This is a genomic window from Psychromicrobium lacuslunae (genome assembly GCF_000950575.1).
GTDB classification, from domain to species: Bacteria; Actinomycetota; Actinomycetes; order Actinomycetales; family Micrococcaceae; genus Renibacterium; species Renibacterium lacuslunae.
In genome coordinates this window covers 3,148,286-3,204,219 of sequence record NZ_CP011005.1, presented here as the reverse complement: position 1 = coordinate 3,204,219, position 55,934 = coordinate 3,148,286, and the positions used below count along the sequence as shown (strand labels likewise).

Below are 55,934 nucleotides of genomic sequence, written 5' to 3'. Positions count from 1 at the left end.
TCATCACGGTGCGGGTTCAGGTTCCGGTTCCGGTCGCCCAGCAACGGCTCCAGGACGCAATTGAGAACCTTGAAAACTCCGCTCCCGACCTGGACTTGCTGGAGGAACTGCGCGATCTGGCCGCTTGGCTTTCCGGAGTGAGCGGGCAGGCCGCCGTCGAACTCGACTACGGTGCGATCGCTGATCGGATCTATCCGGATGAATCCCCCAGCGATGTCCGTCTCGGTCTGGAGTGTCTGGCCGAGGGAGACCTGACCGGTGCGGCCGCCGCTTATCGACGACTGGCTTCGCGCTGGATTCCGATCCGACAACTCTCCCGCGCCTCCTAAGGCTCCAGCTCCGCGGCCCTTCCGGGAGGTCCGCGATAGCCCTTCACCTCGAGCTATCGCGGACCCGTTTTGATGCCGGGGACCGAGCGCCGCTAAGCCAGTACCGCCCGCAGTCGCTTATTGCGGCTGAACACTGCGGCGTCGAGACTGAATTTGCCAGCTCCGGTGAGCGCTAAGGTGCCTGCCATCGCGCCCAGCGCCAACACGTATTCATAGCCACCGGTGGCGGCGAAGAAACCTTGCGGGACATGCACCAGGAAAGCCGCGCCGATCATATTGGCTACCAGCAGCACCGAGATGGGTCGACTAAGTAGGCCGAGGATCAGCGCAATTCCGCCGAATAGCTCGAGGCCCGCGATGAACGGCCCTATGAGTTCTGGGGCAAAAACTCCCATCGAGCGGAAGCCTTCTACCGTATTCGGGATTCCTTCGTTGAACTTCTGCCAGCCGTGCATGATGAATATCAGCCCGGTCACCACCCTGAGCAGGACCAGTCCGATCTGTGCCGCATTGTTATTGTTCGCTGCCTTCGCCATGGGGCGTACTCCTTTAGTCAATAGGCTGAGGATGTCTCATGGACTCCGCATAACACCTACGACTACGCGACGCGCAGTTGCAAAGTTCACCGCAAGTCGGAATTGACAGTCTTTTCCCAGCTTGGCGTCGGCTGGCTTCCAGTTAGCGTTTCCGCTCGAGCTGGTAACCCCTGTCGGACCCGACTGCCCGGCTCGAGTGGCCAGCTGCCCGGCTAGCACACTGAAAAACTGATCGCCAGCAAGAACCCTAAGCTAGGGGCGCGGCAGTGCTACCGCGTTTCACCAGTTGGAACGGGGCCGCCACGCTGCGCACCGCATCGGCCTTGCCCGCGAGTTCATTGAGCAGCATCTCAGCGGCCAAGCGGCCCTGCTCTACCGGGTCCTGGGCCACCGTGGTGAGCCCAGCTGCCGCGGAGAACTCGTGATTGTCGATGCCAATCACCGAAAGGTCCTGCGGCACCCGAATACCGCGGCGCTGAGCTTCCATCATCACTCCGAGCGCCATTTCGTCGGAGGCGCAGAAGATCGCCGTCGGCTGCTCCCCCGGCGCGTCGAAAAGTCTCCGCGCGGCGCTCACCCCGCCTGCCACAGTGAACTCGCCATCCACTTCCCACTCCGGGCGGAAGCGCAGACCGGAATTCACCAAGGTCTCCTCAAAGGCTTTGTCACGCAGCTTAGGTACCTCAAAATTCAGCTCGTTCTTATCCTCTCCCAGCACCTGCGCAATGCGCTGGTGACCCAGCTCAATCAAATGCTGGGTGGCTAGTTTGGCCGCCTGATAATCATCAATACAGACCTGATGAAAGCCCTTCACCGGGCCGCCCACCGCAATCAGCGGAATTTCGGTCAAGTGCAGATGCTCAAGCTCAGAGGGCAATAACGCGAGGCAAAGTACCACCAGCGCATCAATCTGCTTGCGCAACATGGTGTGCTCGAAAAGCCGTTCTCGGCCACCACCGTAGCCACCAAGGTTGATCAACATCAGATTGTATTGATTCTGCTGCAACACCAGGTCAACACCCTCAATAGCGCGGGAAAAGAACCACCGACTGACATAGGGTGCTAGCACGCCAATGGTCCTGGTGCGCCCGGTAGCCAGCCCGGAAGCAGCCGAGGAGGCGACGTACCCCATCTCGGTGGCAATCGCTAAAATCCGCGCCCGAGTCTGCGGGCTCACCCTCGGCAAACCACGAATAGCCCGTGAAACGGTTGCGGTGGAAACGTTGGCGGCTGCCGCGACATCCTCAATACTGCTTGCGATGATGAGCTCCTGTGTGCGCTGTTCCCGTGATGCTAATAATTACCGGTGAGCGGCCCTCATTCTCTGCCTTGCCGGTCGTCGCGGCGCTGCACCCTGACACGAAGCCTCAACAAACCGAACAACACCAGCACGGCGGTGGCCAATACCAGAGCCCAGCCTAGCGCGGAGCCACCGCTAAGTTCTTGCCAGATGACGGTGATGAACAGAATGAGCGCCCAGAAGCCGATGAACCCAATGCCAATATCCAACTGCTCGGCCGCTCGACTGCGCGGCGCCCGGCTACTTGGGCGCAACTGCTGGGAACTCATTTCACCCCGCCCGCGGTCAGACCGGCAACGATCTTGCGCTGGAAGATTAACACCAAAATCACCAACGGCACGGTGACAATGGTGCCCGCCGCCATCACCGCGGTGTACGGCTCCTGATGCGGCTGGGCCCCGGCGAAGGAAGCAATTGCCACGGTAACAGTCTTCGTCGCGTCGTTGGAAAGCTGGCTGGCAATCAAAAACTCATTCCAGGAAGCGATAAACGCCAGGATCGCGGTAGTGAAAATCGCCGGTGCAGCCAGCGGCATAATCACCTTGCGGAAGGCCTGCCCCTGAGTCGCACCATCCACCCGAGCAGCTTCTTCAAGTTCCCACGGCATTTCCCGGAAGAACGACACCAGGGTGTAGACGGTGAGCGGCAACACGAAGGAGATATTAGGCAGAATGAGCGCCTGGTAGGTGCCGATCCAGCCCCAGTCGGTGAAAAGCTGGAAGAGCGGGGTGATTAGCGCGACGCCCGGGAACATCGAAGCGCCCAAGATCATCCCCAGAATCACGAACTTAAAGCGGAAGTTCAATCGAGCCAAGGCATAGGCCGCGAAGACACCGACCAGTAAGCCGATCAGGGTCACCACCACACCGATCAGCAGGCTATTGAACAGATTCAGTGCGAAATGGTTGCCGCGATCTTCGGCGAAGGCGGTCACGAAGTTGTCCCAGGTGGCTTTGCTCGGCCAGAAGGACATTTCGAAGGTGGAATCCGAAGGTCGGAAGGCGGTCACCATCATCCAGTAGAACGGCGCCAAGCACCAGAGCACAATGACCAGAGCGCTAATGTAGGTCCTCAGCTGGGACCAACGATTACGGTTGCTGGATCTTGAGTTCAGCGGGATCTCCGGACCTTTTGAGGCGACATCGGAAGCGGAAACTGCTTGCAGTGGCTGGGTACTCATTTCGCGCCCTTCCGTTTGCCGGTGGAGGATTGGAACGCATTCGCGCCAAGGAATCTGACGAAAATGAAGGCCACCAGGAAGATAATGATGAAGGTGATGGTGGAAAGCGCCGAGGCTGAGTTATAACCCTGCCTGATTTGCTGCACCACCAGAATCGACAGCGTATCGGTGTTATTAGCGCCACCGGTCAAGATTGCTGGCAGATCGTACATCCGCAAGGCATCGAGGGTGCGGAACAAAATAGCCACCATCAGTGCGGGTTTAACCATCGGCAGAGTGATCATCCGGAAGCGCTGCCAGGCGTTCGCGCCGTCGACTTTGGCGGCTTCGTAAACTTCGGCCGGAATCATTTGCAGGCCGGCCAGAATGAGCAAGGCCATAAACGGCGTGGTTTTCCAGGTGTCCGAGATGATGATCGCCCATTTCGCGGGCCACTCGGAGCCAGTCCAGAGAATCTGGGTGCCGAGCATCTTATTGATCACGCCATCGAAGGCGAACATGAAGAAGAACAGCTTAGCGGTCACCGCAGTGGGGATAGCCCAGGGCACCAGGATCGCGGCGCGGACCAGACCACGACCGCGGAAGGTGCGGGCCATAATCACTGCCATCCAGAAACCAATCACCGTCTCCAGGGCCACCGTGACAACGGTGAAGAAGAAGGTGTTGCCGGTCGCCGACCAGAACTGGGCCCCCAATTGTCCGGGCGCGCAGGCCGCTGTGCCGCCACCGGGCGCAGCACACTGTTGGAACAGCCAGGCAATGTAGTTGGTAAAGCCTGCTGGGCCGCCCTGGGCGAAGAAGCCGTTGGCGTCCAGCCCAGCGTCTTTGCTGAAGGACATCACCACGGCGGAAACAATCGGGTAGCCAATCACTACCGCCAGCAAGATCAGGGTGGGCGCTAGTAGCCAAGCTGCCCAGCCATTTTGTAGCTTTTCCGGGCGGGCGGAGGGGTCTTTTTTCTTGCTTCGACGCTTGGTATCAAGCGCTTCATTCTCTGGATCGGTGTCATGTGCAGCGACGGACATGCCCCCTCCTTCAATCCCGCACGACAGCGTGCAGGCTAGGCCTCAACGTTAGTGGTGATGCTGGTTGGTGCGGCAGGTCCCCCCAGGGCTGCCGCACCAACCAGCTAAGTGGCGCTATTTCACGCCAGCGGACTGCATAGCAGTCTTGATATCGGCAATCGCTTGATCAACCGCTTTCTCGCCCTTGATGGCCGCATAGGAATTGTCTTGAATTGCCTTGGTAACTGCGGGGTAGAACGGCGTCACCGGGCGCGGTACCGCGTTCTCAATCGAGGTCTTGAGCACCGAAAGGTACGGCAGCTTCTTCGACAGTTCAGGATCGTCGTAGACCGAAGCCAATACCGGGGCCGCCGAAGCCTGAGTGACGTAGAACTTCTGAATCTCCTCGCTGGTGACGAACTTCAAGAAGTCCAGCGCGGTGGCCTTGTGCTTGGAGTAGACGCTAATGCCAAGGCTGTGGCCACCGAGGGTGGAGGCACCCGGGCCATCGGCGCCAGGCAGCGGAGCGACACCAAAACTGGTCTTCACCTTTGAAGTGGCATCGGTGGAAGCCAGGTTATAGACATAGGGCCAGTTGCGCAGGAACAGCAGCTTACCGTCTTCGAAGGCCTGACGTCCTTGCTCTTCCTGATAGGTGATGGCTTGCTTCGGGATATCGCCGTTCTTATAGGCGGTGACCAGGTTCTGCAAGCCAGCCTTTGCCTTATCAGAGTCAATGGCGACCTTGCCATCATCACCAATGATCTGGCCGCCGGTGGAGTTAATCGCTTCCGAGGCATTCACCGTCAAACCTTCATACTGGGCGAACTGACCGGCATAGCAGTCAATGCCCTTAGCCTTCGCCACCGAGGCACACATGCTCATCATTTCGGCCCAGGTCTTCGGCGGGGTGGGCACCAAGTCCTTGCGATAGTAAAGCATGCCGCCATCCGAGGTCTGCGGGGCAACGTAGAGCGTATTGTTATAGGTCGCGGCCTTCACGGTAGCTGGCAGGAAGCCGTCGGTCTTCAATTCCATCTTGCCGGTCAACGGCTGCAGCCACTGCTTGGCGGCGAACTCCGCAGTCCAGATCACATCGACGCTCATCACGTCATAGCTGGCATTCTTGGTCTGCAGATTCTGCACCAGATCATCGTGCTGCTGGTCCGCGTTATCGGTTTGCTCCTTGAGCGTTACCTTCTGGTCGGGGTGCGCAGCATTCCACTTATCCACGATCGGCTGGGCAACATTGGAGTTGTCCTTGCCCTGGATGTAAGTGATCGGGCCTCGTCCGTCAAGGTTGGCGGCGGCATCTCCGCTCAGTCCGCCAGCGTCGCCACTGGGCGAACTAGAACTACCGCCGCAGGCGGTGAGGCTGATCGCCAGCACGCCCACGGTCAGCGCCGGGGCGAGTACTTTGGCTAACTTCATACTCATACTCCTCATTGAGATATCGGACCGTAGCTTTGCAGACGCTGTTAAGAATCTGAGAAAACCCGGTTGAGTGATGTGGCTCATCCTAGTAACGTGTGCAAAGAAAGTGCAAGCGTTTACGCAAATCTACTGAAAGGCGATTCGTGAGCCAGACCACATTGCAGAGCCCAGCTAGCGACCTCGATCAGAACTGGTGGCGGGACGCGGTGATCTACCAGGTCTACCCACGCTCCTTCGCCGACGGCAACGGCGATGGGATGGGCGATCTGCGCGGCGTCACCTCCCGGCTGGACTATCTGAAGGATCTAGGCGTCGACGCCGTCTGGCTCTCGCCGTTCTACCGCTCGCCGCAGGCCGATGCCGGATATGACGTCTCCGATTACCGCGAGGTGGACCCCTCCTTCGGCACGCTGGCTGATTTCGACGAGATGCTGCGCGCGGCTCACGCCTTACAACTGCGAATCATCGTCGACCTGGTGCCGAACCATACTTCGGACGAACACAAGTGGTTTGTCGAGGCCCGTCAAGCAGCTCCCGGCTCGGCCGCCCGCGAGCGCTACATCTTCCGCGAGGGCAAAGGCGAGAACGGCGAATTGCCACCGAATAACTGGCAGTCGATCTTTGGCGGCGACGCCTGGACCCGGTTGATTGAGCCGGACGGCACCCCCGGCCAGTGGTACTTGCACCTCTTTGACACCAAACAGCCGGACCTCAATTGGGAGAACCCCGAAGTTTGGGCAGAAATGGAATCCGTGCTGCGGTTCTGGTTGGATCGCGGCGTCGACGGCTTCCGCGTCGACGTGGCGCACGGCATGGTGAAGGCTGAAGGCCTGCCTGATTGGGCTGGTGCGGCAGCAATGGTGGAGGGCGAACAAGCGGATGCCGAAGATGCTGGGGACGCCGAAGCTGTTGCTGAAGGTCATATGAACCCGCCCTCGCCGTTCTTCGACCAAGAGGGCGTGCACGAGATCTACCGCGCCTGGAACAAGGTGCTCAAGGAATACGACGGTGACCGGATGCTGGTCGCCGAAGCCTGGGTAGAACCGGTGGAGCGCTTGGTACGTTATATCCGCCCGGACGAAATGCAACAGGCCTTCAACTTCGAATTCCTGCTAGCGGGCTGGGACGCTCAGCGAATGGCGACCGCAATCAGCGGCTCCTTAGCCGCAGTGGAAAGCGTCGGCGCTCCGAGTACCTGGGTGATGTCCAATCACGACACCGTTCGACACACCAGTCGTTACGGTTTGAGCGTACCCACCAGTTTCCCCAAAGGCATTAGCCCGGAACAGGAACAGCCGGATGAAGCCCTGGGCCTCCGTCGAGCTAGGGCGGCAGCCGCGGTGATGCTGGCGCTGCCAGGCTCTGCTTATATCTACCAAGGCGATGAGTTAGGACTGCCCGAACACACCACCTTGGCCGCCGATTTCCGGCAAGATCCGGCGTTCGCCCGCACCAAAGGTGCCGAGACCGGCCGTGACGGCTGCCGGGTACCGTTGCCCTGGTACGCCGATGAAGCGAACTACGGCTTTAGCCATGGCAATGCCGATCCCGCTGAGCCTTGGCTGCCTCAGCCAGAAGCCTTCGCTCGTTACGCGGCAGACCAGCAAGACGGTACCGCTGGTTCGACCCTTGAGCTCTACCGTTCAGCGCTGGAGTTACGCGCTGAATATCGGCTGGGAGCGGGCACATTGAATTGGGCCGCTGTGCACGATCCGGCCGCTGGCGTGCTGGCTTTCGAGAACAATGGCGTGCTGGTAATGACTAACTTCTCCGAACAGCCGGTAGCTCTACCGGCCGAATTACTAGAGAATCACGCGGTTCGGTTGCGCAGCGAGAGCTCGGCCCTGCTTGGCGAAAAACTTGCCGCGAACAGCACCATTTGGCTTGCTTAGCCAGAGCCAAATAGCCGGATTTCTGGCTAAGAAGCTAACTTAATAATTCGATGCCCCGGCCGCCCAGCGGCCGGGGCATCGAATTATCGAAAGATAGATTCCGCTTAACGCACCCGCTCAGCCCTAGTAAATCTGACCCGAGTGCCCGAAGCGATGCTAAGTAATACCGGAGTTCGCTGCCCAAGGCTGAGGTCCAGCGCCTGGACCAGTGCTGAAATCTCAGCGCTCAATTGATGCGGCGCAACACCCTGCCTGGGCATCACTCTGATCTTGAGTCCGGCTTCACCTTTGATTTCATAGCTGGCGATGGTCGCGCCGAGCAGATCAGGCCGCTCAGCCAGAGCCTGGCGCAGCAATTGTTCGGCCACACTGCCGTTGATCGAGACCAGGCCTTCGGCTTCACCACTCTCATCGTCGGCGGCCAAAATGCTGGTCCTGCCCTTGCCTTGACTGGCTACCCAGACGATCATCAGGATAATCAACACCACCAGGACGACAGCGACACCGATCCAGAGCAAGCTACCGCCCTGGCCCGGCAGTGCGGTCTGCGCGGCGAGATCCTGAAGCTGAGTGGTCAGCGGCGCGGCCCAACCTTGCCACCATTGGGCAAAGCTCGGCACGGCAGCGAGCGCGACGGCCAGCCCGCCGGCCGCCAGCAGGATCAGTCCAAAAAGTCCGAGTAAGAACCGATTGAGCCCCCGTGGTGTCTCATTCAAACCCCGATCACCCCCGAAGCGGCCAGGTTGACCCGGACTTGCGGCATTGGCGAGAGCTGCATTTTTGCCAGCTCTGCCTCAACTGCTGCTTGAATCTGTTCGGCTGACAATGGCACGCCAGAAGTGGGTCGCACATTCACCACCACGGAGCGCTGACCGACAACCACCATCACCTGTTCTTGGGTCACCCCCGCTGCTAAGCGAGCACGGCGAGCGAGAGCCGAAGCCAGTACCTCATCCTCAACCACCACGAAAAGCCGAGAATCAGGCATCGTGTGCCGAGCTCGCTTACCTGGCAACACAGCGCTGAGAAAGAACACTAAGCCGGCGAGCAGCAGAACCCCGCCGATCACGCCGAGCAGCAGCGGATTGATCCCTTCCGGAAGGTGTGCCAAGCGATTCAATGCGGTTTGCGGGTCGATCAGCCAAGCCGGCTGGTTCACAATCCGCAACCCACATTCCAACAACCCGTAAAGCGCTAGAACGATAATCACGGAGGCCGCAACACCGGAGAGAATCGAACGCGCGGAATGTAATTCGCGTTTGACCACCCGGTCCATTCTCAAGGTACTTTCCGGCACCGCTAGGGTTTCGGAAGGTGACTGCGGGCCAGCATCCTCCACACTCATTGCACTCTCCCCCGTCCCTGGCCAGTGCCGTCAAATCGCACCCCGGTGACTCTGATATCCACCCGAGCCACATCGGAACCAGTCAGTCTCGCCACTGTTTCCAAAACGTGTTGCTTCGCCTTGATAGTGCGGTTCCACACCGAGCTGGAGGTCACCTCAAAAGGCGGCGCCTCGGTACTATTGCGGAGCAGTGTGGCCAGAGGTGAGATAAGAATCGGGGTAGCGAGTGAGATTGCCAGCCGACCCGCTGCATCGCTGAAGCTAACCCTGATCTCATTCATCTGAACGCCAAAGCTCTCGGCCGCAGCAGCCTGTGTCACGGTGCTAAGCGCTGCGGTGCTGATCCGATTGTGACCGGCGTAGCTCACCGAATTGTCGAGCTCGGGACTGACCAAGCCCGCTGTCATGATGAAGAGCGCCGTCCGGTAAGAGCGTCAATAACCCCCCGCAAATCGAGCTTTCCATCCATGGCACGGCCAAGAATCGCGCCAATAGCAATAAAAATCAAAGCTATTAGAAAGGCCCAGAACCCGAAAGCGAAGGCCATAAAGGCCAGGAACGCCCCAACGCCCATGCCAACTAGGGTGTAATTCATACCGTCTCTCCAGTTGCTGATCGATCTTGCGGGTTTGGGTCCTTAAAACTTGCGGCAAGCCGCTCGGTGGCCTTCACTGGCGGCTTAGCAACGCCCGGCGACTTAGCCGAGTCACTGTCGGCGACATGCACATCGTTGACCTCGACGTTGACCTCGATCACCTTCAGCCCAACGAGTTCCTGGACAGCATGGTAGACCGCCTCGCGAACCTGGTTGGCGAGCGCTTGCAAGGGCACCCCGTATTCGGCAACCAAGGAGACATCCACGGCGACCTCGGAGGTACCGACTTCGGCGCGAATACCCTGCGAAAGGTCGGTGGCACCCACCACGTCTCGAATCGCGCCGATGGCGCGAGCCGAACCGGAGCCCAAGGAGTACACCCCGCTAACGCCGCGCGCCGCGATTCCAGCGACTTTGGTCACCGCGGCGTCCGAAATGACGGTACGGCCACCAGCTTGCGAGAGCTCGCTTGCTCCGTTCACCGCACCAGCGGACTGTCGCTCGGCGCTGCCGCCGCCTTCTTTCAGCGAATCGCTCACGAATGCCTCCTCAGCTTCGCCCCATCAGTTGGTCTCTTTACCAAGCCTACTGCCCGACAGGCCCTTGCGGATGGAGGTGCCGAATTCAAAAGACCCCTGTTCTAAAGCAACACTGTCCAGCAGACTAGGACTAGAGCGGCTAAGAGATGAGAAGTGCCTGAAGGAAAGGAGCCGGAATGAGTAATGGGCTCGGTGGCGCCTTCGGCTCGATTGACTCCATCTTCAATCCTGGGCGGGCCCACCAGTTGGAGGAAGAAGCTCGGCAGTTGATTTTGCCAGTCACCGTCGACTCTCCGGATAAGTCCGGTCATGGTATCGAGATCGACCTTGATGCCGGCGTTGCGGTGATCCGGCAGCCGTTGGATGAATCCGAGCCGGGATGACTTTGCTGCTCCGACCAGGCGATATGACGTCTTAAGACGAGAAATCAAGACAGCAAGAGGCGATTTTTGTCGCCCCAGTCACACCCTCTTGACCTGAAGTTAACTTGAGATTCTAAATTTGCAGTCATGACCGAATCTACAATCTCTCAAGACCCGCCTGCCGCAAGCACTCCGAGCTCTGCCAAGAAGACCCCAGCTGCCGGCAGCTGGGGTGATCTGCTCGGACCAGCACATCTGGCGGCAGCCCTCGTGCTGGCCGGTGGTGTCGCACTTTATGCAATGAATGTCTACGTCACGGCGGCGTTGCTGCCGTCCGCCATTGGCGAGATCGGCGGCGCCGAGTACTACGCCTGGGTGGCAACCTCATTTCTGACCGCCTCCGTGGTCGCCTCAATGCTGGTCAACCGGCTGCTCAGTTCATTAGGCCCGTCACGGGCCTATCTCACTGCCTTCCTGATCTTCGGAGCCGGGGCGCTAATCAATGCCCTCAGCCCCAATATGGAGTTGTTCCTGGTCGGCAGGATCATCCAAGGCATTGGCGGTGGCCTGCTCACCGGCCTCGGCTTCGCGGTGATTCGTACCGCACTACCAGCCAGACTATGGACCAGGGCTGCCGGTCTAGTGTCTGCCATGTGGGGCGTAGGCAATTTGATCGGCCCTGCCCTGGGTGGCTTGTTCGCCCAGTTCGGCCTCTGGCGTTGGGCCTTTGGACTGCTAGTGGCAGCTGCCCTGGTGCTTGCCTTCCTCTCGCGCAAGGCACTGCCACACAATAGCGAATCGCATCTCAAACATCCGCCGCTGCCCCTGCTCTCGCTGGTCTTGCTCACCCTAGCCGCGGCTATCTTCAGTGTCACCTCGGTACTGCCCAAGGGGATCTGGACAGTGCTTGGCATCGTTGCTGGGGTATTGCTGATGGCCGGTTTCATCTGGCGGGAAAGGGTGGCAAAGGCCACCGTGCTGCCCAAACTGAGTTATCTCAAGGGAAATAGTCTGAAATGGATCTACCTGAGCTTGGCAGCGCTGAGCGCCGGCGCAATGACGGAATCCTTCATCCCACTTTTCGGCCAAGAGCTCGGTGGCATGATCCCACTGCTCGCCGGTTTCCTCGGTGCCGCCCTTTCGGTCGGCTGGACTGTCGCGCAGCTGTTCAGCGTCAACCTCAGCACTGATGCGTCCAAACGGGTGGTCCGGTTAGCTGGCCCGCTGGTACTCGCCGCTGGTTTAGCCAGCTACGGTTTGCTGCAACAAGCCGGCGCCGGACCTTGGCTGGTGGTGCTATGGGCGATCATCCTCTTTGTCGCCGGAGCCGGCATCGGCTCGGCATTCCCGCACTTCAGCGTCGCCGCGATGAGTAGCACGGATGACGAGGATGAGGGCCAGAAGGCGGCAGCGGGAATCAGCACAACACAGTTGATCGCGAATGCCGTCGCCTCAGCTTTGGCAGGCATCCTGGTCAGTCTCGGCGCACCGTCGATGATTGATTCGGCCAGGCTAATGTCATTCGGCATTGCCGCGGTCGCGCTTATCGGTTTCGGCACCGCGATTGCCTCGGTTCGCGGCTCCCGGCGATCGCAGCTGACCAGCGCTGAGAAGTAGCTGGCTAACGAGCTGTCAAGGCGTGCGGTTGAGCGCGGCGGGGAGGTTTACCACTTTCGCGCTCAACGAGGCATAGTTCGAGTCGGCCCCGGTGAGGGCGCGGCCGCTACTCTGCAGCAAGCGAAGCAAGGAATCTACGCTGGGAGCCTTGCCGAACTTCTGCCGGAGCACAGCAAAGACTCCGGCTACCTCAGCAGAAGCGAATGAGGTGCCAGCCGCCGGAGTCAGGCCAGAACTTTGATAAGGCACCAGCAAGGTGTCATGGGCTAAGTAGTTTCCCTCACCGACCGGCGCATAAAGCTGGATACTCCAGTCAACATTTGAATACGAGGTGAGCACGGTTGGTGTGGCGAGGCCGGTGGCGCCAACCCTAATGATGTTAGAACCGCAGCTCCAGCCTCCGATGCCCACCCCGCCATCGTTACCGGCTGCCATGATGACCGCCACGCCCTTAGCTTTGAGAGTGGCAGCTATTGCATTGATTCGGACCGCATCGGCGGTGCAGCTAGACCCGCTTGGCCTGAAAGTTCCGGCGACGGAGAGGTTCACCGCAACGATCTTTGATCCAATGTCTTGCCTGGTCAATAGTCCATTATTGACGTAGTTCAGCGCGTCGATAACCGATTCAATCGGCCAACCGGTGCTGCTGCCGGTGCCGCCACCAACTTTAATCGCAAAGACTGAAGCCCCTTTTGCCGCACCAACCGAATAGGACAGTTCGGTTGCGCTTTCCCAACGAGTGGCCTGCCGACCATTAATGGTTCCGGCCGTGGCGGTACCGTGAAAGTTATGGCAGAACGTCTGGCTAGCAGGCTCAATACAGCTACTCACCGGGGAATTTGATGGTTTAGAGCTTCCCGCTAAGGCAGAAAAATAGTAGCCAGTGTAGGGATTTTGCGCCAGTGGCCGACGCACGAAGTTATTGGTATTGCAGAGCGAGGGCCAAGGTGTGGTGCCGACCGGTTGGCCAAAACAGGCTTCGCCAATGATGTTTAAGTACGGGTTCTCCGGGTGAAATGCCCCGTCGATATCGACCACCACGGTGCCCGATCCGTCGTAGCTGGCCCCGGCTGCGTCTGGATAACTGCCCAGCACGGAACCACCGAGATTAAAGGCGACAGCAGTCCTGGCCAACCAAGGATCGCTGCTAGCACCGAAAGCCGGAACGGCGCCAACGGAAATACCGAAGGCTACAGACAACGCCAGAGTAGAAATAATGAGGGGTATTTTTTTAAATCTCATCGAGCCAGCCTCCAGAGGAAATCGCGCAGCTGGCCACCTCTCACCAACCGCTATACATCCCCCAACAACTCGAGTACTGATAATTCTATCTCACTTAGCCAGTGTCGCCAAGGGTTTTCTTGGCGAGCACAGCGAGGGCGCAAGGCTAAGACCGGCGATTAATCAACGTATAGGCGCCACCTAGGTGCTCGGCAAACGATCATTATGACCAGGCGAAACAGTCTGAGGCTCCCTCAGCTAGCAGGCTCCGCAGCGAAACTATGCGTTTCAAAGTTCAGTGAAATAGTACGTAATTGAAATTTTCCGCAGATTTAATATTAACTTTCGAAAACCCTATTCTCTTTTCAAAAACCTTGAAGTAGCTTTTAACTGCCACCGCAAGTGGCTCGGGTAATAGGTATATTTTCTACCATGTGGAATAACTTTCCGCACGGTCGGTTTCTCCTGAAACCGACCAACGGGAGGTCAGTCGGGCCTGCTTTGCCCGGACTGCCAATCGTGGCAGGAACATATCGAAAACTCGAGTTTTGCCGTCGATATACAAGACCGCCAGAAAGGCCTGATGGTCTTGTGAATCGACAGTTGAATGACCCCGGCCGCCCCCAAGGTCTGGGTAGGTAGTCCCCCCCATATAAATTCAAGGTTAGGAATGAATATGCTTCACACTATCTTCCAGGTTCTCGCCCAACTCGCTGCTGCAGCAGGTCAGGCTACCGCTGATGTGATTGGTGCCATCGCCCACACCCTTGGTCTGAGCGTTGACTTTGTTGTTTCGCTGCTGAAGTCCCTGGGCATTCTCTAAAGACTGCCTCAAGAGAAGTGGCAGGGTGGGCGCCCACCCTGCCACTTCTCTTTTGTCTTTATTTTGTCAGCACTTTGGCTGTGTTTTGCTTGTATTTCGCCCTATTCACCATCCGCTCAACCTTAATTCAAGATGACCAGCTGAGCTTTCACGATGGCTCACTTCAGGTGTGAGAGACGGAAACGCCGGAAGCGGTGACTCCGGAGACACTCACCACGGCTGAACCAGCAGCACTAGCGGGAAGCAGTACCGCAAACTCATGACCGCCTGGGATAGCAATCAGGGTAGGTGCACCGACCGTGTTTCCGGCAATCATCTGAGCGGCAGCATACTTTTTGCCGCTGCCGAGCGTTACTGAAATATTTTCCTTCTTGGCTAGCAGCGCAGTGATCTTCACCAAGCTACCGGATTGGCCAACAGCAACCTGGAAACGCTGGGCAGTCGTTGCGCTACGCTGCGAAGGCAGGGCAGGGGCCTTAGCCCAGACCGAATCTTTGCCACAGCTAATCAGGTGCGGTTTCAGGTTCCCGGGCTCTTCAGCCAGGCCAAAAGAGGGCAAGAAACCAATCAGCGGTGTCGGCGCGACGCACACGCCGCTGCTACCGAGGTTGTTGAGCCGAGCCTCGACTTGGCCGCCAACTCCCAGTAAGGCCGCTTGGCCCGTTGCCTTGACGCCAAAGGACTTATCCGACTCAATTTCGCCGACGATCTTGGCCTGCACCAGCGAAGCCCCCAGAACCGTCAGGTCACCTTTACCAATGAGCCGAACACGCCCCAACTGCTGCTTCACCGCTGCCGACTCCTGCGCCGTTGTCACGACCTGGATCGGCCCATAACTGGCCTGCTGTAGTCCCAGACAAGCCACTCCATCAAATTTCACCGCATTGCTCAGAATGGGCGTGGGGACTTGAAAGTCCAACTCCCCGCGCAAAGATCCATTGAGAATGGAATCGGCCTGACATTCTGAATCGGTAAACGAACCAATACCAACTTCCGCGGTGCCATGAAGACCCAGCGGCCCTAATACCGGAACTGTCGGTCCGAGCACTCCGCCGAGCTTGCCCCGAAGCCCGAAGGGGACCAGCCTGACACCCGCACCGACATCGGTGATATCAAAGGGTAAGCCGGCCAAGCTAGTCAGGCCAAGGGTGCTCAGCAGCGGGATGTTCTTAACATCAAAATTGACCCCGCGCGGACCCGCCAGCAAGGTATTCCCCCAGTAAAGATCGGCATAAATGCCGTCCGAAGAGGCTGCCGCCCCAGCCAACAGCTTGGGATTGAGATATCCGGAGAGTTTCCATTGTTCGACGCCGAAGTCGTTGACCTTCCGCAACTCCGCCGAACCGACGGGCAGCAGGGCCAGCACCGATTTACTAGGGTCAAAGCCCAAGACGGAACCGCTCAGCGAAATTTTTGTGCTGTCGAACTTCAGCGAAAATGTTCCGGGCTGCACCTTACCGACACTGCTGCTGCTATTGGAGGCAGCAGCCGAAAGGCGAACACCGGAGTCAGCATTGATCGGCACCAGATCAATCAGCGTCGAGGCAATCCCGCCGAGGTTCTGCTTGACCTTTTCCTTGAGGTAGTTCATGTCGAAGGCACCGGTAACGGTGGACGTATCGGCGTTAATCTGGAGATTCAGCTTGCTTGGTGCGAGCGAAGACAGATCAGTGAAAAAATCCTCCTGCGCCAAAATCGGCTTGAAATCTGCAATGGTTACGGTTTGATCTTTCGCACCGAAATCAAGCGAACTGACCGAGGAGCTTAGCTGCGCGCCTCCCCAGCTCGCGGTGGCATCCTGAGCTACCGAAAGAACTTTCCCAGTGTTGCGATCGAGGCTAATGGCAGCGCTGCCCGGGTTGATCTTGATGCCTGAGATTTCGAACGGTTCGCTCAACGACAATTGGTTTCCGTTTTGGCTGGCACACCCAGCCAAAACGGCTTTGCCAACCGTCTGCGATGAGCATTGCTGAGCTGAAGCCGGTGCCGCCCCGATGAGTGTCGCGGATATCACCACCGCGAGGCTCAGTGCTGAGATAGAAGTTTGCTTAATCACTCTGACGCTCCTTAGAAGAAGTAGCTACTTTGAAGTAACTAGTGACCATATTTAAGCACCAGGAATGAATGCGATAACTAAAAATATTAGGAATTCATCATTTTAAGGGTCAGCATGAGGTAAACCTTCAGCCTGCTTTCAGGAAAAACAAAGCTGAAGATCTGCTAGCGCCAGAATTAAGCAGCTTAATTCTTAGAAACCACTCTAGGTAAATGCGAGCACTTGCTTGCTCGCCCTCGCAAGCTAGGAATGCGCCTTCGCATAAGCCTCATGGTGCTCAAGCTTCATCCTGCCGGCCTTTGACACCGCGAAACCATTTTCAAGGAGCCAGCTCCGCTTAACGGTAACCGGAACTTCGCTGGCCGGAAGTGAGTTTGAAGCGCCTTGACGAGCCCTACGGACCCTTCTTGATTTCCTAAGATAGGGTGCCAGAATTCTCATAAACTCCGAGGCATTGGCTCCGGAAAGGTCGATCTCATAGTCAAGACCTTCAAATCCAAAACGGACGGTCCGCACATCGTCGACGACTTCCCCAGTCAAGTCGTCGATATGCTCAATTACTTCGCGCTGCGCCATTCTGTTCCCCCAATTTATCTAAATGTTTCTTCAAAATTTTAGACTTATATTTCTTTAGTCACCAGGTTGTGTCAACTTTGTATCAAAGTGAGATGACTGAGATGAGCCGGGAACTTACTCATCGCTACAGAAACAATAAACCCCCGGATCCATAGGAATTCCGGGGGTTTGCTGGTGGCTCCGACCGGCGTCGATCCGGTGACCTTTCGATTTTCAGTCGAACGCTCTACCAACTGAGCTACAGAGCCTTGGTGCCTAAAAATCAACAGCGCACCGGATTCCTTTTAAGGAACCTAGCGACCCTGACGGGACTTGAACCCGCGACCTCCGCCGTGACAGGGCGGCGCGCTAACCAACTGCGCTACAGGGCCTTGCATTTTTGCAAGAGTTACAGCTTACCAGCTATTTTCTTGCGTACCCCCAACGGGATTCGAACCCGTGCCGCCGCCGTGAAAGGGCGGTGTCCTAGGCCGCTAGACGATGGGGGCATCGGACACCTCTTTGGCGATCGGCTTGACCCGAACACTCCCGAAGTGGACCTATAAAACTATAGGGCCTAACAGTTGATTCCACCAAACCGACCCTCCAGCCAGCTCAAAGGATCCAGCGAAAGGACTCGGTGAATCAGGACATAGGCTGTCCGGAAATCGCTAGCCTGCCGGCTTCAGAGGACATAGCTTTATCTGGTGAAAGATGCAGAGCTCGAGCTGGAGCAGCCAGCATTGCCGCCAGCGAAACAGACAGCGAAACAGACAGCGAAACGAACAGCAAAACAGACCAGCCAAGGCCTAGCACTGTTCGCGGTGGTGATCACCTTACTGCTTTGGGCCTCCGCCTTCGTGGGGATCCGAATCATCGGGGCAAACTACTCGCCCGGTGCACTGAGTCTCGGCCGGCTACTTATCGGCACTCTGGTGTTGAGCTTCTTTGCGATACCGACCTTGAAAAAACTACCCAAAGGCTGGTTGACCTGGCGCACCGGCTTCGCAATTTTCGCTTACTCGTTGATGTGGTTCGCTGGCTACAACGTCGCGCTGAACACCGCAGAACAGCATTTGGACGCCGGCACCAGCGCCCTGCTGATCAATATCGCGCCGATCCTCATCGCCATCTTTGCTGGCATCTTCCTGCGCGAGGGCTTCCCTCGCTGGCTGGTAATCGGAGGCGTGGTTTCGCTGGCTGGGGTGGCTCTCATCGCCCTCGGCTCCGGGCAGCGAAGCAGTGTCGACCTGTTGGGCATTGCGCTATGCCTGCTAGCGGCGGTTTTCGCGGCTCTCAGTGTGATTATCCAAAAACCGGTGTTGCGCTCGATTAACGCGGTGCACGCCACCTGGCTGGGGACCGGCATTGGGGCGATCTGCTGTCTGCCATTTTCCGGCGAGCTGATTGCTGCAATTGACTCAGCACCAATCGGCAGCACCCTCGGGGTTGTCTATCTCGGCATCTTCCCGACCGCCATTGCTTTCACCAGCTGGGCCTACGCACTCTCCCGCTTCAATGCCGGTCAGCTAGCCGCATCAACCTACTTGGTACCCGCTATCACGGTGCTCATGTCGTGGGTTTTACTCAACGAAACCCCCACCGCTTGGGGCTTCATCGGCGGATTCGTCGCCCTGCTCGGGGTCGCCATCACCCGGATTAGACCACGAAACCGACTGGACTAAGCCGAAAGGCCAGTCGAATCCGGGCCGGGCGAGTCCCCTAGGCTTGAGGCATGCATAGCAGCACACCGGAGTACCAGATCCGGGCACCTCGCCCAGCTGAAACCCGCTTAGTCGATCAGCTGGTCAACGCAGCCTTCGCCGATTCCGGCAGTACCGTGACCAACCTGGTCCAGCAGATGCGCAGCCTCTGGCGAACGGACCGCGGCTTCGAACTAATCGCCAGCACCTCTGAGGGCGAGGTGCTAGGACATATTGGCTTTAGCCGCGGCTACCTAGATGCACCGGAACGCTTGCATCATGTTCTGGTGCTGAGCCCGCTAGCCGTCCAACCAAGCAGCCAGGGCCGAGGTATCGGCTCCACGCTGGTTCGGACCGGGCTACAAGAAGCCACCGAGCGAGGCTTTGATCTGGTCTTCTTAGAGGGAGAGCCCGGGTTCTATCCACGACTAGGGTTCGTGCCGGGCGGCGCCGCTGGCTTCCGCAAGCCCTCGGTGCGAATTCCTGATGCTGCCTTTATGGTGCGACACCTCACGCCGGTCGCTGAATCGCTCAGCGGGACCCTGATCTACCCTGAGATTTTCTGGGAGACCGACACAGTGGGCCTCCGCGATGCCTAACCCACTAGCTGGCATGCCGCGCTTCGGCCGCTATGAAATGCCCCTCGCCGAATTTGAGCGCGCTGTGGATGACGCGGTAGCGCAGATTCCGCCCGACCTCGCCGCCTCAATAGACAACGTCGCCATCGTGGTGGAGGAGCGCTATCTTCCCAGCCCTAACGAGGACCCACGACTAGTGCTACTCGGTCTCTATCAGGGCGTCCCGCTCACCGAGCGAACCGAGTGGTCTGGCATTGGCTCGCTACCCGACAAAATCAGCATCTACCGACAAGCCATTCTGGATCTCTGCCACAGTCGGGAGGAGGTGGTCGAGCAAATTCTGATCACCGTGATCTACGAGGTCGCTCACCACTTTGGCATCGACGACGAAACCTTGCACGAGCTTGGCTGGGGCTGAAGAAACTGCAAAAAATTTTCGCGACACGCCGTGTCTCTTCGGGGTAAATGACAACGGTGTTGTTTAAGTTAATGATGTGACCAGTGTTGCCAAAGTGACATTTGACCACGTAACCTCATGATTGCTGTGTGAATGCTGCTGCCTGCATTCACCGATAAATCGGTTATGAGGCTTAGATGAGTGCGAATGTGAAACGCTGGTTGACCACGTCTTTGGCGGTGGTGGCAAGTGCTGCTCTGGTATCCGGCGTCTCGTCGGCGCCAGCCCTGGCCGCCCCACTAGCGCAATCTCCCGCCGCATTACCGGCTAGCCCTGAGATTCCGTCCGAGCAGGACATTGCTAACGCCAAGAAGAATCAGGATGCCACCAGCACCCAGATCACCAAGATCGAGAGTCTGCTGGATACTGCCACTCAGAGCTTGCAAGCCTCCATGATGAACTCGATGCGCACCAATAACGACTACTCAGCGGCGCTGGTCAATCTGAAGGACCGGCAAACCGCCGCCGACGCTGCGAAGGCAAAAGCGGCCGCAGCGGCGAAAATTTCGGCAAAAGCGAAGACTCAAGTCGGGCAGCTCGCCAGCACCATGTACAAAACCGGCGGCCTGAACCCCAGCGTGCAGTCCCTGATCACTAGCGGAGGCGGAAGCGCCTCGGACGTCATCTACCAGGCCTCCACCCTATCGATTCTCGGCACCAATCGGAGCCAGACTTTCAATAATGCGCAATCCGCGGCCGCCACCGCGAGCTCGCTCGAAGACGCCGCCAAACAGGCAAAGCAAGCGGCTGACGACGCTGCCAAAGTAGCGGCGAGCGCTAAGACTGCCGCCGACTCGGCGGTCAGCGCGCAGAACGCCCTGGTGACTAAGAACCAGCAGCAGCGTGGCGTACTGATTGGCCAGCTGGCCACCTTGAAGAACACCACGGTGGCACTGGAGAGCGCTCGAATCACCGGGCTGGAGCAACAAAAAGAGGCAGCTAGATTGGCCGCTATTATTGCTGCCAGCAAAAATCAGCCAGCCCCAACCCCGCCCAGCAACCCGGGTACCAGCAACCCAGGCACTAGCGACCCGGGCAGCAATAATCCGGCACCGGTTGACCCGCCAGCACCGCCTGTTGTGCAGCCACCAGTGGTGACTCCTCCGGTGGTCACCCCGCCCGTGGTGACCCCCCCGGTGGTGGTGCCGCCTAAGCCGAAACCCCCAGTAGTTGTGCCACCAGTAGTCAACCCGCCCAGCGGCACGAACATTAGTGGCATGGTCGCCTTCGCAATGTCCAAGGTCGGCGGCCCCTATGTCTGGGGTGGCACCGGACCGGTCGGCTATGACTGCTCGGGACTGATCTGGGCCGCCTTCCGCTCGGTCGGCGTGAACTTGCCTCGGGGCGGATCCGACCAGTTCTGGCAAGCGCCCACCCGGGTGCCACTCTCCCAGATGCAGTATGGCGACATCCTCGCCTTCAATGACAATGGCTCAGGCTTCTTCAGCCACGTGGCTATTTACATTGGCAATGGTCAGGTGGTTCAAGCACTCAACCCGAATGACGGGATCGCTGTCACTCCGCTGAGCTGGATGTCGACAATGGCACTCTACGGTTACGCTGCTCGCTACTGAGACGCGAAGCGCTGAGGTCCGAGAGCTTAGGCGAGAATCGGCAAGGTCAGAATCTCTGGTCCCTGTTCGGTGATCGCCACGGTGTGCTCGCTGTGCGCGGTCCGGCAACCGGTGGCGCTGCGTAGCGTCCAACCGTCAGCGTCGGTCACCAGCCTTGCGGTGTCGAGCATCACCCAGGGTTCCAGGGCAAGCAGCAGACCGGGGCGAAGTTGGTAGCCACGACCGGGCCGACCGGTATTTGCCACGTGCGGGTCCTGATGCATCGTAGAACCAATGCCATGACCACCGAACTCGGTATTAACCGGGTAGCCAGCTGTGCTCAGCACCGAGCCGATGGCAAAGGAAATGTCGCCGATCCTGGCTCCCGGCTGCGCCGCCGCAATACCCGCCTCAAGCGCCTGTTGAGTGATCTCAATCAACGCCACGCTCTGCTCTGCCTGCGTCTCGCCGACGATGAAACTAATCGCCGAATCCGCCGCGATGCCGTCTTGGGAGACTGCCAAGTCTAGGGTCAGTAGATCCCCGTCGACCAGGTGGTAATCATGGGGCAAGCCGTGCAGCACCGCGTCGTTAACCGCTGTGCAAATGTAGTGGCCGAAGGGACCGCGACCGAAGGACGGAGCGTAATCGACATAGCAGGACTGAGCGCCGGCGGAGTCGATCATCTGCTGCGCCCAACGATCGATATCGAGCAGATTTGTACCCACCACGGTGCGATTTTTCAAGGTCTGCAAGATATTAGCGACCAGGGCACCACTCCTCCTGGCGGTCGCCAATTGGGCGGAGTCTAAAATCTCGATCATCGGCTACCTTCCTCGACTATCCACACCTCACGATAGTCCAGGGATTCGGTGGCTGCTAACTGCGCTGCCGGCCGGAGTGCGCGCTTAGACCTCACCGAGTAGCGGACCGAAATTAGCCCGGTCGGCAAGCCGCGGATCGTCCCGCTCCGGAACCACCATCACCGGCCCCTTCGCGTGATGCAGAACTGCATCTGTGGTGGAGCCCAAGATCATCCCGGCAAAGCCGCCGTGCCCGCGACTACCGAGCACCACGAGTTCCGAGTGCTTAGTCGCCTCGATCAGTATCTCGATCGGCGGTCCGTCAACCACGTCTGCGGCGATTTTGAGCTTGGGGAAATGGCTTCGCAACCAGGCCGCCCCGGCCTGCATCTGTTCGGTGATCTCCTCAAGCATGCCTTGCCGATCCAGCGGCGCTGGCAACCAGGTCATCGCCCCAGAGTAGGGCGGCACCGCGCAGACCACGCGCAGTGCTAAACCTGCCTGCTCAGCATGCTCAGCCGCTCGCAACACCGTGTACCGGGCACGCTCGGAACCATCAACACCGACCGTGACCAACGACTCCACTAGGGGCGCGTCCGCTGGGTTGGTACCCTCACCCAGTCGCGGCGCACAGCTCAACGGCACCATCACGGTCGGGCACTTGGCATGTCCGGGCAGTCCAGAGGAAACCGAGCCAAGCAGACGACCCACGAATCCACCCCGGCCACGGGAGCCGAAAACCAACAATTCAGCAGTCTCGGAAAGCTCAAGCAGCACGCCCGAGGCGTCACCGGCCTCCACTCGGGCGTCAAAGTCGAGGTCGGGGTACTCGCTCAGCCTGCCGACAGCTTGTTCCAGCACTACCTCAGCGCCCTGCCGGATGACCGAGTCATCGATGGTGGCAAATCCGCCGTCCAAGCCCGAGGCAGCGAAAATAGGAACCGAATAGGCAGTCACTAAATGTAGCGGCAGCTTCCGGCTCTGCGCCTCCCGGGCAGCCCACACCAGGGCACAGTTACCGTGGTCTGAACCATCAACCCCCACCACAATGCCAGTTGGTGCTGCTAGCTGCTCAGTTCCCGGTGTCTCCTTTGACTCCGACATGATGCGTCCCTTCGGTGTGGTTCAGCGGACTACTTACTTTTCACTATTCACGCTTCCTCAGGGCACGTCAAGAACGCTTGACAGCAAGCCTCGGCGTGGCGAGAGTGTGAAGATGTTCACACTCGATCAAGTGGCGCTTGAAGCTGAGAGAAGCGGTACCGGGCGGTCTGAGCCGGAAGCTAATTTCTGGCCGCGTGCCGACCGAGCGACCGGCCATTTAGCGGCGCCGCTCGGTGTGCTGGATCGTCAGGCGCTTTCCGCTAATGCTGGTGCTTTATTACGCCGCGCTAACGGCAAACCTATCCGGGTGGCCAGCAAATCCATTCGCAGCCGCGAAGTGCTGCGTGCCGTGCTTGCGCAGCCGGGGTTCGCGGGCGTGCTGGCTTACACGCTGCCGGAAGCGCTCTGGCTTGCCGAAGAGTTCGATGACATTGTGGTCGCCTACCCCAGCGCCGATGCGCCAGCGCTCCGGCAGCTTGCCGCGGATCCGCAGGCGCTCAGTCGGATCACCTTAATGGTTGACTCCGGCGAGCAGCTGGACTGGATGGCCAGCATCCTGGGCTCCACGACTGAACTCCGGCTTTGCATCGATCTGGATGCGTCTTGGCGGCCGGGTTTAGCCGGCCGTCAGCTCGGTCATATTGGCGTTCGTCGCTCTCCGATCCGGCAGCCGACTCAAGCCGTCCAACTCGCCGAGCGGATCGCTCGGAGCGGACACCGATTAGTCGGCATCATGAGCTACGAGGCGCAGATCGCAGGCCTACAGGACAGCCCGTCAAATAGGGCCCGGGCCCTCCTGATTCAGCGTCTGCAGAGCAGCTCCGCGCAGGATATTCTGAGCCGCCGCGCCCAGGTGGTCTCAGCGGTGCGAGAAGTTGCCGAGCTGGAATTCGTCAACGGTGGAGGCACCGGCAGCCTTGAGCTGACCAGCTCGGACGTCTCGGTCACTGAAATAGCGGCCGGTTCCGGGCTCTTCGGGCCAACCCTGTTTGATCATTACTCACGTTTTAAGCCCTATCCCGCGGTTGGCTTTGCGCTGCAAGTGGTGCGCCGCCCAGCTCCTGACATCATCACGGTGTTGGGCGGTGGCTGGATCGCCTCTGGTCCGGCCGGGCCAGACCGGGTTCCGCTGCCGGTATACCCGCCGGGGTTGTCGATGATCGGCACCGAAGGCGCCGGAGAGGTGCAGACCCCACTACGCGGCTCAGCCGCAAGCGGACTGAGGATCGCAGATAAAGTCTGGTTCAGGCATGCCAAGTCAGGTGAGATCTGTGAGCACCTGGACGGCTTGCTGGTGATCGACGGCGAGGAAGTAGTAGCCGAGCTGCCTAGTTATCGCGGTGAAGGGAAAGTTTTTCTATGAGCACTCTGGTTTCGAGAAACACCCAGGATTGGCACAACTGGGCCGGCGATCAGCGTTGCACGCCTGAGCGAATCAATCGGCCCAGCACGGTGCAAGAGATCGTTACACTGATCGGTCAAGCCGCTGAGCGCGGTGGCCGGATAAAGGCGGTGGGAGCCGGGCACAGTTTCACCGATATCGCGTTGACTGACGGCTATCTGCTTGAGCTGGGTAACCTGAGCGGACTGCACTCGGTGGACCGGGTCACTGGCCGGGCTACTTTTGCCGCGGGTACCCGGCTGCACAGAATTCCGGCCCTGCTGGCACCTTATGATTTGGCGCTGACAAATATGGGAGATATTGACCGACAGAGCATTGCCGGCGCCATTTCGACCGGAACTCACGGCACCGGATTGAACTTCGGCGGCATTGCCACCCAGGTGGTGGGTCTGACCCTAGTCACCGGCAGCGGGGAGATCCTCGAGTGCTCGGCAACACGCAACCCTGAGCTCTTCTCAGCCGCCAGAGTAGGCCTCGGCGCACTGGGCATCATCGTGCAAGTCACTCTGCAATGCGTGCCCGGCTTCAAGCTGCATGCGCAGGAGCGCGCCGAGCCCCTGGAGCAGGTCCTTGAAACCCTCCCGAAACGAATGGCTGAGGCCGACCATTTCGAGTTTTATTGGTTCCCGCACACCGAAGTTGCCCTGACCAAGTCGAACACCCGGACCGCTCTGGGGCAGCGGACCGGGCCGAGCCGAGGCGCTCGGCCGCTAAGTCGTAGCCAACATTTGCTCGATGATGTGCTGGTTTCAAACAAGCTCTTCGCCGCGATTTGCCGGGGCACAAATGTGTTCCCCGGCAGCATCCCGACGGTCAATCGGATGGCTTCTAAACTCACTGGAAACCGTGAGTACACCGACCGGTCTTATAAGGTTTTCGCCACCGAACGCAGCGTGCGATTCAGGGAGATGGAATTCGCTGTGCCTTTCAGCGAGCTGGACACCGTGTTACGAGAACTCAAGGCGATGATCGCTCGACGCAGATTCAATGTCTCCTTCCCGATCGAGGTGCGCTGCGCTGCTGCGGACGATATCCCACTCTCCACCGCTTCCGGACGGCAGACCGGCTATATTGCGGTGCACCAATACTGGCGGACCGACCCCTTCGAGTTCTTCAAAGCCGCGCAGGAAATCTTCGTCGCCCACCAAGGCCGACCGCATTGGGGCAAGTGGCATTTTCTCCAGTCAACAGAATTGGCTGAGCTCTACCCAGCCATGGAGAAGTTCTGTAGGCTTCGAAATAGTGTTGACCCGGGGGGCGTCTTCACCAACGATTACCTGGATCGCGTACTGCTTTCCAGGTCCGCGTAACCACTCGAACGTGTTGCCATCACGCACCGGCAGCCAAGGAGGCCCAGCACGATGACCCAGCTAGATGGTGCACCATGCACCGAACGCACCACCACGGTGGTGATTGGCTCCGGTCTTTCTGGCCTGGCGGTGGCAACTGAGTTGAGTCGGCGCGGCGTGAATTCCATCGTGGTGGATCATTGCGAACTCTTCGGCACCGGAACAGCAAATGCGAAACACCAGGTTAGCGAGCCGGGCAGCTTAACCGAACGCGGCGAGGTGCTCCGGGTACTCAGGCACTACGCCTCCAGTCACAGCCTGGACATCAGAACCCGGGCGAAGGCCAAAGAACTGAGCATTAACCCCCTGAGCACGCAGCGTTGGACGATTGAGACCTCTGAGGGCGCGCTTTCCGCAGACAACATCGTGCTGACTCATTGCGCGCAGAATCAGCTGAGGCGTTTTCTGGCCTCCTTGGGCATCGCGATCGGACGGGATGTGATTACCGCAGTGCGGGCACTGGGCATTTATCTGGTGGGCGTCAATGATGCCATCATTCCCAGCACCCGCGAGATCCTGCTACAGGCAAAGAACGTCAGCCAAGCAATCTGTCTGCAGCGCGAGACCAGTCAAGCAGCGCTCGGCTGAGCCAATCTCAGCCTCGGCTGGGATCGCCAAGCTACTGTTCTTTTCGCAGTCGCCGCACCACTAGGAACAGCGCCACCAGCACTAGCACGGCCACCCCAGCAACAATAACGATCAGCCAGGGAAAGCCACCGGTGGCAGTCGAACTCTGGGGTTCGGGAGAGCTCACTGGAGCAGCAGAGCCAAGGGTCGCCCCGGAAGTCGCAGTGCTGCCACCGGTGACGGTAAAGCTGAAGCTGCCATCGATGGGATGCCCATCTGAGGAGACTAGGCGCCAATTAACTGTGTACTGACCGGCCGGGGCACCCGGTTTCAGTTGCTCGCTTGCCACCTTATCGAGCACTGACACCTCGCCACTGGCCCAATTGGTGCCGCTAGCATCCTTCACTTCGATCTTGGAGCCAATGGCTGCCGGAGTGTTATTCAAGGTCAAGGACACTTGTTCAGGCATGCTGGCGATCTTCGCTCCATTGGCCGGACTCGTGCTCTCAACCGAGTCGTGGGCGCTAGCTGCCGGAGCAGAAAGCAGCAAGCTGAACAAAACCCCCAGGGACACCAGAAGGCCGAGGGCGAACCGTCCGAAGGAATTGCGGGGCTGAGCTAACGAAAGTTGAGGCATACACCTACGCTACGTCATCTGAGGGCGTCATCACTAAGGACAGTAGAGCGGTTGGCGCTAGGATTCTGGCATGGCCCGTTTACCTGTTGCCCTTGATCGCTACTTTAAAGTTTCGGAGCGCGGTTCCACGCTGTCCCGCGAGATTCGTGGCGGTCTCGCCACCTTCTTCGCGATGAGTTACATCGTGGTGCTCAACCCGCTCATCCTGGGTGGCGCCGACTCGACCGGCGGTTCACTCGGCCCGAATCGGGTAGCAGCCGTGACAGCACTGGTCGCCGGCGTGCTGACGATTCTGATGGGCGCTTGGGCAAGGCACCCCTTCGCGCTCGCCACCGGGCTTGGCGTGAATGCCTTCGTCGCGGTGACTGTGGCCTCACACCCCGGTCTGAGCTGGGCCGATATGATGGGCTTGATCATGATCTCCGGTGTGACCATGCTGATCCTGGTTCTCACCGGTTTCCGCACGGCCGTCTTCAAGGCAGTTCCGGAAGGGCTCAAAACGGCGATAGTAGTCGGCATCGGCCTCTTTATCGCGCTCATCGGCCTGGTGAACGCCGGCTTTGTGCGGCGCATTCCAGACGTGGCTGGTACCACGGTGCCGGTCGGGCTGGGTTTTGATGGAAAACTGATTGGCTGGCCAACGCTGGTCTTTGTGGTCGGGCTACTGCTCACCATCGTGTTGGTGATCAGGAAGGTGCGCGGCGCGATTTTGATTGGCGTCATCGCCTCCACGGTGCTGGCCAATCTGTTGGAACTCATTTTCAAGATCGGTCCGAGCTTCGATGGTAAGACTAGCAATCCGCTCGGCTGGTCTCTTGTGGTGCCCGCCTTGAAGGACTTCTCGCTCCCTGATCTTTCACTGATTGGCCAAGTTAATATCTTCGGCTCCTTCGTCCACCTTGGCGGCGTCGCAGCCACCTTGCTGGCCTTCTCGATCCTGCTCAGCATCTTCTTCGATGCGATGGGAACCATGGTCGGCTTGGCCAACGAAGCCGGCACTGTGGACAAGAAAGGGAACATTCCGGACGTCAATCGGGTACTGCTGGTCGATGCGATTGGTGCGGTGGCCGGCGGCGGCGCCTCGGTTTCTTCCAATCAGATTTACGTTGAGTCGGGGGCTGGCATCGGTGAAGGAGCACGAACCGGCATTGCCTCGATAGTGACCGGCTTCTTGTTCCTCATCGCAATGTTCTTCACCCCGCTAATCTCATTGGTTCCCTTCGAAGCGGTGGCCCCGGCCCTAGTCGTGGTGGGCTTCATGATGGTCTCTCAGGTCGGAAAGATTGATTGGGCCGACTGGGGAATCGCCATTCCAGCATTCCTGACCTTTATTCTGATGCCCTTCACCTACTCGATTGCCAACGGACTGGGAGCTGGTTTCATCTCCTATGTGGTGATCCGAAGCTTCCAGGGGCGAGCCCGGGAGATTCATCCACTGCTCTGGGTGGTGGCCGCGGCGTTCCTCATCTTCTTCGGCATCGGAGCATTGCAGCAAGTTCTGAATATTCACTGATCAATTCCGTCGAATAACGCAGAATTAGCACAAAAGTAAAATAGAGATAAAACAAATTTGTATTATCTCGACGTGTTTGCGAGCATGCTAAATGTAGCCAGTTGGATAAGCCAGTCGGTTACAAATCGCCACTCCCCTAGACGGCCCTATTTCAGAGTCCTACTCTGAAAGAAGTCGAGCTATCTCTAGAGGGAGGAGGTGAATCGCACTGTGGAGACTTCCCAGCTGGAACTGCGTGGTCAGGACGAGCCGAGCACGCCCCGAAGTGATGGCGTAAATTTCCGCAGAGCAGTGCGATTTGCCGCTTTGCTCGGAGTAGCTGGCTCAGCAACTTTCCTGCTCGGCGTGCTCGGGGCGCAAACGGCTCAGGCCGCCTCCGATGTCGGCACAACGGCTTCCTCTTCCTCGTCTAGTGCGACCTCAAATGCTTCCGCTGCTAACTCGCTGCTCGGTAAAGTCGGTCATACGGTGAAGAATCTCATCGAGCCGGTGCAATCGGTAACCAAGCAGACGCCAGCGGTGGTTAGCTCGGTTACCGAAGTCGTCGCTCCAACGAAGGTCGTGACGACGGCCCTCAAAACCCCGCTAGTGCAGCAAACTCTCAGTGCTTTGAGTAAGCCGACCACAGTGATCGCTCCGATCACTCCGGTGACTACTGTTGTCAATCAGCTGATTGAACCGCCGCTGGCGCCGGCCCTCAAGCCCCTTGAGCCGATCACTTCGTCGGTGAAAAACACCGTTCAAGGCCTCAGCGCGCCCCTGGTTTTTAGCGTTCACCAGCTGGTTAACGAGGTGCTGCCGCCGCTAAGCAAACTCCCCGTCGCCGGAGCAGCATTGCCCCCGGTTTCCGGCGTCATCAATGGTGTGATTGATGACCTCTTGCCGACCGTGAACACCGCTTTACCGGTCACTGGGGTGGTATTGCCGGACTCAACGAAACCGGTCGACGCCACCCCACCGGCGGTAACTCCGCCGGGAGTCCTTCCCGGTATGGGCCCTGGATCAACCGATAACTCGGCTGGCCTGCCCGGCAACCTGTCGACCACGAAAGTAGCGGACAACAAAGCAACTGCAGCACTAGGAGCGACGACAGTTGCTGCTCCCGCAAAGTCAGCGGTGGAGAATTCCGCAACGCTTTCGTCGATATGGTTTGCCGGGCTGCCCTACGGAGCACAACAGAACGCGCCGCCCGCCGAGCCGATCGCCCCTGCTGGTCAGGCGAATCCGAGCCATCCCGTGCCAACTGCGCCCGGCCAAACGTGCCCGATTCCGATCAATTTGAACGGTTCAAGTGGCACTTCGAATAGCCTTGCTGCCACGGTGTCCAACAGCTTCCTAGCCTCACTTCATGAACTTTCAGAACCGGCCACATTGGTCAGTTCCTTCAGCCCAGAATCATTATCAGATGATCCTGGTTCATCTCCTGACTGAATGACAACACTCCGCCGTTAGGTGGACACATCGTTTCATTCACTATTCATTTTTGATGCAAGTCAGGAGCTTTATCATGCACAGCAATATTCGAAGGGTTCTTTGGGGAACCCTCTTCACCGGGGGCATTATGGTCCTCGGGGCTGCCGCAGCTCAGGCTGCCGAACAGCCGAACACCGGGGGCGCTCAAGCCGTGCCAGCGGCCAGCCCCACAGCCTCGTCTTTGTTAGGCGGGCTTTCGAACCAATCAAGTAGCGGTGCCGGAGGGACGGCTGCCGGCAATCAAGCAGCCGTTAATCTCAACCTTCCGGTGTCCATCTCGGGCAATGCGATTAGTCTGGTTGGCACATCACACGCGACCAACTCCACTACCAATAATGGGATTGGAACCGCGAAGCCACTGAGTACCCAGGGCACTAGCGGGGTGTTAGGCGCGGTGGCGGGCAATCAAGCGCTCGTCAATGCGACGGCGCCGATCACCATTTCTGGTAACGCGATTAGCGGGGTGGGTAACTCCACCGTCACCGGTTCCACCACCGATAACGGCATCGGCACAACTGCTCCTCCAGCAACGGGGGGCGCCGTGGTGGGTCAGCAGAACACCAATGGCACCACCTCACTAGGCGGCGGTAACCAGGGCCTGGTCAATCTGGTCGCACCGCTCTCCATCTCCGGTAACGCGATCAGCGTGGTGGGTAATTCGACGGCTACCGGTTCCACCACCAACAACGGTATTGGGCAAGCATCCGGCGGCCCTGTTGGTACGGCAGTCCCGATGGGCAACCAAAGCACCAGCGGTCTCGGCTCTGTCCTTGGCGGCAACCAAGTCGGCGCCAACGGTCTCGTGCCAGCAACCATCTCCGGTAATGCCATTAGCGGCGTCGGTAACTCCACCGTCACCGGTTCGAAAACCAATAATGGCATCGGCACTGCAGCTGCTCCAGCCACCGCTCCAGCCAATAGCGGCGCCGTGGTGGGGCAGCAAAACACCACCGGCATCGGTTCTCTCGTCGGCGGTAACCAGGTAATGGCCAACCCGGTCGTACCAATGGCCATTGCCGGTAACGCGATCAGTGGCGTCGGTAACTCCACCGCAACTGGTTCCACCACGAACAACGGCATCGGACAAGCATCCGGCGGCCCTGTTGGCTCAGCCACTCCGATGGGCAACCAAAGCACCAGCGGTCTCGGCTCACTCCTTGGCGGCAACCAAGTCGGCGCTAACGGCTTCGTACCAGCAACCATTGCTGGCAACGCCATCAGTGGCGTCGGCAACTCCACCGTCACCGGCTCCACCACCAATAACGGCATCAACACTGCTGCTCCTACAACGGGAGGTGCCGTCGTGGGCCAGCAGAACACCAACGGGACGACCTCCTTGGGAGGAGGCAACCAGGTCGGCGCTAACGGCTTCGTGCCGGCAGCCATTGCTGGCAACGCCATTAGCGGGGTCGGTAACTCCACCGTCACCGGCTCGAAAACCAATAATGGCATCGCACCGGCCACCGGTGGTGCTCCTATCGCTGGGCAAAACACCAGTGGTATCGGTTCCTTAGTAGGCGGCAACCAAGTCGGCGCCAACCCAGTCGTGCCGGCAGCCATTGCTGGCAACGCGATCAGCGGGGTCGGCAACTCCACCGTCACCGGTGCTACCACCAACAACGGTATCGGCGGCGCTGTGGGCAATAATCCGGTGGGTGGCCAGACCACTAACGGTCTTGGCTCGCTCCTCGGCGGCAACCAGGTTGGCCTGAATCCGATCATCCCGCTTACCGTGGCTGGAAACGCGATTAGCGTGATCGGAAATTCAGAAACTACCAACCCGACGGTGAATGTTCCGGTGACGCCGGTCACTCCGGTGACGCCCGTTACCCCGGTGACGCCGGTCACTCCGGTGACGCCCGTTACCCCGGTCACCCCGGTAACACCCGTTACCCCGGTCACCCCTGCTACACCTGGAACCCCGGCTACTCCCGCAGGTCCTGCCAACCCGGCGAGCCAACCCGGGCCGAACACAGCTGTTACCGGCCAAGCGGCAGCAGTCGTTTCGGCCGCTGGCGCGCTAGCCAATACCGGGTTCTCCGGGGCCACCATGGCGGCGTTAGCTCTGCTGATGTTGCTGCTGGGCGCACTGCTGTTGGCGACCACCCGACGGAATACAGTGGCAAAGTCAGAGTAAAACTGGCCTCAGCGCCCTTGAGACAGACTGTCAGCACAGACCTTCTGCTCAGGGGCGCTGGCCGCCGGAAAACTCAGATGATCAACGGATCGGATCGGCACAGCTACTTAGCCGACCAGCCGCCATCCATTGTGTAGCTAGCCCCGGTCACCATCCCGGCTTTGGGGCCGGCAAGCCAAGCCACCAAGGAAGCAACTTCCTGCGGCTCCACTAAACGCTTAATAGCACTTTCGGTCAGCATTACCTTGGCCAACACTTCGTCTTCCGGGATGCCATGAGCTACCGCCTGGTCGGCTATCTGCGATTCCACCAAGGGCGTCCGAACATAGCCAGGATTGACGCAATTACTGGTCACCCCGTGTGGACCACCCTCCAGAGCGGTCACCTTCGATAACCCTTCCAGGCCATGTTTGGCCGAAACGTAGGCGCTTTTGAAAGCCGAAGCTCGTAGACCATGGACAGAGGAAATGTTAATGATCCGCCCCCAGCCTTTGCCATACATCTGCGGCAGAACGGAGCGGATCAATAGAAACGGGACCTCCAACATCAAGGTGTGAATCTTGCGGAATACCGCGGGGTCATATTCCTCAAGGGGCGCCACTCGCTGGATCCCGGCGTTATTGACCAGAATGTCGAAATCCAAAGAGAGCTCTTCCAAGGCCGCGGTGTCACTAAGATCGAGCTGCCAGCTATCACCCTTGACCTCGGCAGCTAAATCCTCGGTGGCGGTCAGGTCAGCGATGGTTACCTTTGCGCCTAGGCTAGCGAGTTCACGGACCACGGCGGCACCAATGCCTCCCGCACCACCGGTGACCAGGGCGCTACGGCCTGACAAAGGCAAAATCGTCATCTTCGATTCCTCTCAATAGGTTGACCGGACATTAGCGCCCGGCGGCCAGAAAGCTACTACTAGTTATCGGTGAAAGGTTGGTGGCTGCGAGCGAAGCCTCGAAATTGCTGATCGTCCCACAGAGTGGCAGGCATCGCACCGGCCAAGAGTGCCCGGGGCAGCCCGCCACCAGTGGCCAGCGGTGCATCACTACCGGCCATCACGATATTGCCGAAGCGCCTGCCCTTGAGCATTGGTGGATCCGCTATTAGCGCGGTGTGTCTGAAGTTGGCGGCTAGGGTGGCGGCTTCGCGACGTGCATTGGCAAGCGCCGGAGCATCCCCACAATTGAGCAAATAGACGCCCTGCGGACTCAGCACCCGTTTGGCTTGTGTTACGAATTCCTCGGTCAGCAGTGGAGCCGGGGTGAACCTTCCGGAGAAGACATCGCGAATCACCACGTCGCGGCTGTTTTCACTGAGTGCACTCAATACTTCACGCGCTTCCCCGACCCTAATCTTCAGCAACGGCGCCTTCGGCAGTCCGAACCATTCCCGCACGTAGCCGGCAAGCTTACCGTCAATCTCCACCACGGTATTCCGAGAATTCGGGTACTGATCCACCAAGTAGCGGGCTACCGAGCACGCTCCACCACCCAGATGCAGCACTCTCAACTTTTCGCTGGTGCTCCAGCGATCTTCGATCAGCTTCACCAGCCAACGCATGTACTCGAATTCAAGCCGGGAGGCGTCGGCTAGATCAATATGCGAGGACTGCATGCCATTGATTTTCAACAACCAACCACTGGAGTTCCCAGGTTCCGCTTCTAGTTCCGCAAGGCCGGTATCGATGGGGTATTCACCGGCAACTGGCTTTGGTTCAGCAGGCTTCATGGACGCCCGATCATTTCACCACAGCTACCGCGAAGCCATCCCAACCTTTGGAACTCGCGGTTTGTATCGCGGTGGCTTCCAACTGCTCACTGGAGCCTAGAAATTCCAAAGTCTGACGGATCGCTAGTTCATCTCCCTGCGCCTCAGGATCTAAGAAAAGTCCTTCCCAGATCACATTATCGACGACAATCACTGTCCCTGAATGGCTCAATTCGAGTGCCCGACTCAGGTAATTGACGTTATTTCCCTTATCGGCATCGATAAAGATGAGATCGAATTGGCCGGTCAAGCTAGCAAGGGTATCTAGCGCTGGCCCCAGCCGAATCTCCACCTTCTCGCCGACACCCGCCCGGTCAATATTTCGACGGGCCACCTCAGCGTGCTTGGCTACAAACTCACAGCTCAACACCGTGCCGTCCTCCGGCAGGCCGCGAGCCAACCAGATACTGGAGTAGCCTGCCAGGGTACCGATTTCCAGGACCCGACGAGCGCCGGAAATCCGCGCCAGCAGCATCAGGAATTTACCCGCCGTCGGCGCTACCTCGATGGCCGGCATCCCGGCCGCCGCAGCGTCGGCTACCGCTTGTTCTAGAGCAGCGTCGGGCTTCAGCAGGGTATCGCTCAGGTAGTGCTCGACCGTCAGCCACTCCGGGTGGCTCTTATGCTCAACCATCTCCTCAGCTTATTCCTCGAGCAGCGCCTTCTCTAGACGTTCCACCTTGGCGGTTAATTCACCGGTGTAGCCAGGGCGAATGTCTGCCTTCAGGACCAGCGAAACCCTTGAGCCGAAAGCACCAACGGCCTCGGTGGCACGCTTCACCACGTCGAAAACCTCGTCCCACTCGCCTTCGATCGTGGTGAACATCGAATCGGTCTGGTTGGGCAGTCCCGATTCCCTCACCACCTTGATCGCAGCCGCCACGGCTTCATGCACCGACCCATCCGGACCTGAAGAATTAGGGGAGACAGAAAAAGCTACCAACATGCCTTCATCCTGGCACGATCCGTTGCCAAAAGACATCCCGCCCGGCCAAGCCTAGATTCCAGCCCCACCTTGCTATGCTGAGCCCATGTCGGAGGCTTCAATGGAGCGGCCCCGCAGAGCGGACGCGACGAGAAATATTGATTCGTTGATTTCAGCTGCGCAATCCTGTTATCGCCGCTTCGGCCCGGACGCGTCCCTGCAGAGCATTGCTCGCGAAGCAGGGGTCGGCGTCGCCACCCTGTTCCGGAATTTTTCCGATAAAGACGATTTGATCCGCGCGGTGCTCACCCGACAGGTTGAGATTCGGATCAGACCGCTGATCCGAAGGGCCCTCGAAGACAGCAACCCTACCCGCGGGTTGATCTATGTCAGTTACGGTTTGCTGGGCATCGCCAGCCGTGAGTCGAACATGATGATCGCCATCCACAGTAGACAGGACACGCTCGCCAGCATGGCGATTCCGGTTATTGATGCCCTTTTTGAACTCACCCGTCGTGCCCAAGCCCAAGGCACCGTGCGGTCCGATCTTGGCTTAGAAGATGTCCAGTCAATTATTGGCATGTTGATCGGCGCGGTAGAAACTACGCCGGCTGGCACTCCAGCCTGGAAACGATTCGCTGAGCTATTGGGGGATGCCATCTTCATCCCGGTACAGCATCGAGCTCTGCACCGGGAACCGGCGATGACGCGACACCCGGATATTTGGGGGCCCGAGGCTCAAGTCCGGACGGTCTGAGTCGCACTTTCCAAGGCATCGGCGGCACCGACCAGGGCGAGGTGCGAGAAGGCCTGTGGATAGTTACCCACCATCCGGCCCTGCTCCACTGAATATTCCTCGCTGAGCAGGCCGAGTTCGTTGGCGAAACCAACCAGACGATCCATCAAAGCCTCAGCCTCAGCCAGCCGCCCGCTTCGCGCGTACTGGCCGACCAGCCAGAACGAACAGGCTAAGAACGGATGCTCCCCAGGTTCCAGGCCGTCCAAGCCAGTTTCCGTCCGGTACCGCAGCAGTAAACCGTGCGGATCGAGCAACTCCTGCTCAATTCGCGCTACCGTACCCAGCATCTTCTCGTCCTGGTAGGAAATGAAGCCGACCTGCGGTAACACCAAAAGAGAAGCATCGGTGGTGGTGCCGCCATAGCTTTGGGTAAAAGAGTTCAGTTCACGATTGAAACCTTGGCTGAGTATCTCCGCCCGCAATTGATCGCGTATTTGCTCCCACTGCTCGGCTGGTCCTGCCAAACCGTGCTCTCGCACCGCTCGGACCCCGGAGTCGAAAGCCGCCCACATCATCACCCTGGAATGCGTGAAGTACTGTGGCTCACCACGCATTTCCCATAAACCTTGGTCCTTTTGCTCAAGATGCCGTTCGGCAAAACCCAAAAGGGCCCGTTGCAGAGGCCAGGAAAAATGGTCCTCGGCACCGCCAATTTTGCGCAGCCGCTCCAAGGCGACCATCACCTCGCCGACCACATCAGCCTGATATTGGTGCACCGCACCATTGCCGATCCGCACCGGAGCAGAGTTTTCATACCCTGGTAGATGCGGCAGTTCTTCTTCGCGCAACTCACGTTCACCGGCCAGGCCGTACATGATCTGCAGGTCCTCGGGGTCTCCCGCCACGGCTCGTAATAACCAGTTCCGCCAGGTCAATGCCTCCTGCGCGTAGCCGTGGGTCAGCATTGCCTCCAACGTCAGTGCGGCGTCGCGCAGCCAGCAGAATCGGTAGTCCCAGTTCCTTCCGCCGCCAAAATCTTCGGGCAGCGAGGTGGTCGGAGCGGCCACAATACCGCCGGTATCCTCATGACTGAGCGCCCGCAACACCAGTAGTGAGCGCTTCACCTGTTCGGCGTACTTGCCGTCCTGCGAGCAGTCCGCCGCCCATTGCCGCCAGTAGTCGGCGGTTTGTTGCAGCGCCTTATCGACGTCGAGCGCGGCAGGAATAGCTCGATGCGAAGGATACCAAAGCAACTCGAAATCGAGAGTTTCGCCCGCTGCAACGGTGAATTCACCGTAGTGCCGATGATCGGTGGAGTGCGGAATATGCGGCCCGCGCAACGCCAGCGCATCCGGACCCGCAATGGCGAGCAGCACGGTGGCGCCGCCGGTGTCCTTGGCCCGGGAAACCCAAGGCAATACCCGGGCATAGTCGAAACGCATTCGGAGCAGCTGACGCATCGCCACGGTACCTTCCAGACCATGCACCCGGCGCACAATCGAGGCTCGGCGATCACCTACCGGCATAAAGTCGGTGACCCGAACACTGCCGGTTTCGGTGCGCCAATCGGTTTCCAACACGAAGGTGCTGTCCTGATACCGTCGGCTGATTACCTCCGCTTTATCGGCCGTTGGTGCCAGCAACCAATGGCCGTCGTCTTCTGTGCCCAGCAAGGCGGCGAAAATCGACGGCGAGTCAAAGCGCGGAAAACACAGCCAATCGATGCTGCCGGTGCGCGCCACAAGAGGACCAGTGTGCATATCTGAGAGGAGGGCGTAGTCTTCGATCCGCGATGCCATTCACACACCTAATCATGGCTTGAGCGCTCAATCACTTATTTTTCGAGAGTTTCGCCTTCTCGAGGATAGCGATTTTGCTGCCGTTCTCGAGAAGGCTCGGTGGCGAAGCCGCCAACTGAGCTCAGTCAGAGCAGAGCGCGCACCTCGGCCGGACGATTCGTGGTGATTTCCTGCACACCGAAATCCAGACAGAATCTCACATCCGCCGCCTCGTCAACCGTCCAAACCCGGAAGATCCGACCGGCCTCAAGCCAACGCCGCGTCTGGTCGGGCTGGGCGCGAAGATAGTCGATTCCTGGTCCGGCGATGCCGGCCTCGCCGCTATCCAAAAGCCGAAGCCCCTCGGCGAGCGCAAGCCGCAGGGCAGTTGCAGCGGCAACAGCCGCCACAGCGCCGAGGCCAAGTTCCTTGCTGAGCTGTTCGACGTCGATCTCAGCGACCAGTTGACACAGCTGCGCTGCGGGCACCGTGCTCGCCAGGTATTTCATCGCGTCCGGATCGAAACTCATAAAAGAGATGTTCAAAGAACCCAACTTCGAGCTCTGCGGCAGCCAGCCGCGTGCCAATAGCAGTTTGAGGGTTTCCTCTTCCAGGCGGTCGCCAAAGGGGTTGGGGTGCTTGAACTCAATGGTCAGCCCAATCGGTCGACCGGCGGCTAATAATAAGTCGAGAAGCTCACCCAGGGTGAGGAACTGCTGCGAATTGGCCCCGTACTCATCCGGTACGTCGACGCCTTTCCAGGAACTGAAATCCAGTTCCCTGAGTTCCGCGAGAGTCATCTCGGCCACCGCTCCGCTGCCGTTGGAGGTGCGGTCCACTGTTGAGTCGTGGAGCAGCACCACCTGGTGGTCGGCGGTCAGGTGAACGTCACATTCCATCCCGTCGGCCCCGTCGGCGATTGCCTGCAAATAGGCGGCACGAGTGTGTTCGGCATACTGGGCGCTGGCACCACGGTGGGCGTAGATCAGGGTCATAGCTCAAGGGTATTCCCCACGGTTACTGCTATGAAAGCAGGCTCAGTAGGCTTGCCTCATGGAGTCAGAACTGGACCAGCAAAAACGGGCCGCACTTCGCCGGATGAAAACCCTTGCCTTATCGCTGCTCATCCTCGCGGCGGTGATCTTTGGATTTTCCTTCTGGTTGCAAGGCCAATACCCTTGGCTGGCCTACGTACGTGCCGCCTCAGAGGGAGCTATGGTCGGCGCGCTGGCCGACTGGTTCGCGGTCACTGCGCTGTTCCGGCACCCGCTCGGCTTACCCATTCCCCATACTGCGATCATCCCAACCCGCAAGGATGCGATCGGGGCTAGCCTCGGCGAGTTCGTGGAAAGTAATTTCCTCTCCGAAGATGTGGTTCGCGAAAAGCTCGGCACCCTCGACGTTGCTGGACGGGTGGGCAGCTGGTTGGCCCGCGAAGAGTCCGCCAATCGCTTAGCTACCGAGGGCGCTGCGGCAATCAAGGGCATTATGGAAGTTCTCAAGGACGACGACGTCCGCGAGGTGATCGAATCAATGGTGCGGCAGTATTTGCTGGCACCGCCATGGGGCCCGCCGATTGGTCGGCTGGCCAACCAGGTGTTCTCCGCCGGGCATCACCGCAATCTAGTTGATCTGCTAGTTGATCGAGCGGTTGACTGGGTGCAGAGCAACCCCGCCACTATTTCGCGTATTGTCTCCGATCGTTCCCCTTCCTGGATTCCGAGTTTTGTCGATGATCTGGTCGGCGATCGGATCTACGCCGAGGTGCATAAGTTCGTGCTAGCAATACAAGCTGACCAGGACCACCAAGTGCGGCAGGCCTTGGACGAGTACTTGCTCAAGCTGGCCGATGATCTGCAGCACGATCCGGCGATGATCCAGCGTGCCGAAGAGGTCAAAGCGCAGCTACTTGATTCGCCCAGAGTGCGAGAGTTAGCGGGCCAGACCTGGCAAACGTTGAAACGTGCTCTGTTGGAAGCGGTCGATGACCCGAATTCGGCGCTAAGGATGAAGTTTGTTTCGGTACTGCGCGATTTCGGCCACCGGCTGTCCAGCGACGAAGAACTGGCCAGCAAAATCAACGGCTGGATTACCGAAGTCGCTGCCTACGCAGTGCGCAATTACCGGCACGATATCGCTTCGATTATTACCGATACCGTGGAGCGCTGGGATGCTCAAGAGGCGTCGCGAAAGATTGAACTGCAGGTTGGCCGGGATCTGCAGTACATCAGAATCAATGGCACTGTGGTGGGCGCGCTAGCCGGCGTGCTGATTTATACCGTGGCTACCCTAGCCTTCGGCTAACGGCACCTTCAAGAGGCTAGAAATCTAAGTGTCTGGCCGGGTTGGGCTTGGCCAAGCAGATCAATATCAGCCTTCCGGACCACCGCGATCACCGGATAACCGCCGGTCACCGGATGATCCGCTAGAAAAATGGTGGGCAAGCCGGAGGGCGGCACCTGCAATGCGCCGGTCACCATTCCCTCACTAGGCAGCTGGCCGGAGCGGGAAAATTCGAGGGGACGGCCCAGTAAGCGCGCACCAATCCGATTGCTGTCGGCCGAGATGGCCCACTCCTGGCTCAGCAGTTGAGACCAGGCCCCATCGACAAACCAATCCCTTCGAGGCCCCGGCGTCACTCGCAGCGAGAGCCGTCTATCGGGCCTCGGCGGGTCCCGGAAAACCTCAGGTCTTGCCGACTCTTGGTGATCTGAGCCGAACGACAAGAGCTGACCGGCTTGCAGCGGCTCAGGCCCCATCGCGGCCAAGATGTCACGCGAACGTGAGCCGAGCAGCGTGGGAGCTTCGATTCCGCCCGCAATGGCCAGGTAATAGCGCAGACCGGCTGAGGCGGCAGCAATCGTCAAGCGGGTACCGGCAGCGACCGAGTGGGCGGTGCGTTGCGGCCTCGGCACACCATCGATCAGCACTTCACCCACCGCACCGGTTACCGCGAAAACAGCTGGTTCGTTGAATTCCAATGCGAAGCCACCGAAGACGATCTCCAGCCCTGCGGACGACGCCGGGTTCGCTACCAAAGCGTTGGCGGCTACCAAAGCTGCCCGATCAAGTGCGCCGCCCGGGCCTAGGCCCAGCGCGGCTGCCCCGGGTCGACCCAAATCCTGCACTAAGGCCAATGGCCCGGTCGAGACCACCCGCGCCGTCATACTGCCCTGAACCGCACCCGAGCGCCCGGGGTAATCAGCGCCGGACTACCCGCGGCTTCCGACTTCGACGCGTCCCAAAGTACCGCCGCGGTGTGACCGATGAGTTGCCAGCCAGCGGGTGAGCTGGTCGGATAGATCGCACTAAACTCACCGCCCAAAGCAACCGAACCGGCCGGAATTGAGGTGCGCGGGGTATTCCTCCGGGGCACCCGAAGCTTCTCGTGGGAGGTGACTAAATAGGCAAACCCTGGGGCGAACCCGGTAAACGCTGCGGTCCACTCCGAGCTGGTGTGCAGCTCGACAACTTGCTCGACTGTGAGGTTCAGGTACTGCGCGACCTCGGCAAGATCGGGGCCGGTATAGCTCACTTCAATGGGAACTAGGGGGCCATCGGCGAGCGCTGCCTCCACCGGTTCGGCGGAGCGCAACCAATTTTGTACCGCAGTAAGTTCAAGTCGCTCCGGGTCGAAGGTGACCAGGATCGTACGAGCAGCGGGGACCACGTCCAGGACCCCGGCGGGGGGTTCAGACAGCGCCCTAAATAACGCCAGGACCTGGTCGAGGGTTTCCAATTCTGCCAGAATCCCGCTGTCTCCACAGGGCAGCAGGGTCGCCGCATTGGCCCGCCCTGAGCCAGTTGCGCCGATCGGCTCCAGCGCACCGGGGGTTTTAGGCAAAGCGTTCAATCCGCACCCCCTCGGCGGTCAGGGCGGTTCGTACTGCGGAAGCCATTGCCACCGCGCCCGGGGTGTCGCCATGCACGCAGAGCGAATCCGGTCGCAGCTCGACCAGGCTGCCGTCGACCGCCTGAACCACACCTTCCCGCACCATCCGCACCGCCCGCTCGGCGATCATTTCCACCTCATGCAGCACCGCACCGGGAGCTGTCCGCGGTACCAGTGAACCGTCGGCGAGGTAGCCCCGATCGACAAAAGCCTCCCGGTAAAAGCTCACCCCGAGTTCGCCGCAAGCGGTCTCGATCGCCGAACCTGGCAGCCCTAGGATGGCAAGATTGCCGGGTAATTCATGCACGGCCCGGGCCACTGCCGCCGCTTGCACCGGGTCGCTGACGATCCGGTTATAAAGTGCTCCATGGGGTTTCACGTAACTCAGCGTGGCACCCGCGCTGCGTGCCACACCGTCGAGCGCAGCCACCTGATAGAGCACATCCGCGTGCAGCTCCTCAGCACTCACATCAAGGAGTCTCCGGCCAAAACCCACCAGATCACGATAGGCCGGGTGAGCGCCCAGGCTCACCCCACGTTGCTGCGCGATCCTGACGGTGCGCAGCATGGTTTGCGGGTCGCCGGCATGAAAACCACAGGCCACATTTGCGCTACTGACCAGTGAAAGCAGGGCTTCGTCGTCGCCCATTGTCCAGGAGCCAAAGGACTCGCCCAGATCACTGTTCAGATCAACCACGAGTTCAGTCACGATGCGCCTTCTTCGTGCCAGGCAGCTTAGCCGGAAGCGCCTTGATCGCGGTGAGCGGCCGCCGCCATTCAATCGCCCGAGAAGGCACCGCTGGCACCGGCAAGGCAAGCTCGCCGCGAAAGACCAAGGGCGGTGCGCCAAAGGCGATCTTAGTTGCCTTCACTATCGAGCGCCCCATCAGCAGGTTACCGGCCCCACCGATCACCGCGCCGACACCAAAAGGAACGAGCCGCCCGATCATCGCGCCGCCATGGCTGAGCATGAGGCGCTTAATAAACATTTTCTGGATCCGAAGCCCAATGGTTTTCACCGCCGTGCTGGGCACATTTTTACCTAGCACAACGCCCCAATTATTTAGCGGTGTACTGCCTCGGCCCAGCGCATGACCAGCGAAAGACTGCATCAACGAGGTGCCTTCCTCGCCGAGCATGATCGCCATCACGGCTGTCTGGGCGCGCTCCGGGTCGTCAAGATGGACTCCGTGCAACTCGGCGATGGAGAGCGCGTAAAGCGCCGAGGCCTCTAGAAACATCACCGTTGCACCCGCCGAGATACCCAGTGAAGCGAGGGTGCCGATGCCCGGAATGACGGCGGTAGCGCCAATGGCAGCACCGGATCCAGTCACCGTATTGACGAAATCGCGATCTAGTTTGAGGGCTAGCTCAGCGGGCGAGGCATGCGGGAATCGGCGCCGCATCCTACGCAGATTGGCGCGCACCAATGGCCGCTGACTTTCTACCGCTCTGCTCAACGCTTGCTGGACTGCGGGCTTAGGCATTCCCTCGGAGGTGAAAACAGCGTCGGCCGCTATCCGCACTGAGCGGTGAGGTTTTTGCCCTGAGGTTGACTTTGCCATTCTTCAAGCTTAGGTGACCCGCTTATCGTTCTGGCCGTTGACGGCAACACTTCGCCGAAGGCTGATTACCCGGCGGCTGAGCCGTTAGCTGGTGGGCTGGAATGCCCCTGGAACGTGGACAGTGAGGAAAGAACTTGCATCGATCAGTTCAGCGGCTCCGATTGAATGCCCCATTCCGGGGTAGAGCTCTTCCTGGAGTAAGGAATTTTGGTCGAGCCAATCCTTGGTGAATTCCACCGCGTCCGGGTTGATCACCAAATCTGCTTCGTCCCGCGCCCAGAAGAATGGAACCTTGCGACTCAACGGCTCCATCGCGGCCAATAACTGGTTGTCCAGCACGAAACCAGAGAGACCGACGACCGCTTGAAAAGCGTCCCGACGCAGTCGGAGCAGAGTGCTTGCCATCGCCATGCCCTGCGAATGGCCGATCAGGCTAACGCTGCTAAAGCGATATTTAGCGTTTTCTGAATCTAGCCAGGCAAATACCTCATTCGCGGCGGAAACCACCTGGGCAAAATCGTTATTCAGGAAGTAGTCGAGCAGGAACCAGCCATAGCTCTGATCCATCTCAAAGCCGCCGCGCAGCGCAGCGCAATTAAAACCGGCAGGCATCGCATCGAAATGCTGTGCCATGTACTGTTCATCGGCACCATAGCCATGCAGCATCAAAAGCAGCGGTTTACCAGTTCGTTCGGCTTCGGGTTTAGACCAGAGCGCTTGCAGCATCCCTTCATGGTAGCCGTTGCAATCAATTCAACAAGACGGGCAACGGGATGGAGGTATGGTTTAGCCATGGCTGACGAATCTCGAAAAATAGCGCTTAGCGCGGCCATGAAACAGCATGGTGAAACCGCTGAGCAGGGCTCCGAAAGCACCTTCACGGTTGTGCTGGCTTTTGCCGCTAATTTATTGATTGCGGTGGCCAAGTCGTTCGCTGCTGCCTTCACCGGTTCGGCCTCGATGGTGGCCGAGGCGGCGCACTCCTGGGCGGACGCCGGTAATGAGGTCTTCTTGCTGGTCGCTGATCGGCGATCTCAGCGCCCACGGGATGTCCGGCATCCAATGGGGTATGGTCGCGAGGCCTATATCTGGTCGATGTTCGCTGCCTTCGGCCTGTTCACTGCTGGCGCGGTGGTGTCGATCATGCACGGGGTGCAGGAGCTCTTTAACCCCGAGCCCGCCGGAGACTTCCTCATCGCCTACCTGGTGCTCGCGGTGTCCTTCATACTCGAGGGTATCTCCTTCACCCAGGCCTACCGGCAGGCGAGAAAGACCGCCAGGCTGATGCAGATCCCCACCCTGGAGCATGTTGCTAATAGCTCGAACCCGACGCTGCGAGCGGTTTTTGCCGAGGATGCCGCCGCCTTAATCGGTCTGCTGCTCGCCTTTCTCGGTATCTTGCTGCATCAAATCACCGGCTCCCCGATTCCGGATGCTATTGGCTCAATCGCCGTTGGAGTGCTCCTTGGCGTTATCGCGGTGGTGTTGATCGATCGGAACCGTCGTTTCCTGGTCGGCCAATCGGCATCCCGGGAAGCCGAAGAACTCGCCGTCGAATTATTACTCAAACGCCCCGAGATCGACAGAGTGACCTATATCCATTTGGAATTCGTCGGCCCAAGCAAGTTGTATCTGGTGGCTGCCGTGGATTTGCAGGGAAATCGCAATGAAGATGACGTGGCGCTGAAGCTACGTCAATTAGAGCGGGAGTTAGAGAACGTTGGGTATATCGAAGAGGCAGTGATCACGTTGTCCACCAAGGAGGAGCCGGCGCTTTAGGCGCGTTGGACACCTTCAGGACAGATTCTGGCCTAAAATTCGGCATACTTCGGCATACTAAAGAGATGGCGAACACCAGCTCCCGGACCCTGCGGCTGCTCTCTTTGTTGCAGCACCATCGTTTCTGGGCTGGACAAGACTTGGCGGACAAACTTGAGATCTCGCTCCGCACACTACGGCGCGATGTGGATCGGCTACGCGAGTTGGGCTACCCGGTAGAGGCAAGCCGGGGCTCAACCGGGGGCTATCAACTCGCCGCCGGCGCTTCGCTGCCGCCCCTGGTGGTTGACGACGAGGAGGCTGTCGCTCTAGCCATTGGCTTGCGGCTAGCCTCTCAAGGCTCGGTCAGCGGCATCGAGGAAGCCTCGGTAAGGGCCTTGGCCAAGGTCATCCAAGTGATGCCGAATAAACTTCGGCACCGAGTGGAAGCCCTTCGTGCAGCCACCATTCCGGCTGCCGCTAACGGGCCTATTGTGGCCGCCAGCCTGCTCACCACGGTTGCCCAAAGCTGCCGCGATCAGGAACGGCTGGAATTCAGCTACCTCGACGCGTCCGGTAGCAGCCAACAACGCCTGGTGGAGCCACACCGCCTAGTTTCGCTGCGACAACGCTGGTATTTAGTGGCCTACGACATGGCCCGGCACGACTGGCGGAGCTTCCGTCTAGATCGAATGGGCAACCCAGAAAACACCGGGCAACGGTTTAGGCCACGTGAATTGCCGGCCAGCGATGCGGCAGAGTATTTGCGCGGCAGCCTACAAACGCTAGCTTCCGGGGCTCGACCACACCGGATCTTGCTACATTCAGCGGCTGAACCGATTAAGGACCTTTTGGGGCAGTGGGCGGAAATTCTGCCCATTAGCGATCATCGTTGCGAATTGAGGATCTCCGCCGATTCCCTGGAGTGGGCGGCTTTTGCGGTGCTCAGCAGCGGGGTGGATTTCGAACTCATTGATGCACCCGGGCTTGATGTGCTGCTGCAGGGCTGGCATCGGCGAATCCAAACCGCCCAAAGAACCCCTACAGGCTGAAGAAGAAATTAAAAGGCAAACATTCGGTACGCTGGCGAAAGAGCATGAGGTCAGAGCGCAGTATCAGCTTGAAACTGCGTCGGCGGGAAACCGCTTCAGCCGGAAGGGGATGCGATGGGGATTTTCAAAGGGGTGGGGGTCTCCGCTGGCCGCGTCCTCGGACCGGTAAAACAGATGCTTCCCGCCGTCGTTGCGCCCGTAGCAGGTCAGACCCGAGCCAGCAGCATCCCGGCCGAACAAGCAATAGCAGCCTTGCACACGGCGGCCGATGCGGTGCAAAACGCCCTCCGGCAGCGGGCCGCCCAACTCTCCGGCGATGCCAAAGCTGTGATTGAAGCCACCGCACTGATGGCGGCGGATCCGATGCTCTTGAAAACGGCCAAGAAACTTATCGATAACGGGCTGAGTGCGGAGGTTGCCACCTGGCAGGCGGCGGAAGGTATCGCCAATACCTTGCAGAATCTCGGTGGAGCGATGGCCGAGCGCGCACGAGATGTCTTCGATGTGCGCGACCGTTTGGTTTCGGAGCTGCGCGGCGAGCCCGCACCAGGCATCCCAGTCAGTTCCGAGCCGTTCATTTTGATTGCCGACGACCTAGCCCCGGCAGACACCGCTACCCTGGACCCGAGCAGGGTACTGGCCCTCGTCACCGCCTCTGGAGGTCCGCAGTCACACACCGCGATCATTGCTCGTTCGCTCGGCCTGCCCGCGATTGTGGCGGCAGCTGGCGTCACCAGCATTGCTGACGGTCATCAGGTCTACTTAGACGGCGGTACCGGCGTCCTAGACACCGACCCTAGCCACCAGCACGGTGAGCTGGCCGCGGCCTGGGCTAGCAAAGTCGCCAATCTGACCTTCGACGGCGAGGGCCGGCTCGCCGATGGAAGGCGCATTCCGCTACTAGCCAATGTCGGCAGCGCCGCCGATGCCCTGGCTGCCCGAACCGCTCACGCCGAGGGGATCGGCTTGTTTCGAACCGAATTCCTGTTCTTAGAGCGGGATACAGAGCCGACTGTCGAGGAACAGGTACGGGCTTATCGTGCTGTCTTCAGCGCCTTTGCAGACCCCATTAGCCGGCCAAAAGTTGTGGTTCGCACCCTCGATGCCGGTGCGGACAAACCCTTACCTTTCCTAGCGCACTCGGCGGAGCCGAACCCCGCTCTGGGCATCAGGGGCTACCGAATGGTGAGCCAGTATCGGGCCATCTTGACACGTCAGTTGCAGGCCATCGCGCTCGCCGCGCAAGACATTGCGGTTAGCGTCTGGGTGATGGCACCGATGATCTCCACCGCAGCAGAGGCTGGCGAATTCACCGCGCTCTGCCGAGCTGCAGGATTAGCCACTTCGGGGGTGATGATCGAGGTACCTTCGGCGGCTCTCAGCGCGGCGCAGATCCTCGGCGAAGTAGATTTCGCCAGTCTCGGCACCAACGATCTGACCCAGTACACGATGGCCGCCGATCGTCAGTTGGGCGCTCTGGCGAGTTTGAATGACAGCTGGCAACCGGCGGTGCTCGCTCTCATTCAACTCAGCTGCCAAGCCGCCGCGATCGACTCCAGCGAGTTGGGGGTTTGCGGCGAGGCGGCGGCAGATCCGGCTCTCGCCGTAGTCCTCGTCGGCTTGGGCGTGAGCAGCCTCTCGATGACCGCCCATGCGCTACCCGCGGTCGCCGCTGCGTTAGCAAGTATCGACTCAAAAGAAGCAGTAGATCTTGCTGCTCTCGCGGTGGCCGCGCCGGACGCCATCACCGCTCGCCGACTGGTGCGTGAACGATTGGCAATTTTGACCGAAATCGGGATCTGATCCTCACCCTTAAAGGGGATGCTTTGAGGGTCTCAAAACGAACCGATTTGTGCCCAACTAATTACCTCGGGCGACTAGTTACTCGAGTGGAAAAAGAGTCATTTTCGCCCCTGAGTTCCGGCAAAAATGTAACGATAAGGTAACGATCAATCCTCCGCCTGAGCACTGGGATGCACCCGCCTATCGGCCGCTCATCGACCACCATCAACACATATTTTCCCGACATTTCAGGCCAAATTTCCGTAAACTAGAAGGCCTGCCCACGGCTGGGCAGGTCGAAGTCGCAAGCAAATGACCTCCTCGAAGACCCTTATTAGAGAGACCCAAATGCCCATAGACAGCAACAGTAACCCGGTGAAGACGGAAGCGAAGTCAAGCGTAAAACCCGTCAAAGCCAAGCGCCCCGAGCGACTCAAAAAACGTCGGCTCAGCAAGAGCGATATCAATGTCGTTAACCAGCCAATGCTCAAGCGGGCGCTCGGCGGCACCGTGGTCGGCAACACGATGGAATGGTACGACGTCGGCGTCTACGGCTACTTGGTCGCTACCATGGGTGCGGTCTTCCTCTCCGACGCAGCCGATAACGTACAGGTGTTGTTCAGCTTTGGCGTCTTCGCGGTGACCTTCGTGGCTCGGCCGCTGGGCGGCGTGGTCTTTGGCTACCTGGGCGACAAGATTGGCCGCCAGAAGGTGCTGGCCACCACGTTGATCATGATGGCCGCTTCGACCTTTGCGATTGGTCTGTTGCCAGGTTATGCCACCATCGGCTGGTGGGCGCCGGTGCTGCTGGTGCTGATGAAGCTGATCCAAGGCTTCTCCACCGGCGGCGAGTACGCCGGTGCCACCACCTTCGTGAGCGAATACGCGCCGGATAAGCGCCGTGGCTTCTTCGCCAGCTTCCTGGACATGGGCAGCTACCTCGGCTTCGCCATCGGTGCTGCCATGGTTTCAGTCATGCAACTCACCCTCGGCGCCTCAACCATGCAGGAGTGGGGCTGGCGAATCCCGTTCTTGATTGCTGGCCCGCTCGGCGCGATCGCCATCTACTTCCGGCTCAAAATCGAGGAATCCCCTCAGTTCCAGGCCACTCTCGACGCGCAGGAATCCTCCTCCAAGGAGGCTCAGGCCAATGACGAAGTCGCTGCCAAGGGCCCGCTTGGCATTGTGATGGCCTACTGGCGCCAAATGATCGTCGCCATCCTGCTGGTCGCCGCCGCCAATACTGCCGGCTATGCGCTCACCTCTTATATGCCCACCTACCTGACCGAAAGCAAGGGCTACGATCCAGTGCACGGCACTCTGCTGACGCTGCCGGTTTTGGTGATTATGGCTATTTGTATTCCATTGACCGGACGGCTCTCGGACCGCATTGGACGCCGACCGGTGCTCTGGATCGGCGCAGGCAGCACCATCTTGTTTGCTTTCCCGGCTTTCATGCTGATCGGCATCGGAGAGATCTGGTCGACGCTGGCCGGCTTGGCCTTGATCGCTTTCCCGGTCACCTTTTACGTGGCCAACCTGGCGTCAGCACTTCCGGCGCTATTCCCCACCCCCAGCCGCTATGGCGGCATGGGCATCGCCTACAACTTCGCGGTCGCGATCTTTGGTGGCACCACGCCGTTTATTATTCAGGGGCTGATGGAGCTGCTGCACACCGATATGACCCCGGCCTATTACTTAATCGCCACCTCGATTATTGGCGCGGTCGCGATCTTCTTCTTGCGAGAGTCGGCGGGGCGCCCACTGCCGGGCTCAATGCCCAGCGTGGACACCGAGCAGGAAGCCATCGAACTGGTTGCTGGTCAGGATGACAATCCGAATCTGGACCTCAACGAGATGCCTTTCGATGAAACTTACGAACCGGCAACCCCGCCGGAAGGAATACCCACTGTCAGGGCCTAAAGTCGGTATCTGAGGTCGGCTTGATCCGCCCCTGGTGGTGCGACCTCGCTCAGCCCAGCAGCCTTGTGGCCCGGTAACCTCGCAGTTGCCGGGCCACAAGGCTGAGTCGAGAATGAACTTTGAACTAGCTAGTGGTTTACCAACGCACTTTTCGCTCGCGGTTTCCTTGCCTACCACTGGCCTGAGTCGGCTTGTGCCCGTGCACGATGGACTGCGCACCGGGCGCGGCCTGAGTCCGCTTACGAGCCAGTGACTCCTTCGCGGCATCACTCAGTTTTGCTTCGACAGAGGGTGAAAATCGTACTGTTGGATTGCTCTGGGGTTCGCTGGGGCGCATGTTTGCTCCTTTGAAGTTAAAGCGGCTCGCTCAAAGAATGCGAGAAAAGAGAGTACTCGGAGGCGGGCCTCAACGAGCCACAGTTGATGATGGACTGCTGTGATGAGAAACGGCGAAAATGATTCGCGCACAGATAAGTTCTCGGCCAGGTTTAGCCATAAATCAATGTGTACATACTGCGATCATACACGGATAGTCGGAGCGAGCAACGGCCAGCGAACGGCGAACGGCGAACGGCGACAACACATAATACGGCGAGAGGGCTGCACCAACGCATACATCGTTGGCGCAACCCTCTCGTTGTTGGGAACTAGTTCAGCAGCTGATTAGCCCGCGGCTGTTCCCAGGTCCTTGCAGGTAGTCTCCAAATAGTTGACGATCGGCTGTCCGTCTTTTTCCATGGCTGCTGCATCAGGGCTAGCATTCCCCTGAGAGACCGGTGCTTCCAGCTTGCTGAAAGCACCATCGAACTCCTTCGGAGTGGTGCCCTGCACTTCAGCGAAAGCGTCCTTGAACTTTTGCAAGCTACCCGGCTTACTAGCTTCCAGCATGGGCGCCATCATGCCCATCGAGGAGAGCACAAAGCGAATAGCGGTGGCTTGGCAGGCTGGGGACACCTTGTCGTAGCCTTTTCTGGCCTGGGTGCTCTTTGTCGTTTGGATCAACAATTCCGACTTCGGATTCGCTACCGGGCCAGACCCGGCTTCGGCCGAAGCACTTGCCGAACCGGAGCTTTCAGCGGCGCTCGACTGGCCCGTGGCCGCCGTCGAAGGCGCACCACCGGAAGAGACTGGGGCGCAGGCGGTCAATGCCAAAGGCCCCACCAGAAGTAACGTTAGGGCGCTCTTTCTCAAAACAGACTTCACGGGTTCCTTCGATAGAAATAATAGTTATTTGAACGGAGACGATTCTATCGACAATTGATGAAATCAGAAAATTTCCCGCGAGTTTAGATTGAATCCGCCTAGAGCACTCTCAGTAACAATTGTAGTTCCTGCCAGAATCGCCACCTATTTCGATAAGTGAAGCTAATAAAACTCAGCTACTGCTTTCAGCGACCGCGTTTACCCGCGAAAGCACCCAACTTATCAGAACTAAACTTGCTAAAGAATGTCAGCGCTTTATATCGCTTGGACGGCACACTGACCGATTTTCCTGCGGCCGCGTCGGCCAACCCCTCGCGGACCACCCGATCCGGATTCAACCACATCCAATTCGGGATTCCGGAAGTGGATGCATTCATCCGCTGGTGGAACTCGGTGTGCACGAAGCCCGGGCAAACAGCCGTCACCCCTACTCCGCGAGCGCTGTAATGCACATTGGCCCAGCGACTAAAGCTGATCAGCCAGGCTTTACAGGCACCATAGCTGGCCCGCGGGATAAATCCGGCAACACTGGCAACGTTAATGATTTTCCCTTCACCACGGGCCAGCATACCGGGGATGGCAGCATGCATCAGCAGCATCGGGGTGGTGACCAATAACTGTAAATGGTCGGATTCTTCCTGCACGGTGTTCTCTTCAAAAGACTTGGTCAGCCCGAAACCGGCATTATTGACCAGCGTGGTCACTGGCTGCACTGTTCGCTCGAGTCGTTTCACCACCAAGTCGATCCCTCGCTGATCCTGCAAATCAGCAGAAATAACTTCAACTTCAACGCCAAAGTCCTGGCGTAACCGCACCGCTTTGGCCTCTAGCCGCTCAGTATTCCGGGCGACTAAAACCAGTTGATAGTGCTTGGCGGCGAGCTGCTGGGCGAATTCTGCACCCAGTCCTGCAGTCGCGCCGGTGATCAGAGCTCGCTGAGTGTTTGGAGACATTTATTCATAATACGCATCTATGCTGAGAAGCATGTCGGAAAATACTGAGTCAATTCAGATTCATGAACTGGATGAACACGGGGCCCGAGTGGCCGCTGCCGAGATTGAAGAGGAACTCGCAAAATCAGCCTCGGTTAACCCTTGGCTGATAGCGCTCTGGGTTTTCAACGGTCTACTCGTCTTACTGTCCATTCTGAGCTTTGTGGGATTCATCCAAAATTCAATACCCAGTTATCTGGCCGACGAACTTAGTGGCAACCTGACGCCCAGTCCTCGAATTAGCTGGCTGAGCCTCCTGGGGCCCTATGCCATCGCCTTCGCGATCTTTGCAGTGCTAAGCATCCTGGGCACTCTGATCACGCACGCGATGATCTGGGAGCGGCGCCGCCGAGCCTAAGGCCTCCGTCGACAGATTAAGTGCGCCACCACGGCTGTCCAACCGGTTTGGTGCGAAGCTCCTAAGCCAATGCCACTATCGCCGTCGAAGTATTCGCTAAAGGTGGGGTGGTCCCACAACGCACCGTCGCCAAAATCCCGAGGCTGCCCTGGCCGGCGACCCCGGGAATCCGGCCGGAACAAGGAAATTAGTCTCTGCCGCAAATCCTCAGCCACCTCGGAGAGTCGCTTTCCCTCGGGATGCAGCGCCGAGCCCACTCCCCTTGCGTGATCATCCAATGCATCGATCAGCAGCAGATTGACCGGGAACCAAACCGGGCCGCGCCAGTTAGAATTGCCACCGAATAGGCCGGAATCAGACTCGCCGGGGAGGTAGCGAATGCTCAACTCCCGTTCCGCGAGCCGCACCGTTCCGCCTTCCCGGTAAGCGGCAGAAAGCGAACGGATGCCATGGGGTGAAAGGAACTCTTCCTCATCCAATAGCCTACCCAGTAAGCGCTCCAAACGTGCGGCGTTCAATACTGAAAGACTTCGCCGCGGCGCCCCAGAGTCCTGTTCGTAACTGCTGATCAATGCCTCTGCTAATTCGGGCCGATGCCGCTGCACCCAGCGCACTCGGGCTGAAAACTCAGGAAGTTCTTGCTCCACCCAGTCTGGCGCTATCGCCACCGCAATCATTGGCAGCAGTCCGACCATCGAGCGCACCCGTACCGGCTCGCGCAGCTCACCGTCGTTAGCGACCAGAACATCGTAGAAAAACCCGTCCGCCTCATCCCAGAGTTGCACGCCGCCGGAACCGAAGCTGTCCATCGCTTCTGCCAGAGCCAGGAAATGTTCTAGGAACTTAGTCGCCATATCTTGCCAGCCGGGCTCTGTGCGTGCCAACTCCAGCGAGATTCGCAGCATGCCAAGGCAGTAAAAGGCCATCCAGCTGGTGGCATCAGATTGCTCCAGCCTGAAGCCGGCGGGCACATCCTTGGAACGGTCGAAAACCGAAATATTGTCCATCCCGAGAAAACCGCCTTCAAAGAGGTTGGAACCATCGGCGTCTTTGCGGTTCACCCACCAGGAAAAATTCAGCAGTAACTTGGCGAAAACCCGGCGCAGAAAGTTGAGGTCTTCCGCCCCAGAAATTTGATAGACCTGCCAGACCGCCCAAGCATGTACCGGCGGATTGACGTCGCTGAACTCCCATTCATAAGCGGGAAGCTGCCCATTGGGATGCATCGCCCATTCCCGGCAGAGCAGAATCAACTGTGCCTTGGCGAAGTCGGGATCAATATGCGCCAGCGGCACGGTGTGAAAGGCCAGGTCCCAGGAGGCGAACCAGGGGTACTCCCATTCGTCGGGCATCGAGATGACATCCGCCAAGTCGAGGTTTCGCCAGGCCGCATTACGAATACTCCGGCGTGAGGTCGGCGGGGTGGGCTGATCGGAATCGCCGTCCAGCCAACGGGCCACATTGAAGCGATAGAGCTGCTTGCCCCACAGCAGACCGGCAAAAGCGCGGCGCGCGGTCAGGGCGTCTGCGGGTGCAGCCTGGTCCGGGATCACCTCAGCATAAAACTCATCGGATTCCCGGCGTCGATCGGCGACGACACTGTCAAAGTTTGCCCCAAAGGGTGCATCGGCCAACTCGTCATTAGTTAGCCGCAACTTAATGGTGACACTCGCACCAGGTGCTACCGCGTCGAAATGGTAGTGAAAGGCCGCTTTGGTACCGGTTCCGGCCGGGTTCAAAGCGGTGTAATCCGCGTGCACAACGGCTCGGTTGACCCCGTCCTTGGGATACGCCGAGCGGTTCTCCGAGCCGAAGAGAGCCCGGGCATCAGTCTCGTTATCGCAGACCAGTACCTCCGGCGCGCCTTCTGCCGCCAGGAAATAGCGACCCAGCAATCGATGTTCGGCGCGCACCGCACGCAGGTTAGCCTGCTCCAGTTCGGGTGCATCCACTCTGCGTAACTGTGGCGGCTGGGCACCTTGCTGCCAGGCCCAGGTGTTCCGGAACCAAAGCTGCGGCAGAATATCTAGCGGTGCAGCCACCGGTCCGTGATTAGTGGCGGTTACGGTGAGGCAAATATCGTCTGGGGAAGCCTTGGCATGGCTCACCACGACATCGAAAAACCGGTTCTCGGCGAGTATCCCGGTGTCGGAGAGCTCGTATTCCGGTTGCTGACGATCGCGCTGCGCATTGGCGCTCAGGAGCTCTTGATAAGGAAAAGCCGCTTGCGGGTAGCGGTAAAGCCATTGCGCCCAGGAATGCGTCGGGGTGGCATCCAGCGGCCACCAATATTCCTTAACATCCTCGCCGTGGTTACCCTGCTCATTGGTCAGCCCGAAGAGCCGTTCCTTGAGTCGATCATCCTGACCGTTCCACAACGCCACCGAAAGATTCAAGATGCCCTGATCGTCGGACAGGCCGGCCAAGCCATCCTCACCCCAGCGATAGGCCCGCTGATGCGCCTGATCAAAGGGCAAATAGCCCCAGGCGTTGCCGTCCGCAGAGTAATCTTCACGCACTGTGCCCCACTGCCGCGCCGAGAGATAAGGCCCCCAACGCCGCCAGGGATCGTTCATCTGCTGAGATTCACTCAGTCGTGCCCGCTCTACGCTCATAGCCTAAGTCTGGCATCATCACCTCGCCCGGCGGAACAGGGAAAAGCCAGTTCCGTGACCCAACCAGGCTACGGACTGAGGAGGCAACAGAAAATCTCAGCCCCTGGCATCAGCAGGATTCATTCCTAGCTCCGATGCTTCGACGACAGGACAAAAATAGCCTTGAAGTATGAAGAGAACAGCAGCAGTAATCGCCCTCGCCGCCAGCAGCATCTTGCTATTGAGCGCCTGCAATGCCGGGGTCAATGGCAATGAAAACGATAAACAAGAAACCAAGACCTTCGCTACCGCGAAGGACGGCGCAGGTGTGCTGCCCAGCTGGATTCCGGACGGAGCCACCGATATTAAGGAGGTATTGCGCACCACCGGCTCAGAGCGAATCATTTCGATGAAAAACGTCAAACTGCCAGCGAGCTGCCAGGCCCTGCCCGCAGGTCAAAAACCCACACCCGCTGATGATACCGATAGCAATGTCAAAGCCGCTGATTTCGTCACCGACGGCGCCACTCTGAAGGCGGCTTGGTGGCCGAACGGCACCGAGCAGAAAGCCAAGTCGCGCTGCGGCAAATGGTGGGTGACCGTCGACGGTGACACTACTTTCGCATTCTCCCCGGAGCTAAAAACAGTGATGAAAAACATCAACGGCGGCAAGAAAATAGGCAACTCGCTAGAACTAGGGTTAGAAACTCAGCTAGAAAAGTTGAGCGAATAATGAGACGCTACTGGGCTGCCGGTCTTGGCTGGCCCAGCAGCGTCTCCTCAACCAGCTAGGACGGCCGGTTGATATCCGGGATATCAATGATGATCGGCTTCCCTTCGCCGAGGAACAGGTTAATCGCCTCCCGAGTCAGCGTGTCGAAGAGGTAATATCCCTGCGGTGCCAACGGCAACGGCAGAGCCGCTTCGCGGAAGGCGAGATAGGCCGGGAATGCCGCCTTCACAAAGGAATCCCAGACGAAGTCACGCGGGATCTTCATCATGTCGCAGATCTTGTCACCCAAGGTGTAACGAGTCATCGCGTTCAGGAAGGGCCGGGTGATGATGCTGCCATCAAGCTCCGCGCCCAGCCGGACCAGCTCATCCGCCAGCTTAATGCCCTCCGGGGTGGCCGCCAAGATCGGGTCAAGCACCTGCTTCGACTGCGCATTGGCCTGGTCCCAGGTGGCCGGAATGTATTCGTCCTTGACGCCGAGCATATGCGCCGTGACCTGCCAGGTATGCAGGAAGCCGGCCGACTGGCTGGCCGGAATCTTGATCTTCCAGGCCGCGAGCTTCTGCATCACATTGGTCGGCAGACTGTGCCAGGTCACCAGAATATCGGCCTGGCTAATCGGAATCTGTTCGCTCGCGCCCGCCTTCCACATCGGCGATTGCGGCAGCAAGTGTCGCACCGCAGCATGCACCAAACGGGTTTTCACCGTGGTAACGATCATTTCGCCATCGGGCTTGTAGTTATTCGGTTGTTGGATCCAGTAGCCGAGCTTGGTGGTCTTGGCAATCCGATCCTTCAGATCGGCCCCACCTTTA

Annotated in this window: 56 protein-coding genes and 3 tRNA genes (2 of these 59 running past the window's edge); 23 read left to right on the top strand and 36 right to left on the bottom strand. The window is 59.0% G+C overall.

Annotated features, from left to right (window positions below):
• Positions 1-329: the 3' end of a DUF8083 family protein gene (locus UM93_RS15185; RefSeq protein ID WP_045076364.1), read on the top strand. Its footprint begins 505 nt before the window's first position; the window shows 329 of its 834 coding nt (coding positions 506-834); its start codon lies beyond the left edge, outside the window; its stop codon occupies positions 327-329.
• 92 nt (positions 330-421) lie between these two features.
• Here UM93_RS15185 and UM93_RS15180 read toward each other — a convergent pair whose 3' ends face one another.
• The 6 genes from UM93_RS15180 to UM93_RS15155 all read right to left on the bottom strand — a co-directional run bounded on the left by UM93_RS15180 (position 422) and on the right by UM93_RS15155 (position 5,780).
• Positions 422-865 carry a DoxX family protein gene (locus UM93_RS15180; RefSeq protein ID WP_045076363.1) on the bottom strand — a complete coding sequence of 148 codons (444 nt, stop codon included), beginning with the start codon at positions 863-865 and terminating at the stop codon, positions 422-424.
• A 247-nt stretch (positions 866-1,112) separates the two neighbouring features.
• A complete protein-coding gene (locus UM93_RS15175; protein WP_422784960.1) occupies positions 1,113-2,060 on the bottom strand; it encodes a LacI family DNA-binding transcriptional regulator in 948 nt (315 codons plus the stop codon).
• A gap of 122 nt (positions 2,061-2,182) precedes the next feature.
• On the bottom strand, positions 2,183-2,434 hold the full coding sequence (locus UM93_RS15170; protein ID WP_045076361.1) for a hypothetical protein: 252 nt from the start codon (positions 2,432-2,434) through the stop codon (positions 2,183-2,185).
• On the bottom strand, positions 2,431-3,345 hold the full coding sequence (locus UM93_RS15165) for a carbohydrate ABC transporter permease (protein ID WP_082057185.1): 915 nt from the start codon (positions 3,343-3,345) through the stop codon (positions 2,431-2,433). Before UM93_RS15165 ends, UM93_RS15170 begins: the two co-directional genes overlap by 4 nt.
• Positions 3,342-4,370 carry a carbohydrate ABC transporter permease gene (locus UM93_RS15160; protein WP_045076360.1) on the bottom strand — a complete coding sequence of 343 codons (1,029 nt, stop codon included), beginning with the start codon at positions 4,368-4,370 and terminating at the stop codon, positions 3,342-3,344. The genes UM93_RS15165 and UM93_RS15160 overlap by 4 nt, the downstream gene beginning before the upstream one ends.
• A gap of 114 nt (positions 4,371-4,484) precedes the next feature.
• Positions 4,485-5,780, bottom strand: a complete 1,296-nt coding sequence (locus UM93_RS15155) for an ABC transporter substrate-binding protein (RefSeq protein ID WP_045076359.1) — start codon at positions 5,778-5,780, stop codon at positions 4,485-4,487.
• 146 nt (positions 5,781-5,926) lie between these two features.
• Between UM93_RS15155 and UM93_RS15150 the strand changes: the two genes are divergently transcribed.
• On the top strand, positions 5,927-7,675 hold the full coding sequence (locus tag UM93_RS15150) for a glycoside hydrolase family 13 protein (protein ID WP_045076358.1): 1,749 nt from the start codon (positions 5,927-5,929) through the stop codon (positions 7,673-7,675).
• 104 nt (positions 7,676-7,779) lie between these two features.
• Here UM93_RS15150 and UM93_RS15145 read toward each other — a convergent pair whose 3' ends face one another.
• Genes UM93_RS15145 through UM93_RS15125 form a run of 5 tightly spaced genes read right to left on the bottom strand, consistent with a single transcriptional unit; the run spans position 7,780 to position 10,097 of the window.
• Positions 7,780-8,391 carry a hypothetical protein gene (locus UM93_RS15145; protein WP_045076357.1) on the bottom strand — a complete coding sequence of 204 codons (612 nt, stop codon included), beginning with the start codon at positions 8,389-8,391 and terminating at the stop codon, positions 7,780-7,782.
• Positions 8,388-9,020, bottom strand: coding sequence for a DUF6286 domain-containing protein (locus UM93_RS15140; protein WP_082057184.1), 633 nt, complete (start codon positions 9,018-9,020; stop codon positions 8,388-8,390). Before UM93_RS15140 ends, UM93_RS15145 begins: the two co-directional genes overlap by 4 nt.
• On the bottom strand, positions 9,017-9,427 hold the full coding sequence (locus UM93_RS15135) for a hypothetical protein (RefSeq protein WP_045076356.1): 411 nt from the start codon (positions 9,425-9,427) through the stop codon (positions 9,017-9,019). Before UM93_RS15135 ends, UM93_RS15140 begins: the two co-directional genes overlap by 4 nt.
• Positions 9,424-9,615 (bottom strand): DUF2273 domain-containing protein, encoded by a 192-nt coding sequence (locus UM93_RS15130; protein WP_045076355.1) that lies wholly within the window; start codon positions 9,613-9,615, stop codon positions 9,424-9,426. The genes UM93_RS15135 and UM93_RS15130 overlap by 4 nt, the downstream gene beginning before the upstream one ends.
• Positions 9,612-10,097 carry an Asp23/Gls24 family envelope stress response protein gene (locus UM93_RS15125; RefSeq protein WP_045077576.1) on the bottom strand — a complete coding sequence of 162 codons (486 nt, stop codon included), beginning with the start codon at positions 10,095-10,097 and terminating at the stop codon, positions 9,612-9,614. The genes UM93_RS15130 and UM93_RS15125 overlap by 4 nt, the downstream gene beginning before the upstream one ends.
• Before the next feature lie 233 nt (positions 10,098-10,330).
• Here UM93_RS15125 and UM93_RS15120 point away from each other — a divergent pair, with 233 nt between their 5' ends.
• Together UM93_RS15120 and UM93_RS15115 are read left to right on the top strand one after the other, a co-directional pair.
• Positions 10,331-10,537: a DUF6191 domain-containing protein gene (locus UM93_RS15120; RefSeq protein ID WP_045076354.1), complete on the top strand. Its 207-nt coding sequence runs from the start codon at positions 10,331-10,333 to the stop codon at positions 10,535-10,537.
• 126 nt (positions 10,538-10,663) lie between these two features.
• Positions 10,664-12,133 (top strand): MFS transporter, encoded by a 1,470-nt coding sequence (locus UM93_RS15115; protein WP_082057183.1) that lies wholly within the window; start codon positions 10,664-10,666, stop codon positions 12,131-12,133.
• A 15-nt stretch (positions 12,134-12,148) separates the two neighbouring features.
• On the opposite strand, the gene UM93_RS15110 is transcribed toward UM93_RS15115, so the two are convergent.
• Positions 12,149-13,375, bottom strand: coding sequence for a S8/S53 family peptidase (locus UM93_RS15110; RefSeq protein WP_082057182.1), 1,227 nt, complete (start codon positions 13,373-13,375; stop codon positions 12,149-12,151).
• A 649-nt stretch (positions 13,376-14,024) separates the two neighbouring features.
• Between UM93_RS15110 and UM93_RS17770 the strand changes: the two genes are divergently transcribed.
• Complete coding sequence (locus tag UM93_RS17770; RefSeq protein WP_157874173.1) at positions 14,025-14,177, top strand: hypothetical protein; 153 nt, start codon at positions 14,025-14,027, stop codon at positions 14,175-14,177.
• 163 nt (positions 14,178-14,340) lie between these two features.
• Here UM93_RS17770 and UM93_RS15105 read toward each other — a convergent pair whose 3' ends face one another.
• The 5 genes from UM93_RS15105 to UM93_RS15085 form a co-directional block, all read right to left on the bottom strand.
• The gene (locus tag UM93_RS15105; RefSeq protein ID WP_045076352.1) at positions 14,341-16,233 is read right to left on the bottom strand and encodes a hypothetical protein; all 1,893 of its coding nucleotides are present in this window, start codon (positions 16,231-16,233) and stop codon (positions 14,341-14,343) included.
• Between the two features lie 243 nt (positions 16,234-16,476).
• Positions 16,477-16,809: an Lsr2 dimerization domain-containing protein gene (locus UM93_RS15100; RefSeq protein ID WP_045076351.1), complete on the bottom strand. Its 333-nt coding sequence runs from the start codon at positions 16,807-16,809 to the stop codon at positions 16,477-16,479.
• 172 nt (positions 16,810-16,981) lie between these two features.
• Positions 16,982-17,057: transfer RNA gene (locus UM93_RS15095), tRNA-Phe, on the bottom strand.
• A gap of 49 nt (positions 17,058-17,106) precedes the next feature.
• A tRNA-Asp gene (locus UM93_RS15090) sits at positions 17,107-17,180 on the bottom strand.
• 44 nt (positions 17,181-17,224) lie between these two features.
• Positions 17,225-17,297: transfer RNA gene (locus UM93_RS15085), tRNA-Glu, on the bottom strand.
• A gap of 198 nt (positions 17,298-17,495) precedes the next feature.
• Here UM93_RS15085 and UM93_RS15080 point away from each other — a divergent pair.
• The 4 genes from UM93_RS15080 (at position 17,496) to UM93_RS15065 (ending at position 21,100) form a co-directional block, all read left to right on the top strand.
• Positions 17,496-18,473 (top strand): DMT family transporter, encoded by a 978-nt coding sequence (locus UM93_RS15080; protein WP_422784941.1) that lies wholly within the window; start codon positions 17,496-17,498, stop codon positions 18,471-18,473.
• Between the two features lie 50 nt (positions 18,474-18,523).
• Positions 18,524-19,090: a GNAT family N-acetyltransferase gene (locus tag UM93_RS15075; protein ID WP_045076350.1), complete on the top strand. Its 567-nt coding sequence runs from the start codon at positions 18,524-18,526 to the stop codon at positions 19,088-19,090.
• The gene (locus UM93_RS15070; RefSeq protein WP_045076349.1) at positions 19,083-19,487 is read left to right on the top strand and encodes a metallopeptidase family protein; all 405 of its coding nucleotides are present in this window, start codon (positions 19,083-19,085) and stop codon (positions 19,485-19,487) included. Before UM93_RS15075 ends, UM93_RS15070 begins: the two co-directional genes overlap by 8 nt.
• 176 nt (positions 19,488-19,663) lie before the next feature.
• Complete coding sequence (locus UM93_RS15065; RefSeq protein WP_045076348.1) at positions 19,664-21,100, top strand: C40 family peptidase; 1,437 nt, start codon at positions 19,664-19,666, stop codon at positions 21,098-21,100.
• Between the two features lie 26 nt (positions 21,101-21,126).
• Here UM93_RS15065 and map read toward each other — a convergent pair whose 3' ends face one another.
• On the bottom strand, positions 21,127-21,903 hold the full coding sequence (gene map, locus UM93_RS15060) for a type I methionyl aminopeptidase (protein WP_045076347.1): 777 nt from the start codon (positions 21,901-21,903) through the stop codon (positions 21,127-21,129).
• A gap of 84 nt (positions 21,904-21,987) precedes the next feature.
• Positions 21,988-22,986 (bottom strand): universal stress protein, encoded by a 999-nt coding sequence (locus tag UM93_RS15055; RefSeq protein ID WP_045076346.1) that lies wholly within the window; start codon positions 22,984-22,986, stop codon positions 21,988-21,990.
• A 112-nt stretch (positions 22,987-23,098) separates the two neighbouring features.
• Between UM93_RS15055 and UM93_RS15050 the strand changes: the two genes are divergently transcribed.
• From UM93_RS15050 to UM93_RS15040, 3 genes are read left to right on the top strand one after another with little or no spacing between them, the layout of a single operon-like run.
• Positions 23,099-24,349 carry an amino acid deaminase/aldolase gene (locus tag UM93_RS15050; RefSeq protein WP_045076345.1) on the top strand — a complete coding sequence of 417 codons (1,251 nt, stop codon included), beginning with the start codon at positions 23,099-23,101 and terminating at the stop codon, positions 24,347-24,349.
• On the top strand, positions 24,346-25,698 hold the full coding sequence (locus UM93_RS15045) for a D-arabinono-1,4-lactone oxidase (protein WP_082057181.1): 1,353 nt from the start codon (positions 24,346-24,348) through the stop codon (positions 25,696-25,698). Before UM93_RS15050 ends, UM93_RS15045 begins: the two co-directional genes overlap by 4 nt.
• A gap of 51 nt (positions 25,699-25,749) precedes the next feature.
• Complete coding sequence (locus UM93_RS15040; RefSeq protein WP_045076344.1) at positions 25,750-26,325, top strand: FAD-binding protein; 576 nt, start codon at positions 25,750-25,752, stop codon at positions 26,323-26,325.
• Between the two features lie 31 nt (positions 26,326-26,356).
• Here UM93_RS15040 and UM93_RS15035 read toward each other — a convergent pair whose 3' ends face one another.
• Complete coding sequence (locus UM93_RS15035) at positions 26,357-26,941, bottom strand: copper resistance CopC family protein (protein ID WP_234399327.1); 585 nt, start codon at positions 26,939-26,941, stop codon at positions 26,357-26,359.
• 70 nt (positions 26,942-27,011) lie between these two features.
• Between UM93_RS15035 and UM93_RS15030 the strand changes: the two genes are divergently transcribed.
• From UM93_RS15030 to UM93_RS17975, 3 genes are all read left to right on the top strand, one after another.
• Complete coding sequence (locus UM93_RS15030) at positions 27,012-28,454, top strand: NCS2 family permease (protein ID WP_045076343.1); 1,443 nt, start codon at positions 27,012-27,014, stop codon at positions 28,452-28,454.
• A gap of 198 nt (positions 28,455-28,652) precedes the next feature.
• Positions 28,653-29,885, top strand: coding sequence for a hypothetical protein (locus UM93_RS15025; RefSeq protein WP_045076342.1), 1,233 nt, complete (start codon positions 28,653-28,655; stop codon positions 29,883-29,885).
• 76 nt (positions 29,886-29,961) lie between these two features.
• Positions 29,962-32,064, top strand: a complete 2,103-nt coding sequence (locus UM93_RS17975) for a beta strand repeat-containing protein (RefSeq protein ID WP_045076341.1) — start codon at positions 29,962-29,964, stop codon at positions 32,062-32,064.
• Positions 32,065-32,167: 103 nt separating this feature from the next.
• Here the strand turns inward: UM93_RS17975 and UM93_RS15015 are convergent, their stop codons facing one another.
• The 4 genes from UM93_RS15015 to UM93_RS15000 are packed head-to-tail and all read right to left on the bottom strand — an operon-like array spanning position 32,168 to position 34,771.
• Entirely contained in the window at positions 32,168-32,914 is a 747-nt protein-coding gene (locus UM93_RS15015) for an SDR family NAD(P)-dependent oxidoreductase (RefSeq protein ID WP_045076340.1), read from the bottom strand.
• 59 nt (positions 32,915-32,973) lie between these two features.
• Complete coding sequence (locus tag UM93_RS15010; protein ID WP_045076339.1) at positions 32,974-33,786, bottom strand: spermidine synthase; 813 nt, start codon at positions 33,784-33,786, stop codon at positions 32,974-32,976.
• A 10-nt stretch (positions 33,787-33,796) separates the two neighbouring features.
• On the bottom strand, positions 33,797-34,459 hold the full coding sequence (locus tag UM93_RS15005; RefSeq protein ID WP_045076338.1) for an O-methyltransferase: 663 nt from the start codon (positions 34,457-34,459) through the stop codon (positions 33,797-33,799).
• A gap of 9 nt (positions 34,460-34,468) precedes the next feature.
• Entirely contained in the window at positions 34,469-34,771 is a 303-nt protein-coding gene (locus tag UM93_RS15000) for a thiamine-binding protein (RefSeq protein WP_045076337.1), read from the bottom strand.
• A gap of 85 nt (positions 34,772-34,856) precedes the next feature.
• Between UM93_RS15000 and UM93_RS14995 the strand changes: the two genes are divergently transcribed.
• The gene (locus UM93_RS14995; protein WP_082057180.1) at positions 34,857-35,507 is read left to right on the top strand and encodes a TetR/AcrR family transcriptional regulator; all 651 of its coding nucleotides are present in this window, start codon (positions 34,857-34,859) and stop codon (positions 35,505-35,507) included.
• On the opposite strand, the gene UM93_RS14990 is transcribed toward UM93_RS14995, so the two are convergent.
• Together UM93_RS14990 and UM93_RS14985 are read right to left on the bottom strand one after the other, a co-directional pair.
• The gene (locus UM93_RS14990; RefSeq protein WP_045076336.1) at positions 35,489-37,288 is read right to left on the bottom strand and encodes a glycoside hydrolase family 15 protein; all 1,800 of its coding nucleotides are present in this window, start codon (positions 37,286-37,288) and stop codon (positions 35,489-35,491) included. The two genes, UM93_RS14995 and UM93_RS14990, sit on opposite strands and share 19 nt — an antisense overlap.
• Positions 37,289-37,413: 125 nt before the next feature.
• Positions 37,414-38,262 carry a glycerophosphodiester phosphodiesterase gene (locus UM93_RS14985; protein ID WP_045076335.1) on the bottom strand — a complete coding sequence of 283 codons (849 nt, stop codon included), beginning with the start codon at positions 38,260-38,262 and terminating at the stop codon, positions 37,414-37,416.
• A 58-nt stretch (positions 38,263-38,320) separates the two neighbouring features.
• On the opposite strand from UM93_RS14985, the gene UM93_RS14980 reads away from it, so the two are divergent.
• Positions 38,321-39,571, top strand: a complete 1,251-nt coding sequence (locus tag UM93_RS14980) for a DUF445 domain-containing protein (protein ID WP_045076334.1) — start codon at positions 38,321-38,323, stop codon at positions 39,569-39,571.
• 8 nt (positions 39,572-39,579) lie between these two features.
• On the opposite strand, the gene UM93_RS14975 is transcribed toward UM93_RS14980, so the two are convergent.
• From UM93_RS14975 to UM93_RS14955, 5 genes are all read right to left on the bottom strand, one after another.
• Complete coding sequence (locus UM93_RS14975; protein ID WP_045076333.1) at positions 39,580-40,434, bottom strand: 5-oxoprolinase subunit C family protein; 855 nt, start codon at positions 40,432-40,434, stop codon at positions 39,580-39,582.
• Complete coding sequence (locus UM93_RS14970) at positions 40,431-41,120, bottom strand: 5-oxoprolinase subunit B family protein (RefSeq protein ID WP_324606733.1); 690 nt, start codon at positions 41,118-41,120, stop codon at positions 40,431-40,433. Before UM93_RS14970 ends, UM93_RS14975 begins: the two co-directional genes overlap by 4 nt.
• Entirely contained in the window at positions 41,104-41,868 is a 765-nt protein-coding gene (locus UM93_RS14965) for a LamB/YcsF family protein (RefSeq protein WP_267884325.1), read from the bottom strand. Before UM93_RS14965 ends, UM93_RS14970 begins: the two co-directional genes overlap by 17 nt.
• Positions 41,861-42,724: a hypothetical protein gene (locus UM93_RS14960; protein ID WP_045076332.1), complete on the bottom strand. Its 864-nt coding sequence runs from the start codon at positions 42,722-42,724 to the stop codon at positions 41,861-41,863. Before UM93_RS14960 ends, UM93_RS14965 begins: the two co-directional genes overlap by 8 nt.
• An 84-nt stretch (positions 42,725-42,808) precedes the next feature.
• Positions 42,809-43,450 (bottom strand): alpha/beta hydrolase, encoded by a 642-nt coding sequence (locus UM93_RS14955; RefSeq protein WP_045076331.1) that lies wholly within the window; start codon positions 43,448-43,450, stop codon positions 42,809-42,811.
• A gap of 66 nt (positions 43,451-43,516) precedes the next feature.
• Here UM93_RS14955 and UM93_RS14950 point away from each other — a divergent pair, with 66 nt between their 5' ends.
• From UM93_RS14950 to UM93_RS14935, 4 genes are all read left to right on the top strand, one after another.
• On the top strand, positions 43,517-44,503 hold the full coding sequence (locus tag UM93_RS14950; protein WP_082057179.1) for a cation diffusion facilitator family transporter: 987 nt from the start codon (positions 43,517-43,519) through the stop codon (positions 44,501-44,503).
• 65 nt (positions 44,504-44,568) lie between these two features.
• Entirely contained in the window at positions 44,569-45,534 is a 966-nt protein-coding gene (locus tag UM93_RS14945; protein ID WP_045076330.1) for a helix-turn-helix transcriptional regulator, read from the top strand.
• A gap of 114 nt (positions 45,535-45,648) precedes the next feature.
• Positions 45,649-47,337, top strand: a complete 1,689-nt coding sequence (gene ptsP / locus UM93_RS14940; RefSeq protein WP_045076329.1) for a phosphoenolpyruvate--protein phosphotransferase — start codon at positions 45,649-45,651, stop codon at positions 47,335-47,337.
• A gap of 327 nt (positions 47,338-47,664) precedes the next feature.
• Positions 47,665-49,239 (top strand): MFS transporter, encoded by a 1,575-nt coding sequence (locus tag UM93_RS14935; RefSeq protein ID WP_045077553.1) that lies wholly within the window; start codon positions 47,665-47,667, stop codon positions 49,237-49,239.
• Between the two features lie 136 nt (positions 49,240-49,375).
• Here UM93_RS14935 and UM93_RS17530 read toward each other — a convergent pair whose 3' ends face one another.
• The 3 genes from UM93_RS17530 to UM93_RS14920 form a co-directional block, all read right to left on the bottom strand.
• Complete coding sequence (locus UM93_RS17530; RefSeq protein ID WP_082057178.1) at positions 49,376-49,576, bottom strand: hypothetical protein; 201 nt, start codon at positions 49,574-49,576, stop codon at positions 49,376-49,378.
• Positions 49,577-49,902: 326 nt separating this feature from the next.
• Complete coding sequence (locus tag UM93_RS17765) at positions 49,903-50,442, bottom strand: hypothetical protein (RefSeq protein ID WP_157874171.1); 540 nt, start codon at positions 50,440-50,442, stop codon at positions 49,903-49,905.
• 185 nt (positions 50,443-50,627) lie between these two features.
• Positions 50,628-51,395 carry an SDR family NAD(P)-dependent oxidoreductase gene (locus UM93_RS14920; protein WP_045076326.1) on the bottom strand — a complete coding sequence of 256 codons (768 nt, stop codon included), beginning with the start codon at positions 51,393-51,395 and terminating at the stop codon, positions 50,628-50,630.
• Positions 51,396-51,426: 31 nt separating this feature from the next.
• On the opposite strand from UM93_RS14920, the gene UM93_RS14915 reads away from it, so the two are divergent.
• Positions 51,427-51,792, top strand: coding sequence for a hypothetical protein (locus UM93_RS14915; protein ID WP_045076325.1), 366 nt, complete (start codon positions 51,427-51,429; stop codon positions 51,790-51,792).
• Here UM93_RS14915 and UM93_RS14910 read toward each other — a convergent pair.
• Positions 51,789-54,407 (bottom strand): MGH1-like glycoside hydrolase domain-containing protein, encoded by a 2,619-nt coding sequence (locus UM93_RS14910; RefSeq protein ID WP_045076324.1) that lies wholly within the window; start codon positions 54,405-54,407, stop codon positions 51,789-51,791. The two genes, UM93_RS14915 and UM93_RS14910, sit on opposite strands and share 4 nt — an antisense overlap.
• Positions 54,408-54,576: 169 nt before the next feature.
• On the opposite strand from UM93_RS14910, the gene UM93_RS14905 reads away from it, so the two are divergent.
• Positions 54,577-55,119 carry a hypothetical protein gene (locus UM93_RS14905; RefSeq protein ID WP_045076323.1) on the top strand — a complete coding sequence of 181 codons (543 nt, stop codon included), beginning with the start codon at positions 54,577-54,579 and terminating at the stop codon, positions 55,117-55,119.
• Between the two features lie 55 nt (positions 55,120-55,174).
• Here UM93_RS14905 and UM93_RS14900 read toward each other — a convergent pair whose 3' ends face one another.
• Positions 55,175-55,934 carry the 3' portion of an oxygenase MpaB family protein gene (locus tag UM93_RS14900; RefSeq protein ID WP_045076322.1) on the bottom strand. The gene runs 455 nt beyond the window's last position, so only the last 760 of its 1,215 coding nucleotides appear in the window; the start codon falls outside the window, past its right edge; it ends in the stop codon at positions 55,175-55,177.

Excerpts from the sequence above, each read along its gene's own strand:
- UM93_RS15180 (WP_045076363.1), bottom strand. The coding sequence starts at position 865 with ATGGCGAAGGCAGCGAACAATAACAATGCGGCACAGATCGGACTGGTC.
- UM93_RS15170 (WP_045076361.1), bottom strand. The coding sequence starts at position 2,434 with ATGAGTTCCCAGCAGTTGCGCCCAAGTAGCCGGGCGCCGCGCAGTCGA.
- UM93_RS15165 (WP_082057185.1), bottom strand. The coding sequence starts at position 3,345 with ATGAGTACCCAGCCACTGCAAGCAGTTTCCGCTTCCGATGTCGCCTCA.
- UM93_RS15160 (WP_045076360.1), bottom strand. The coding sequence starts at position 4,370 with ATGTCCGTCGCTGCACATGACACCGATCCAGAGAATGAAGCGCTTGAT.
- UM93_RS15155 (WP_045076359.1), bottom strand. The coding sequence starts at position 5,780 with ATGAAGTTAGCCAAAGTACTCGCCCCGGCGCTGACCGTGGGCGTGCTG.
- UM93_RS15140 (WP_082057184.1), bottom strand. The coding sequence starts at position 9,020 with ATGAGTGTGGAGGATGCTGGCCCGCAGTCACCTTCCGAAACCCTAGCG.
- UM93_RS15135 (WP_045076356.1), bottom strand. The coding sequence starts at position 9,427 with ATGACAGCGGGCTTGGTCAGTCCCGAGCTCGACAATTCGGTGAGCTAC.
- UM93_RS15130 (WP_045076355.1), bottom strand. The coding sequence starts at position 9,615 with ATGAATTACACCCTAGTTGGCATGGGCGTTGGGGCGTTCCTGGCCTTT.
- UM93_RS15120 (WP_045076354.1), top strand. The coding sequence starts at position 10,331 with ATGAGTAATGGGCTCGGTGGCGCCTTCGGCTCGATTGACTCCATCTTC.
- UM93_RS15115 (WP_082057183.1), top strand. The coding sequence starts at position 10,664 with ATGACCGAATCTACAATCTCTCAAGACCCGCCTGCCGCAAGCACTCCG.
- UM93_RS15110 (WP_082057182.1), bottom strand. The coding sequence starts at position 13,375 with ATGAGATTTAAAAAAATACCCCTCATTATTTCTACTCTGGCGTTGTCT.
- UM93_RS17770 (WP_157874173.1), top strand. The coding sequence starts at position 14,025 with ATGAATATGCTTCACACTATCTTCCAGGTTCTCGCCCAACTCGCTGCT.
- UM93_RS15100 (WP_045076351.1), bottom strand. The coding sequence starts at position 16,809 with ATGGCGCAGCGCGAAGTAATTGAGCATATCGACGACTTGACTGGGGAA.
- UM93_RS15075 (WP_045076350.1), top strand. The coding sequence starts at position 18,524 with ATGCATAGCAGCACACCGGAGTACCAGATCCGGGCACCTCGCCCAGCT.
- UM93_RS15070 (WP_045076349.1), top strand. The coding sequence starts at position 19,083 with ATGCCTAACCCACTAGCTGGCATGCCGCGCTTCGGCCGCTATGAAATG.
- UM93_RS15065 (WP_045076348.1), top strand. The coding sequence starts at position 19,664 with ATGAGTGCGAATGTGAAACGCTGGTTGACCACGTCTTTGGCGGTGGTG.
- map (WP_045076347.1), bottom strand. The coding sequence starts at position 21,903 with ATGATCGAGATTTTAGACTCCGCCCAATTGGCGACCGCCAGGAGGAGT.
- UM93_RS15055 (WP_045076346.1), bottom strand. The coding sequence starts at position 22,986 with ATGTCGGAGTCAAAGGAGACACCGGGAACTGAGCAGCTAGCAGCACCA.
- UM93_RS15050 (WP_045076345.1), top strand. The coding sequence starts at position 23,099 with ATGTTCACACTCGATCAAGTGGCGCTTGAAGCTGAGAGAAGCGGTACC.
- UM93_RS15045 (WP_082057181.1), top strand. The coding sequence starts at position 24,346 with ATGAGCACTCTGGTTTCGAGAAACACCCAGGATTGGCACAACTGGGCC.
- UM93_RS15040 (WP_045076344.1), top strand. The coding sequence starts at position 25,750 with ATGACCCAGCTAGATGGTGCACCATGCACCGAACGCACCACCACGGTG.
- UM93_RS15035 (WP_234399327.1), bottom strand. The coding sequence starts at position 26,941 with ATGCCTCAACTTTCGTTAGCTCAGCCCCGCAATTCCTTCGGACGGTTC.
- UM93_RS15030 (WP_045076343.1), top strand. The coding sequence starts at position 27,012 with ATGGCCCGTTTACCTGTTGCCCTTGATCGCTACTTTAAAGTTTCGGAG.
- UM93_RS17975 (WP_045076341.1), top strand. The coding sequence starts at position 29,962 with ATGCACAGCAATATTCGAAGGGTTCTTTGGGGAACCCTCTTCACCGGG.
- UM93_RS15015 (WP_045076340.1), bottom strand. The coding sequence starts at position 32,914 with ATGACGATTTTGCCTTTGTCAGGCCGTAGCGCCCTGGTCACCGGTGGT.
- UM93_RS15010 (WP_045076339.1), bottom strand. The coding sequence starts at position 33,786 with ATGAAGCCTGCTGAACCAAAGCCAGTTGCCGGTGAATACCCCATCGAT.
- UM93_RS15005 (WP_045076338.1), bottom strand. The coding sequence starts at position 34,459 with ATGGTTGAGCATAAGAGCCACCCGGAGTGGCTGACGGTCGAGCACTAC.
- UM93_RS15000 (WP_045076337.1), bottom strand. The coding sequence starts at position 34,771 with ATGTTGGTAGCTTTTTCTGTCTCCCCTAATTCTTCAGGTCCGGATGGG.
- UM93_RS14995 (WP_082057180.1), top strand. The coding sequence starts at position 34,857 with ATGTCGGAGGCTTCAATGGAGCGGCCCCGCAGAGCGGACGCGACGAGA.
- UM93_RS14990 (WP_045076336.1), bottom strand. The coding sequence starts at position 37,288 with ATGGCATCGCGGATCGAAGACTACGCCCTCCTCTCAGATATGCACACT.
- UM93_RS14985 (WP_045076335.1), bottom strand. The coding sequence starts at position 38,262 with ATGACCCTGATCTACGCCCACCGTGGTGCCAGCGCCCAGTATGCCGAA.
- UM93_RS14980 (WP_045076334.1), top strand. The coding sequence starts at position 38,321 with ATGGAGTCAGAACTGGACCAGCAAAAACGGGCCGCACTTCGCCGGATG.
- UM93_RS14975 (WP_045076333.1), bottom strand. The coding sequence starts at position 40,434 with ATGACGGCGCGGGTGGTCTCGACCGGGCCATTGGCCTTAGTGCAGGAT.
- UM93_RS14960 (WP_045076332.1), bottom strand. The coding sequence starts at position 42,724 with ATGGCAAAGTCAACCTCAGGGCAAAAACCTCACCGCTCAGTGCGGATA.
- UM93_RS14955 (WP_045076331.1), bottom strand. The coding sequence starts at position 43,450 with ATGCTGCAAGCGCTCTGGTCTAAACCCGAAGCCGAACGAACTGGTAAA.
- UM93_RS14950 (WP_082057179.1), top strand. The coding sequence starts at position 43,517 with ATGGCTGACGAATCTCGAAAAATAGCGCTTAGCGCGGCCATGAAACAG.
- UM93_RS14945 (WP_045076330.1), top strand. The coding sequence starts at position 44,569 with ATGGCGAACACCAGCTCCCGGACCCTGCGGCTGCTCTCTTTGTTGCAG.
- ptsP (WP_045076329.1), top strand. The coding sequence starts at position 45,649 with ATGGGGATTTTCAAAGGGGTGGGGGTCTCCGCTGGCCGCGTCCTCGGA.
- UM93_RS14935 (WP_045077553.1), top strand. The coding sequence starts at position 47,665 with ATGCCCATAGACAGCAACAGTAACCCGGTGAAGACGGAAGCGAAGTCA.
- UM93_RS17530 (WP_082057178.1), bottom strand. The coding sequence starts at position 49,576 with ATGCGCCCCAGCGAACCCCAGAGCAATCCAACAGTACGATTTTCACCC.
- UM93_RS14920 (WP_045076326.1), bottom strand. The coding sequence starts at position 51,395 with ATGTCTCCAAACACTCAGCGAGCTCTGATCACCGGCGCGACTGCAGGA.
- UM93_RS14915 (WP_045076325.1), top strand. The coding sequence starts at position 51,427 with ATGTCGGAAAATACTGAGTCAATTCAGATTCATGAACTGGATGAACAC.
- UM93_RS14910 (WP_045076324.1), bottom strand. The coding sequence starts at position 54,407 with ATGAGCGTAGAGCGGGCACGACTGAGTGAATCTCAGCAGATGAACGAT.
- UM93_RS14905 (WP_045076323.1), top strand. The coding sequence starts at position 54,577 with ATGAAGAGAACAGCAGCAGTAATCGCCCTCGCCGCCAGCAGCATCTTG.